The sequence below is a fragment of the Ensifer sp. 2TAB8 genome (assembly GCF_052115125.1).
Taxonomy (GTDB): Bacteria; Pseudomonadota; Alphaproteobacteria; order Rhizobiales; family Rhizobiaceae; genus Ensifer.
Map to the genome: position 1 here is coordinate 1 of NZ_JBFRGB010000037.1, position 47,451 is coordinate 47,451.

The window sequence follows — 47,451 nt, forward strand, 5'->3', positions numbered from 1 at the left end:
GCGACATCAAGGACCCGAACCAGAACATCAACTGGGTGCCGCCCCAAGGCGGCGAAGGCCCGGTCTATCCGAACATGTGAGTTCGGGAGGCGGGCCGCACGGACCGCCGCAAGGGAATGTCGGCGAAGGCCCGGTCTATCCGAACATGTAGGGGGCGTTTCCGCCCTCAGACAGCGGGCTGGCCGTAGGCGCAGCCTTCATTGTTGCCAAGTGAAAGACGTATCCATGCAAGAGCCGACTGCCGTAACCAACCCCGCACTCAACCAGTGGATCGACGAGGTTCAGGCCCTGTGCGAACCGGATCAGGTCCATGTCTGTGACGGCAGCGAGGCGGAGTATCAACGTCTCTGCAAGACCCTTGTCGCTGCGGGCACCTTTATCCCGTTGAACGAAGCGAAGCGCCCGAACTCGTTCCTTTGCCGCTCCGATCCCGGCGATGTCGCCCGGCTCGAGCATCGCACCTTCGTCTGCACGGCCGACCGGGACGACGCAGGCCCGACCAATAACTGGGCGGATCCGGCCAGCATGCGCGCCGATCTTTCGCAGCTGTTCAAAGGATCGATGCGCGGGCGGACCATGTATGTGATGCCTTTTTCCATGGGGGAGCCCGGCTCGAAGCTCTCGATGATCGGGGTCCAGATCACCGATTCCGCCTATGTGGCGGTTAGCATGAAGCTGATGGCGCATATTGGTCTGCCTGTTCTTCGCGCGCTTGACGGGGGCGAATTCGTGCGCTGCCTGCACTCGGTCGGGGCTCCGCTGGCGCCCGGCGATCGCGATGTGCCGTGGCCCTGCAACGCGGAGCACAAATACATCGTCAGCTTCCAGGACGGTGGCTCGATCGCATCCTTCGGTTCCGGCTATGGCGGCAATGCGCTTCTCGGCAAGAAGTGCCTGGCGCTGCGGACCGCCTCGCTGAAGGGGCSACAGGAAGGGTGGTTTGCAGAGCACATGCTGATCATGGGTGTAGAGGATCCCGCCGGCAAAACCACCTATGTCGCCGCTGCCTTTCCATCTGCCTGCGGCAAGACCAATTTCGCCATGCTTCTTCCGCCCGAGGGCTTTGCGGGCTGGAAGGTCAAGACGGTCGGCGACGACATCGCCTGGATCCGGCCGGATGCGGACGGCACCTTGCGCGCCATCAACCCGGAGACCGGTTTTTTCGGCGTTGCCCCAGGCACCAACGAGGAGACCAATCCCAACATGATGGCGGCGATCGCGCGCGATACCATCTTCACCAATTGCGCACTCACGCCCGATGGCGACGTCTGGTGGGAGGGGTTGACGGAGGAGGCGCCGCCGGCGCTGGTGGATTGGCGCGGGCTCGACTGGACGCCTGAGGCCGGTCGCCCGGCCGCGCATCCGAACGCCCGCTTCACCGTTTCGCGCGACCGCTGCCCGAGCATGGATCCATCGGCCGCGGACCCCGCCGGCGTGCCGATCTCGGCCTTCATCTTTGGCGGGCGGCTCTCCCACACCTTTCCGCTCGTCTTTGAGGCGAGGAACTGGCGCGAGGGCGTCTATTGGGCGGCAACGCTCGGGTCGGAAGCGACGGCGGCCGCGGAAAATCAGGCCTCGACCCGGCGCGATCCCTTCGCGATGCTGCCCTTCTGCGGCTACAATATGGCCGACTACTTTGCCCACTGGCTGTCTCTGGGTGACGGGATTGTGAACGCGCCGGCGATCTTCCGCGTCAACTGGTTCCGGCGCGACGCGGACGGCGCATTTCTCTGGCCGGGCTTCCGGCAAAACATGCGCGTGCTCAAATGGATCGTTGAGAGGACGAAGAACACCGGCGGCGGAGACGCCGCGTCGATCGTCCTTGTGCCAAGCTACGATGACCTCGACTGGGATGGCGTCGACTACGACCGCCACACCTTCGACGCGCTGATGAAGATCGATCCCATCGAACTCGCCAAGGAACTGCAAAGCCACGACGCCTTGCTGCAGTCCTTCGGCCAAAGATTGCCGCCAGAGCTTTCTGCCACCCGTCGCGCCTTGCTCGATGGGCTGGACCGGGCGCCGCCTCGAGCCTGAGGTCCTGGGCGCTCAGCCGTCGAGCAGCGCCATATATTCGGGGTGTTTGGCGGCAAAGGCGGCCATGAAGGGACACTTGGCGATGACGCGCGCGTTTTGCGCGCGCAGGATGTCGAAGACACCAGTAGCAAGCCGCGTGCCTATCCCTTGTCCCGACAGTGCCTGCGGTACTTCCGTGTGCGTGAGGACGACACGGCCGTCCTCCAGCCGATAGTAGGCGACGGCTATCTCGTCGCCGATCGGCAGTTCAAATCGGGAATCCTGCCTGTTGTCGATGACCTGTTCGACCATTTCGATCTCTGCCTTCCTGCAATGTTACCCGCCGCCACCGCCGGTGATAGCTGACAATATAGGAAGGGCAGGGGACCCGCGCGACGGGTCCGTCGCGGGGTGCTCAATTATCGCGCGCTCAGAGTGCCCGGCCGCCATCCACCTGGATGATGTGGCCCGTCGAAAACCCGAGCAAGGTCGCGCTGGCGAGAATGGCTGCGGCAATATCGTCGACTTCGCCGATGCGGCCGAGCGGGGTCGAAGCCGCGACCTTCTCGTTGAAGTCCGAACCTCGCCCGGGAACGAACTGCGTGTCGACAACGCCAGGAGAAATGGCCAGTACCCTGACTTCCGGTGCGAGAACGCGGGCGAGCGCCTTGGTCATCACGTCGATTCCGGCCTTGGCCGCGCAATAGGCGATGTTCGATCCGATACCGGTGAAGGCTGCGATCGACGAGACGGAGACGACTAGCCCGTCGCCGGACTTTTTCAGAAGCGGAGCGAAGGCGCGGATCGCGGCGAACTGGCTTCGCCAATTTACCTTGAAGATTTCGTCGATCAGCTCATCCGTTAGGGCATCGAGATCCGGGTGTGGGATCGGCTTGGTGAAACCCGCCGCGTTGACCAGTACGTCGAGCCGGCCGAACTTCTGTTCGATGGTACTGGCGAGACTGCCAAGGGCGATGGACTCCGTGATGTCGGCCGCATATCGCGCATGACGTTCCGGGTTGGCAAAGGAGGAGAGCACTGCGTCCGCACGCGCGGCACTCTGCTCGCCCGGCGTATGGGTGATGAGGACCGTCGCTCCTGCTTCCGCAAACAGGCGCCCAGTCGCGGCGCCAATCGCGCCGTTTCCGCCGATGACGAGAACTGTCTTTCCAACCAAGGACCGCGGATACGCCATAGGTTCCTCCCTCTTGACGCGATGTCTTTCAACCGGCGGAAACGTCCGCCCGGCATTTGATGAATGATCGATGCGACCTTAAGGCAATCGATTGCACGAAACAATAGGCAAACGATTGCATGCGCTTGACTTCACAGATCGGCAACCGGGCCTCGAAGCGAGGAGGTGGTTCTCGAAGGCAATTGAAGCCGTTGTTCCCGGCCTGCGAATATTCGGCCGAGGTGATCCTCAGTGGCTTTTTACCGGCCCCGTGCTCTCGCGCTCCACGAGTTCTACCGGCAGCACGGTCTCCAGGGGGATGTCGTCTTCAGCGCCGGCATTCATCAAGCGCAGCAGGATCGATGCGGCAGTGATTCCCGCATCATATTGCTGGATGCGGACGGTCGTGAGCCTTGGACGCGCCAGTTGCAGGAACGGCATGTCGTTGAAGCCGCTGACGGAAATGTCCGATGGACAGTCGAGGCCGTTTTCCCGCAGGACGTCGATGCAGCCGAGCGCCAAACGGTCGTTTGCGCAGAGCACGGCGGTGAAATCGTGCCCGGAGGCGAGCAGGTCGCGCGTGCAACGGGCACCCTCGTCCTCGTCGAAGCGTATGGCGGTGACGATGAGCTGCGGATCGATGTCGATCGACATCCGCTCCGCGGCATTGCGGAAGGCCGCGAGGCGCAATTGGCCGGTCGAGAGATCCTGTGGCCCGGCCAGATGCGCGATCCGTCGGTGGCCGAGTTTGGTCAGGTGACGCAGCATTTCGCAAATGCCCATGTCCTCATCATTGATGACATAGGGAATGTTCGAATTCTCCACGCGCCGGTTCAGCGTCACCACCGACAGGCCGTCCTGGGCGGCCTTGGCGATCGAGGGGTCGCTTCTGAGTACCGCCGCATGGATGAGGCCGTCGACACCGCGATCGCGCAACACTTCGAGAAGCCGAACCTCGCGCTCGCGCTCGCTGTCGGTGTTGACGATGATCGACGCATAGCCGAGCGGTTCGAGAACGCTTTCGATCCCTCTGAGGATCGGTGGGAAAATCGGATTTGTGATATCCGGAATGACGACGCCGACCGTCATCGTCCGGTTGGTGCGCAGCCCAAAGGCAATACGGTTGGGGCGATAGTCCAGGCGTTCCGCTGCTGCCTGGATCTTTGCCACGACCTCTGGCGTGATGCTCTTTCGTTCGGTCGGATCAAGCGCGCGCGATACGGTCGACACATGAACGCCGGTCGCGCGCGCAATGTCCTTCAGCGTGGTTCGTTTCTTCTGCATGTGTCACCTCTCGCCTCCATTTAAAATCTTGCAAGAGGTTTTGCAATCGTTCGCATAGATGCTTGACAAAGCGCAAACGCTGCGCATAATCGCCGATGTGCAATCGTTTGCATATTCAGTTGCGGCAGGGCAGTTGAGGAGCTGGCCTGCCGTTGATCGAACAGTGCGCAACTGGCGTCCGGCGTGGCCGGGCGATTTGTTTTTCACTTCCATGCAAACGATTGCGCACAAATGTCTGGGAGGAGACAAAATGGGAATCAATCGGCTGATCGCGGCAACAACCATCAGTGTGCTTTCGGCAAGCACCGTTGCGAGCGCTGCGGAAACAATACGGATCGGCGCATCGCTGCCGATCACCGGTGGCCTTTCGGTCAGCGGCGAGAAGCATAAGCGGGGCTACGAGCTCTGCAACAAGCTCATCAATGACGCGGGCGGCATTCTCGGCAAGCAGGTGGAGCTGATCGTCAGCGACAATCGCTCCGACCCCGCAACGGCCATCAACCAGTACGAACGCTTCATCAATGTCGACAAGGTCGACGCCGTCTACGGCACGTTCTCGAGCCGCCTGACCTTTCCGGTCGGCAACGTTCTGTCCAAGTACAACATGGTTCACCCGGTGCCCTCGGGCGGGGCGCTGCGGATCTATGCGCAAGGCTACAAGAACCTCTTCTATTTCCAGGTCAATGCCGCCGAATACACCGGCAAGGACGTGATCGGTCTCCTGAAGGAGATCAAGGATCCGGCGGATGCGCCGAAGACCGTCGCGGTGGTCCATGCCGACGACTTCTTCGCCAATGCGATCGCCACCGGCCTTCTCGGCCAAAAGGTGATCGACCCCGCCAACGACAAGGAAATCGCCGACCTCGCGCCCGGTTACTTCAAGGAAGCCGGCATCGAGGTGGTGATGGAGGAGAAGTGGCCCGAGGAAGGCTTCAACGACTGGTTGAACCTTGCGAATTCGATCAAGCGCTCCGGCGCCGAAATGATCGTCGGCCTGACGGCGTCTGCGGAAGAAGCGGTTCAGCTCATGCGTGCGCTCAAGACCGTCGGCGCATCGGCAAAGCTCGTCTATCTCAGTCAGGGCGCCCAGACGGAGTTCATCGAGGGTGTTGGAAAGGATGCCGCCGACGGCGTCGTCATCCACACCACCTGGCACAAGGATGTTCCGTTCAAGAGCACGCTTGCCGGAAAGCCCTTCGACAACGCCGATTTCGTCAAGGCGTTCGAAGCCGAATACGGTGTCGAGCCGGATGAGGACAGCGCCATCCCCTTCGCCGTCTGCCAGGGCATCGAGCAGGCGATGGTCGGCGCCGGCAGCACGGACAATGCCAAGATGGGTGAGTGGCTGCACGCCCGCACCAAGGAACAGCCTGTCCAGACCGTTCTCGGCGATTTCAGCTGGGACGATCTCGGCCTGCCCGTCGACAAGTCGCACATCATGACCCAGTGGCAGGATGGCAAGCTGACATTCGTCTATCCGACCGGCCAGTTCGAGGGCATCGTGCCCTTCCGCTATCCCAAGTCCGGTTTCTGACCCTTTGCAAGGCAGGGGAGGGTGTTTCGTCCGCGAGGCGCCCTCCCGTTCCACAGGCATCTACTACCCAATTTCTAGTACAAGGAGATCGCGCGGATGCTCGAGGTTAAAAACCTGTGCAAGCACTACGGCGGAATTCGCGCCGTAGACAGCGCAAGCTTCACGGTCGAGAAAGGCTCGATCACGGCACTCATCGGCCCGAACGGCGCCGGCAAGACCACGGCCTTCAATTRCATCAGCCGCACCGTCGTTCCGACCTCTGGCGAAGTCTGGCTGGACGGGGAGCGGATCGACAATCTGCGCCCGCACAAGATCACGGCCAAGGGCCTCAGCCGGACCTTCCAGATCTCGCGCAACCTCGGCGACATGACGGTGTTGGAAAACGTGATCGTGCAGGCGCGCTGCCGCGGCTTTGCCGATCTGTTCCGGCCGGCGGTCACAGCGGAAGAGCGGGACAAGGCGATGTCGATCCTCGATTTTCTCGGGATCACCCGCATCGCCTACGAGGACGGGCACAACCTGTCCTACGGCCAGAAGAAGCTGATGGATCTGGCTGCACTGCTGATGGCCGATCCGAAGATCATCCTGCTCGACGAGCCGGCCGGCGGCGTCAACCCGACGCTGCTCGAAGAGATCGTCGGCCATATCCGGGCGCTCAACGCCAAGGGGCTGACGGTGCTGATCGTCGAACACAACATGGACCTGATCATGCGGCTTTCGCACCGCGTCGTCGTCATGGCGCACGGGCGGGTGATCTGCGACGGCACGCCCGATGTCGTGCGTCGCGATCCGCATGTGCTCGAAGCCTATCTGGGCGGCGTACTGGAAGAGGAAGCGGCCTGATGAGCGATCTCCTGCAAGTCACCAACATCACCGCCGGCTACGGCGACGGCCCGGCCATTCTCGATGGCGCGCGGCTGACGGTCGAGCCCGGCAAGGTCCACTGCATCATCGGCCCGAACGGCGCCGGCAAGTCGACGCTGCTGAAAGCGATCTGCGGCATGCTGACGATCCGCAAGGGCGACGTCATCTTCAAGGGCGAGCGGCTGAACGGCCTGCGCCCGGACCAGATCCTGCGCAAGGGCATCTGTTTCGTACCTCAGGAACGGGCGCTGTTTCCGAAGATGACGGTGCGCGACAACCTGCGCATGGGCGGATACGTGCTCGACGACGCAAAGCTTCGCGACCGTCGCATCGAGGAAATCCTCGAGCGCTTTCCGGTGCTGCGCGAGCGCGCCGACCAGCACGCCGGCACCATGTCGGGTGGCCAGCAGCAGACACTTGCGATGGCGCGTACGCTGATCGTCAAGCCGGACATAGTCATGCTCGACGAGCCCTCTCTCGGGCTCGCGCCGAAGATCGTCCAGGAGATGTTCGACATCATGAAGATGATGTCTCAGGAGGGCGTCACCGTGCTGCTCGTCGAGCAGAACGCGATGATGGGCCTCAAGAATTCCGACTGGGGCGTTGTGCTCGACCTCGGCCGCACCCTCTTCGAGGGGCCGGCCGAGGCGGTTCTGGCGGACCCGCGCATCCAGGAACTTTACCTCGGCGGCCGAAAGGTCGCGTAGCGGAGGACGTGATGACAGACATTCTTCAGATACTGATACTCGGCCTCGCGCTCGGCGGCGTAATCGCGCTGATGGGGTCCGGACTTTCGCTGGTCTTCGGCGTCATGCGCATCGTCAACCTGGCRCATCCGTCGCTGATCATCTGCGGCGCCTATGTCAGCTATTGGGCCTTCAAGTTGTGGGGCCTCGACCCGATCGCCACGCTGCCGATCGCGGCGCTGATCATGGCGGCGATCGGCGTGCTCCTCTATCGCCTGATGTTCGAGAGCCAGGCCAAAAGCGCGCGCTACTCGGAAATGACGGTGCTCTTGACCTTCGCGCTGGCGATGATCGTCGAAGGCTTCCTCGGCGCAGCCTTCACCAACACCCAGCGTGTGACCTCGCCGGACTATGCGACGGATGCCTTCTTCATCGGCAGCCTGTTCATTCCGAAGGGGCAGCTCTATGCCGGCTGCGTCTCGCTGGCGATCATCGGCGCGCTGACGCTGTTCCTCAACTACTCGCGGCTCGGCTACGCCATCCGCGCCACCACACAGAACCGTGAGGCCGCCGAACTGCTCGGCGTCAACGTCAACCTCATCAGCATGATCGCCTTTGCGATCGGCATCGGCCTTGCGGGTGCCGCCGGTTCGCTGGTGAGCTTCGTCTTCAGCTTCTTCCCCGCAAAGCAGTGGGAATGGATCGCAATGCTGATGTCGGTGGTCGTGCTCGGCGGCATGGGCAGCGTGCTCGGCACCGTCGTCGCCGCGCTTCTCCTGTCGGTCATCGCCGCCTTCGTCGGCACCTGGGTGGGCGCCACCTGGTCGACCATGACCTTCTTTCTCGCACTCTTCGTCATCCTGCTGATCCGTCCCCAGGGCCTGTTCGGCGAAAAACCGGAGCTGGTATAATGGCCGTAAATCTACAACAAGCCGACGCGGGATCGGTGCTGGAGGCCCGTCGCATTCACAACCAGAAGCTTGCGCGCCAGCATGACCAGACCCGTGCCACGTGGTTTCCGCTGGCCGTTCTCGGTGTGCTGCTCGCCCTGCCGCTCCTGCAACTGACGGGCAACTACAATTACCTGCTGCACCTCGTGCTGTTCACGGCCTCCTATGCGGTCATGGCCAGCGGCTGGAACATCATCGGCGGCTTCGCCGGCTACATCTCGCTCGGCCACGCGGTGTTCTTCGCGATCGGTGGGTACTTCTCCGGCGTGCTCCTGGCGCGATACGGCATCTCGACGCTCTTGACGGCGCCGCTCGCCGGATTGGCGGCCGCGGCCTGCGGCTACCTCATCGGCCTCATCACGCTGAAGGTTCGTGGCCCGAGCTTCATCATCTCGTCGATCGCGCTCCTGATGATCGCCCGCATCCTGTTCGACCACTGGGAGTTCATCGGCGGGGCCAACGGCATGTCGTTGCCGGTCACCGACCTGCCGGTCGAGACCGCCAAGCTGCCCTACTACTACGCCTTCGTGCTGATGGCCGCCTTCACCGTATGGGCCACCTACCGCATCAAGCATTCCAAATTCGGGCTCGGCCTTCGCGCTCTCTCCAAGGACGAGGTCAAGGCGGAAAGTGCGGGGATCAACACCCGCTTCTACAAGGTGCTTGCCTTCGCGCTCTCGGCCTTCTTCGTCGGCATGGCCGGTGCGGTCTGGGGCGAGTATCTCACCTATCTCCGGCCGAACATCTTCCTGATCATCCTCGTTTCGGCAAACCTGGTGCTGATGTGCATTCTCGGCGGCAAGGGCACGATTGCCGGGCCGGTCGTCGGCGCAATCCTGATCGTCGCCTTCAACGAGATCTTCGTGGCGACGCTTGGCGCATCCGAGATCAACATTCTGGCGACCGGCTTCGTCATGGTTCTCGGGCTGATGTTCTTCCCGAACGGCGTGATCGGAACGCTCGCCCGCAAGGGCAAGCTGCCCCGCGTCCTCAACTGGGATTGAGGGGGAGACGATGCCGGACTTCATCCTCTACAACGCCCCTCAATCGACGTGCAGCCAAAGGGTGCGGTACGTTCTCCACGCCAAGGGCCTCGCCTTTGAGGAGCACAAGCTCGATCTCTTCACCGGCGACCAGCTCAAGCCGGAGTATCTGGCGATCAACCCGAACGGCGTCGTGCCCTCGCTGGTGCACCGGGGCCGCGCGGTCACCGATTCCGCCGTCATCATGGAGTATCTGGAAGACATTCTTCCAGGTGCACTTCGGCCTGAGGACGCCTTCGGCGCGGCAACGATGCGGGCAATGATGCGCTTCATCGACGAAGTGCCGACACCGGCGATCCGCGTGCCGTCCTATAACCTCGCCTTCCTGCCGCACTATCAGGCGATGACGGCCGAGGAGTTTCAGGCGGTCTGCGATGCAAAGCCGCTTCGCCGCGAGTTCCTGATGAAGATGGGACGCTCCGGCTTTCCCGAGCAGGAGATGAACGAGGCGCTCGGTCGCCTTGAGCGCGGCGTTCAGCGCATGGCGACRTGGCTTTCCGACAATGGCGGGCTCTGGCTCATGGGCGAGCAGATGACGCTGGCGGACATCGCGATCATGCCGGTGATCGTGCGGATGGACGATATCGGGTTGTCCTCGATGTGGGCGGAGACGCCGGCGATCCAGGGCTGGCTCGATGCCATCCGCGCAACCGGCGCCTTCACTGAAACTTACTATTACGGGTCCTTGCTGACCGAAAAATATCCGCACCTGAAGGCGGCCAAGCCCGAGCTTCGGGTCGCTGGCTCAGGCCTGTGACGCGGAAAGGAGAACTGGGATGAACAGCCATATCAGCCCCGAGGCCAAACTGATCTCCAAGGAGGCCGACGTCACGCCGACGGTGCTTGCCGCCATGTCGCGCGGCGATGACCCGCGGCTCAAGCAGATCATGGATGCCATGGTCAGGCACTTGCATGCCTTCCTGCTGGAGGCACGACCGACCGAGGCGGAATTCGAATACGCCCTGCGCTGGATCACGGCCGTCGGCCAGGCGACCAACGAAGCGCATAACGAGACCGTGCTTGCCGCCGACGTGCTCGGGGCCTCGACATTGATCGACCTGATCAACAATGACGGCATGCAGGGCGAGACGCTGTCGGCACTTCTGGGGCCGTTTTATCGCGGCGGCGCGCCGAAATGCGTGAACGGCGACTGCATCGCCCGTTCGGACACGCCGGGATCGCAGCTCTACTTCACCGGGCGGGTGACCGATCCTGCGGGCCGGCCCGTCGAAGGGGCGACCCTTGATGTCTGGCAGGCGTCCCCGGTCGGGCTCTATGAGAACCAGGACGAAACGCAGGACGACTTCAACCTGCGCGGCCGGTTCACGACGGATGGCGACGGCAACTTTCACTTCGTCTCGGTAAAGCCGGCAGGCTACCCGGTTCCGACCGACGGACCGGTCGGCGACCTGCTGCGGGCGCAAAAGCGGGCGCCGATGCGCCCGGCTCACATCCACTTCATCGTTTCGGCGCCGGGCTACAAGACGCTCGTCACCCAGATCTTCTCCGACAGCCACGAGGCTCTCGTCAACGATGTGGTCTTCGGTGCGAAGCAGCAAATCGTCGGAAAGTTCTTCCGCCATGATAGCCCGGACACCGAATTTCCGGGCGCCGAGGCGCCTTTCTACAGCTGCAACTATCACTTCAAACTGATGGAGGGCCAATCGATCCTGCCGCTGCCGCCGATCTCGGGAAAGAAGGTGGCGCATCATGGCTGAGAGATCGATTGGGTTGCTCCAAGGTCTGGAGGGATTGTGATGCAACAGAACGTCATCATCACCTGCGCCGTCACCGGCAATCTCACGACACGGGAGAATCATCCCGGACTTCCCGTCACGCCGGAGGAAATCGCCAATTCCTGCCTGGAAGCGGCCGATGCCGGTGCGGCGATTGCCCATATCCATGTGCGTGATCCGGTTACCGCGAAACCCTCCATGGAGCTCGAATATTACCGCGAGGTCGTCGAGCGCATCCGGGCCAAGAACACGGCGCTGATCCTCAACGTCACGACCGGGCCGGGTGGCCGCTACCACCCGAGCGACGAGAACCCGGCGGTTGCCGGACCGCGCACGACGCTGATGCGGCCGGAAAAGCGGGTCGAGCATATCGTCGCGCTGAAACCGGATATCGCCACGCTCGACCTCAACACCATGACCTTCGGATCGGAGGTCGTCATCAACACGCCGGCCAACGTCAAGATCATGGCCGACATCATCAACGAGGCAGGCTCCAAGCCGGAACTCGAGGTCTTCGACACCGGGCACATCCAGCTGGCGCAGGATCTCTTGAAGGCGGGCGTGTTGAAATCGCCGGCGATGTTCACGATCGTGACCGGCGTCAAATACGGCTTCCCCTCGACCACCGACGTGATGGCGACCGCGGCCCGCATGCTGCCCGGCGACGCCGTCTGGATCGGCTTCGGCGTCGGGCGAATGTCGTTCCCGATGGCCGTTCAGGCTTATCTGCTCGGTGGCCACGTCCGGGTGGGGCTGGAGGACAATTCCTACATCGCCAAGGGCGTGCTCGCCAAAGGCAATGGCGAACTGGTCGAACGGGCGAGGGACCTGATCGAGAAGCTCGGCGGGAGGATCGCCGAGCCCTCCCAGGCCCGTGAAATCCTCGGACTGCGTGCATAAGCATCGATATCTGCAAGGAGGCATAGAATGAACATTCAGGTGGACGCCAAGATCGCCCGGGCGCTGAGGGTGACGGAAAAATCCCCCGATCTCGACAATCTCAAGATCGACGTCGTCGATTTCGCGGTGCCGCGGCCGGGTCCCGGACAGGTGCTGGTGGAGATCGTCGCGGCGGGGGTCAACCCCAGCGACGTGAAGGCGTCTCTCGGGCATATGCCGCACGCCGTCTGGCCGCGCACGCCGGGTCGCGATTTCGGCGGCATCGTGCGCGAAGGGCCGTCATCGATGGTGGGCATGGAGATCTGGGGCGGCGGTGGCGAACTCGGCATCACCCAGGACGGCAGCCACGCCAAGTGGATGGTGCTCGACCAGAAGGCCGTGCGGGCCAAGCCTGCCAATTTCACCATGCAGGAAGCGGGCTCGATCGGCGTGCCGTTCATCACCGCCTTTGAGGGTCTCCGCGAGGCCGGCGGCGTGCAGCCGACGGATGTCGTGCTCGTCTGCGGCGGCAACGGCAAGGTCGGGCAAGCGGTGATCCAGCTTGCGACCATGGCCGGCGCCAAGGTTTTTGCGGTCGAGTACAACGAGCAGCCGCTGCTGGCGCACACCAACGCGCCTGTCGAGATGTTCAACAGCGCCAAGGACGACGTTGCCGCGATCGTGCGCGAAAAGACCGGCGGTCATGGGGCCGACATCGTCTTCAACACGGTCGGCAGTCCCTATTTCGAAATCGCCAACAATGCGATGGCGAAGCAGGCGCGCCAGGTGTTCATTTCCACCTTCGACCGCGCCGTGCCGTTCGATATTTTCAACTTCTTCCGCGGCCGCCACAAATATATCGGCATCGACACGCTGGCGCTGTCGTCGGTGGAAGGCGCGCGCATCTTCGACAAGCTGAAGCCGAAGTTCGAAGAGGGCAAGCTGAAGCCGTTCCCGATCAATCCAGCGACCGTCTATGGCTTTGCCGATGCCGCCAAGGCCTATGCCTCGGTGCTGCGCGGCACCCCCGAGCGCGTGCTGCTGGTGCCCTGAGGAGGAGGCGACGATGCAGGTGACGCGCTACGGCGAGGCCAGATCCTATGAGGCGCCGGAGCACTACGGCATGCACTGCCTGCGGCTCCAGGGAAAGGAGGCGACGGTTACCGATACGATCTGGATCGGCCTGTCGCACCTCCTGCCTGGCGGTCACACGTCGCTGAAGGACGCCGCGGTCGAGAAGATCTACATCGTCGTTGCCGGCGAAGTGACGGTCGAAACCGGCAGCGAGAGCGTCACGCTCGGCTTTCTCGACAGTTGCCGCCTGGCGCCCGGCGAGGCGCGTGCGCTGGTCAACCGCACCAATGCGCCGGCGTCCATCCTGCTCGCCATGCCGACCTGAGCGTCGCAGAACGGAGAATCTTGGATGGTTTCAACGGGTCTTTACCGGCTGGGCGCGCGTGCGCCACGCGTTCCCGCCAGCGGTCGATTTTACGTCGCGCCCGGTGCCGTGGTGATCGGCGACGTACGGCTCGACGAGGATGTCAGCATCTGGTTCAACGCCGTCTTGCGCGGCGACAACGAGCCGATCATTCTTCGGCGCGGCTGTAACGTGCAGGACGGATGCGTCGTTCACACCGATCCGGGTTATCCCGTGGAAATCGGCGAGGATGCCACCATCGGGCACAATGCCACCATTCACGGATGCCGGATCGGCAAGGGCAGTCTCGTCGGCATGGGGGCAACGATCCTGAACGGCGCGCAGATCGGAGAGAGATGCCTGATCGGTGCCGGCGCCTTGGTGCGGGAGAACATGGTCGTCCCGGATGGCTCGCTGGTCCTCGGGGTGCCCGCCCAGATCGTCCGCACGCTCGACGCGAAAGTGGCCGAGGGCCTGTCGACCGGGGCGCAGCGATACCGTGCGAAGGCGCAGAGCTACCCTGGGGACCTTCAACCGGTATCCGTCGGGCAAGCAACGCCGGGTACAGACGAAGGCAATGACATCATGCGGGAGGAGATGCATGACGCAGAATGAGAACCGACTGGTCAGTGTCGTCGAGCACTGGCTCCCGCGCATGGAGGTGGCCGGGATCCCGTCGGCAACGGCACGCGCCGTCATCGAGCGCGCCGGCGTCTGGCAGAACTGGCTTGCCACCTGGAGCGAGGAGGGCGAGCGTCACGCGGAACTCGGCGCTGCGGCTCTTGCTGCCGGCCGCAACGTGACCGCCGGCGAGGCCTATGCCCGCGCCAGCCTCTTCTATCATTTCGGACAGTTCATGGCTTTCGAGGACCTTGAGGCAAAGGCGAGGGCGGCCGCGCGAAAGGTGGAACTCTACCGTCTCGCAACACCCTTGCTCGATCCGCCGGCTGAGATGATCGCCGTTCCCTTCGAAGATGGAGAACTCCGGGCCATTCTTCGCGTGCCGACCGGAGACGGCAGGCACCCGCTGGCGCTGATCATCCCTGGCTCGGATTCGACCAAGGAGGAATTTCCGGCCTTCGAGCGGCATTTTCATGCCCGCGGCGTTGCGACCCTGTCGCTCGACGGCCCCGGCCAGGGCGAGGGCCGTTCGATGGGCGCCCTGCGTCCGGATATCGGCCCGGCCGTCGAGGCGGCCCTCCGGTCGGTGGCGGCGCATCCGCGCCTGTCGGGCAAGGTTGCGCTCGTCGGCATGGCCTTCGGCGGCTTTCTTGCGCTACGCGCCGCCGCGTCCGTGCCGACGCTTGCCGGTGTCGTCTCCATCAACGGCTTCTTCGATCTCGGCGGTTTCTGGGATGCGCTGCCGCAGGTCTATCGCGACAACATGCGCTTCTCGCTCGGGGGCGCGGACGTTCGCGAACGGGCCGACCGCTTCACCCTGGCGCGCTGCCCGCCGCCGACTATCCCGGCCCTCATCCTTCACGGCGGACGCGACAAGATCTTCCCACCCTCCGAGGCGGTAAAATGCGCGGATATCTGCGCGCGCGGCGCCGAACTGCACGTCTTCGAGGATGGCAACCACGTCTGCAACAACATCCCCTGGCTCTATCGTCCGCTTGTCGCCGACTGGGTGGCGGAGCGCTTGAACCGATAGCGGCCACTTGTCCGGCTCGGCGGCCGTGCCGCCAGATCAGCCCATCGCATTCGCGCGCCGGCCCTACGCCGATGGCCATTCCTCGCAGAGCGCCAACAGGGCCTTCGGCGAAAGTTTATCGAGTGCGAGGTCGGGCAAGAGGTCGTTGTCCGTCACCAGATTGCGGCCCATCGCCGCCGAAAACAGACTGGTCCCGGCCTCGTGCAGCAAGGCAGGCTGCCCGATGATGCGGCCGAGAAGGCTGGTCGGCACGAGGCCGAATGGCACATCCTCGTAGATGTAGCGGCTATCGGCGGTCACCGGGCCAAATCCGCCGCGCCCCTCCCGATGCATCTGCTGGTTCATATCCGAAACGGTCCCCTTTGGCACATGGAAGGAGAGCGAGAAGTGCTCCTGAACCGTGCGCACGGAGAGGCCGAAACTCTCGGCGATCCGCAGGCGTTCGAGATCAAGTGCTTCGATCAATTGTCCAACGGCAGGAGTGACGTTTTCGCCCTGTCCCCATTTTTCCCCCTTCTCCATGCGGGTGAGGTTCAACAGGGCAATGCCGAGGTGGTTCTGCGGATTGAGGTTCGACAGCGCGATCGCGAGAAGCCCGTCACGCTCGACGAAACGATCGCCGAAGAGCGCGGTGCACAGGACCTTGCCTTGGCTGGCTGCCGTTTTCGGCAAGGTCGCGACATCGATCTTCTGGCGCACGGTGTTGACCGCAACGCCCGTGCCGTCGGCTTCCTGACGACCGGTCAGAAGTGTCGTGCCCCAGACGATGATGGGCAGGCTCACGCCCCGCTCAGCCAGCCGGCGCGACAGATAGAGGGCGCCGAAGGAACTGTGCGAACTGATGATGACCGGCTGACCGGACTTCAAGTGCGGCAGGGCCGCGTCGAATACCAGTCGGTGCCCATTGGCGGGCAGAGCGATGACGACGGCGTCCGCCTCTGAAACGGCTTCGGCAGCGCTTTGCGCGATTGCGATTGGCCCGGAAAACTCCACGGCACCGGTCGCAGTGAGTGCCGCCCCTTCCATCAGGCGCCGCGTCCGCACTCCGGATGGCGACCACAGAACCGGCTGATGACCGGCCTTGGCGAGGAATGCCGCCATACCGAACGCGATCGCGCCCGCGCCGAGAATACCAATACGCATGAAACTCCTCCCGATAGTCCGCTTCAGTCACTCTCGAGGACCAGCCCTCACGGGTCCTTTGAGATGGACTTGGTTTGCTGTTGTCCGAGGAGATGCCGCCTGAGCGGATTTTCTACGAACGGCCCCAACAAAGAAAACTTGTCTTTTGTCACTAGCGCATAGAATGCGTTTTATGCACTATGAGTCAATCACAATGCATGGAGCGCATGATAGTCCATGGAAGTTCGCGACCTCGAGGCGTTTCTCGCAGTCATGTCGACAGGCAGCATCACCGGTGCTGCCCGGATGCTCGACCGATCGCAGTCCCAGGTGACGCGCCTCATCCAGGATCTGGAAATTTCGCTCGGCTTCGCTCTGTTTGAACGGAACGGCCCGAAGATTAGTCCGACCGACAAGGGCATTGCCTTTCATGACGATGCGGAGCGTTTCGTCAGCGGCATCGGCCACCTGCGCAACCGCGCCAAGGCGATCGCAGGAAAGGAACCAGAACCAATCGAGATCGCCGCAACGCCGGCCTTTGCAAGCGGCATCATCCCGATCGCGCTTGCGGAATTGCCGGAACACCTGCTGCCGCACACGATCAATCTGCGCAGTATGCCGGCGGAGGCCGCCGTGCAGTCGGTGTTTGCGCGCACCGCGGATTTCTGCGTGACCTCACTCCCGGCCGATCAGCCGGGGCTGGAAGTGCAGGGGTTTTTCGAGGGGCGCTGCGTGGCTGCGCTGGCGCCGCATGATCCGCTGGCCGCAAAGGACGTGATCTCGATCGCCGATCTCGCAGGCCGCACCCTCATAACCATGGCCAATCCATTTCGTCTGCGCCGCCGCATCGATGAGGCACTGGAGGCGGCGAACGTGCGGCCCAATCGCGTCATCGCGACCAATGCCGCAAACAATGCCGTGCAGATGGCGTCGCTCGGTCTCGGCATCGCGATTATCGAGCCGGCCACGGCCTATGGCCTGCCATCGGCACCCGTCGTGGTGCGACCTCTCGATGTCGAAGTTCCGTTCCTCTGGGCGATCCTGTCGGCGGCCTCACGTCCGCTCTCGGCCGGCGTCCAGGAATTGGTCCACCGCATCGCCCGGATCGCCTCGGAGCGCATGCCGGACTTCACCGTCCACGATCCGCGACAGATGGCCCGTATCGCCGAAAGAACCTTCGCCGGCCGCAATGCCGGCGATGGCACGCTGCCGGACAACCGGCAGTGAAATAAAGGGGAGCAAAAGCTCGACATGCCCGAGAACGAAAACTGAGCTCGTAAAATGAGGAGAACCAAATGAAAAACTTGGACGTAACCCGCCGCTCGACCTTGAAACTGCTGGCGACCGGTGCTGGAGTATTGGCCGCACCGTCGATCATCCGCCCCGCCTTTGCCCAGAGCAAGGTCGTCAACATCACGACCTATGACAAATTCGTCCCGCAGTCCTTCATCGACCAGTTCCAGAAGGATACGGGCATCGAGGTCCGCATCCGTCTGACCGACGACCAGGGAAAACAGTACAACCTGCTGACCGCCGAAGGGGCTGCTCCTTCCACGGATATCGTGACCGTTACCGGCCATCGCCTGTCGCAGTTCATGAAGTCGAACCTGCTGGCGTCGCTCGACACCGCGCGACTGAAGAACTGGGGCAAGCTCGCCGCCGCCTATAAGGGCGCGCCGCAGCTCACCGTCGACGGCAAGACCTTCGGCGTCCCCCTGCTTGCGGGCTTCGAGGGGCTCGTGCGCAATACGGAATACGCCAAGGCCTCCGATAGCTGGAGCATCATGTTCGATGACGAGAACAAGAACCTGACGTCCTACATCGTCAGCGACTTCCTCTCCATCGTCATGCGCTACCAGGGCAACGACGGCGACTATGTGACCTACGGCGACAAGCCCGATGTGGCGCAGACCGCAACGAACCAGGCCCGCGATTTTCTCATTCAGCACAAGGACAAGGTGCGCAAATACTACGATGCGGGCTCCGAGCTGCAGCAAATGTTCGTCAACGAGGACATCTACCTGGCACAGGCTTGGTCCGGCCCGGCTGCGAAACTCGTCATGGACGGCCATCCGATTGAAATCTCGGTTCCGAAGGAAGGGACCTTCGGCTTCCTCTATTCGTTCAACGTCGTCAACAACGCGCCGAACGCGGATGCTGCCTACACCTTCCTCGACGCCATCCTGTCGTCACCGGAGATCGGCGCAGCGATGACGCGCCAGTCCGGCTTCTCCTCCGCCTTCGATGGGGTCGACAAGGTGCTTGACGACAAGGAGCGTGCCGCCCTGGCGCTGCCGCCGGAACAGGTCGAACGCATCCAGTTCTTCAGCTCGGTCAACCGCGACATGAAGAACGACATGATCGACAAGGCCACCGCGGAGATCAAGGCGGCCTGACGGCTGCAGCTGGGTGACCGGTCTTCCGGCCGGTCACCCCTCAAAAATGGACTCTTCCAGAGCCGGGAACAAAAGAATGCTGGATACGACAACGCAACCGGGACCCGTCGGTTTGCCGACGGCGCCGCGCTATGCCGGGTGGATCGGCAGGGCGGCGAATTCGGGGCTTTATCGCAACACGATCGGGCTTCTCGTCGATAGCCGGCGCGTGCGTCTTGCCGTGCTTGCAGGCGTGCCGCTTCTGTGGATTGCCATGCTGCACATTGGACCCATCCTGCAGATGGCCAATATCAGCCTTCTCGCCAATTATCCGCCGCAGCCCGACAAAAGCAGCGAATACACGCTCGCGAATTACGGGCTGTTCTTTTCCGATCGGCTCTATTTTTTTCCCTTCGTCCGCAGCCTGGTTTTCGCAGCGGTGGTCACGATCTCGACCCTGGTGATCGTCTATCCCGTTGCCTACTATGTAGCGAAAGTCGTGCAGCCGAAGAACCGGATGCGCGCCCTGTTGCTGCTGCTCATACCTTTTTGGGCCGGTGAGCTGATCCGCACCTTCTCGGTCATCATGCTGCTTGCCAACCGTGGTGCATTGAATGTGCTCCTGAGGGAGTTCGGTTTCATCGACCGGCCGATCCCGATGCTCTACACTTTCTTTTCGCTGAGCTTCGGCGTCATCTACCTGCTTGCGCTCTACATGCTCCTGCCGCTCTATTCGGCGATCGAGAAGATCCCGACGCCGCTGATCCAGGCGGCGGCCGATCTCGGGGCCGGGCCCTTCCAGCGGTTTCGCCGGGTCATCCTGCCACTCTCCAAGGATGGCATCGTCTCCGGTTGCAGCCTCGTCTATCTGACCGCCGTCGGCGTCTTCGCCGCGCCACTGCTGCTTGGCGGTCCCAATTCGGTCATCTTCCCCGAAGTCATCGCGACGCTGTTTCACGGGTCGAACGACAAATGGCCGGAGGGCGCTGCGTTTTCGATGATCATGCTCCTGGTGTCGCTGACGACAGTCGGGCTTTTCATGCGGATCGTCGGTGGCCGCTCGGTCCGGCTGATGTGAGGGCGGGCTGATGCGAACCTATTTCAACGACCTTCCGAAAACCGCGCTCGGCGCCTCCTATTGGATCTTTGCGGTCTATCTTGTCTTGCCGCTGGCGCTGATGACGGCGATGAGCTTCAAGGACGCGAACTTCATCGCATTCCCGATCGGCAACTGGACGCTCTCCTGGTACGGCAAGGTGGTTCAGGACAAGCAGTTCCTCGAAGCCTCGCTCTATTCGATCGGCATAGCACTCGCCACCACGATCTCGGCAACGATCATCGGTGTCTGGATCGCACTGCTCGTGTCGGCGGAAAACATCTGGGGCAAGGCGGTCATCTTCGCACTTGCCTGTCTGCCCGCCGTCGTGCCGGGGCTGATCAACGCGATCTCAATGCGCATCTTCATCCGCGCCGTCGACATTCCGACCGGAACCTTCGCGATCATTCTGGCCCATACGGTTCATGCCGTGCCGTTCGTCGTCATCATGGTTTTGACGCGGCTGCGGTCGATGCCGGCAAATCTGGTGGATGCGGCGCGCGATCTTGGGGCCGATCCCTTCATCGCTTTCCTCCGCGTGACTATCCCCTATCTGATGCCGGCGCTCTTCGGCGGCATGATCTTTTGCGTGCTGACCAGCATCGACGACTTCGTCCGCACCTTCTTCCTCGGCGGCTACCAGCCGACGCTGCCCATGCTGATCTTCGCCAAGGTTCAAGGCGGCATGTCGCCGGAGATCAACGCGATGGCGACCATCGTGCTCGTCGTCACCACCGCCATCGGCCTCTATGCCGAGCATTTCACCCGCCGTTCCAGGAGCTGACGCAAATGCAGCCTGTCGTCCATTTCAAGAACGTCAACAAGTCCTATGGGGCCCTGACCGCCGTCGACGACCTCGATCTGGCAATAAAACCCGGCCAGTTCGTCACGCTGCTCGGTCCATCCGGCTGCGGCAAGTCCACGACGCTGCGTATGCTCGGCGGCTTCGACAATCCGACTTCGGGGGAGATCTACCTCGAAGGCAAACCGATCTCGCACCTGCCGCCGAACAAGCGCAACGTCAATATCGTCTTCCAGGACTACGCGCTCTTCCCGCACCTGACGGTTGGCCGCAACATCGCCTTCGGCCTGGAACTGAAGGGTATGGAGAGCGCCGCGATCCACAAGCGGGTCACCGATCTTCTCTCCCTTGTCTCGCTCCAAGACCATGCCGAGCGGATGCCGGCGCAGCTTTCCGGCGGGCAGCGCCAGCGCGTGGCGCTGATGCGGGCACTGGCACCCGATCCGAACGTGCTCTTGCTCGACGAGCCGCTTTCGGCGCTCGACGCGAAGCTGCGCCAGCAGATGCAGATCGAGCTGAAGTCGATCCAGCAGAAGACCGGCAAGACCTTCATCTTCGTCACCCATGACCAGGAGGAAGCTCTCACCATGTCCGATGTCATCGTGGTGATGAACAAGGGCAGGATCGAGCAGATGGGCGGACCGGACGAGCTCTACGCCCGGCCGCGCAGCCGCTTCGTCGCGGATTTCATTGGTCAGAGCAACTTCCTAGAAGGCACGGTGACCTCGGTTTCCGATGGGGTCGCCGCGATCGAGTGGCGCGGCAATGTCGTGCACGCCGACGTGAACGGGACGTCACCGATCCCCGGCGACCACGCCACGATTGCTCTGCGTCCGGAGGCGGTTTTCTGCCTGTCGCGCAAGCCCGAGGACCGTCCGTCGTTGAAAGGGCGCATCGATCAGCGTGTCTTCAAGGGCGCCCACACGTCGCTGAGCGTCACGCTCGACAATGGCAGCACACTCGTGGCGCAGATCGATCCGGTGGCGCTTTCGCATATCGAAGGGGACGACGTCTGGGTGGGGTGGCGCGACCGCGATGCCGTCTTGCTGGCGAAGTGAAAGGAAGATCGGGTATGACCGACAGTCAAAAGCAGCAACGGCTTGCCACCCTCAATGCGCGGGTAAGGCAGGATCTGAGTTACCTCAACTATCCGCCGGCCAACTGGTCGAAGCCAGTCACCACCGCGGATGGCGAGCCCGTGAGCGATGTCGTCGTCATTGGCGGCGGCATGTGCGGGCTTGTCGCCTGGCATGCTCTGACGCGCGGCGGTATCGCCAATCTGCGCATCGTCGATCGCGCGCCGAAAGGCCAAGAGGGCCCCTGGGTTACCTATGCGCGCATGGAAACGCTGCGCTCACCGAAGATCCTCCTCGGCCCGGCACTTGGGGTTGCCTCCCTCAGCTTCCGCGCCTGGTTCACGGCACTCCACGGCGAGGCGGAATGGGAGGAGCTGTTCCGCATTCCGCGGCCGATGTGGATGGATTACCTGCGCTGGTACCGCGATGTCATGGACATCCCGGTGGAGAATGACACACACGTCACCCGCGTCGTGCCACGTGCCGACGGCCTGCTGGAACTTGAAATCGCCGATGGTGCAAAGCCTGCGCTCGTCACGCGCAAATTGGTGATGGCGACCGGTCGCGATGGGCTGGGCGAACCGACCATCCCTGACTTCGTCAAGGGCATGAAGCGGCATACCTCCTGGGCGCATTCGGCCGACGAAATCGACTTCGACCGGCTGAGGGGCAAACGCGTCGTCGTCATCGGCGTCGGCGCTTCGGCGGTCGATAATGCCGCCGAGGCGCTGGAGCAGGGGGCAGGGGAGGTGCGGCTTCTTGCCCGCCGCAAGGAGATGCCGACGGTCAACAAGCTGATGGGCATCGGCTCCTATGGCGTCACGGCAGGCTTTGCCGAGATCTCGCCCGAATGGCGTTGGCGACTGATGGATTATGCGGCCAAGCAGCAGACGCCGGCGCCACACAACTCGACGCTCCGCGTCAGCCGGCACCCGAACGCTCACTTCCACTTCGACTGCGGAATCCGCTCGATGAGGGAGGAGGACAGAGAAGTCGTCATCACCACCACCAGCGGCCGCATCTTCCGCACGGACTTCGTCATTCTAGGTACTGGCTTCTCCATCGATCCCTTGAGCCGCAGCGAGCTTGCCCCCTATCAGGACCAGATCGCCTGCTGGGAGGATCGGTATACGCCACCGGCAGGGGAGGAGAACCCCGGACTTGGCCGCTTCCCCTGGTTGAACGGAGACTTCTCCTTCACCGAGAAGGAACCGGGAGCGGCCCCCTGGCTGAAGGACATCCACTGCTTCAACTACGGCGCATCCGTCAGTGTCGGCAAAGTCAGCGGCGACATCCCGGCCATCAGCGAGGGCGCCCTGTGGTTGGCGCGCGGGGTTGCCGCTTCGCTCTTCATTCGTGACGTCGACTACCATTGGGAAGCGCTGATCGCCTACGAAAAGCCGGAGCTCGACGGGACCGAATGGGTGGATGCCGACGCGCCGACGCCGGCACAGAAGACGGCCTGAACCTCCCGCTTTTCAGATGACAGGAAAACCAATGACCTCTCCATCGACAAATGACGTGATCGACACCGTGCTCGGGCTTGATCGCTTCCCTGACCTTCAGGCGCTGCGCGAACAACGGGCCAAGTTGAAGCATTTGAGCCAGACGAGCTATCAGGCCGCTCTTCGCCCCGTCGATTCGCGCAATTTCTCCTATGCTCTGAGAGCAGCGCTTGCGGCGCGCATGGCGGCACTCTGGAAGTCGCAGGAGCTTTCCGCGCATTTCCGGACGTTGCTCGAAAGCGAGGAGGGGGGATCCGCCCTTTTGCCGATCGCCGATCCCGGCCACGGAGCCATCGTTGCCGATCCGCGGCTTGACGCGATGCTGGCCCATGTCGACCTGGTGACGCTCTCCCCGAAGGAAGCGACGCGTGCCAATGTCGAAAAGCTTTCCGCAGCAGGTCTCGACGACCGGGACATCGTCACGCTCGCCGGTCTCATCGCCTTCGTCAACTATCAGGTGCTGGTGGTGGCCGGCCTCAAGATGCTGAGGGACAACTGAGATGTCGCAAGCCGTACACGAATTCACCGTCGAGGCGCTCGACTGGAAGCCCTATGTCAAGCCGGTCGATCTCGAGACCGCCACCCCCGAGCAGCTCGACGCGCTGAAGATCACGCCGTCCAACAAGAAGATTTCGGACTATGTGCTGGTTCTCGCCAACGAGCCTGAAACCCTGAAGGAGCGCACGCCGCTTTTCAACGACATCATGTATAGCGAGGGCGGGCTTTCCCGCGGTGGCCGCGAAATCGGCGCGCTTGCCGCATCCTTCGTCAACCACTGCATCTATTGCGCCTCGGTCCATGCGGCGCGCTACATCCAGCTCGAAAAGCGGCCGGAGGTGGTGGACGAAATCTATGGCAGCGGCCTTGACGCGAACCTGCCGGAGTTCGAGCAGGCGCTATTCAATTTCGGCGTCGACCTGACAGCCCATCCCGACAATGTCGGCGCCTACCAGTTCTACCACTTGCGTGAGATCGGCCTCGATGATCTCGAGATCCTCGATCTCATCCATGCGGTCGCGATCTTCGGCTGGGCCAACCGGCTGATGCATACGCTCGGCGAACCACACCGGCTGGATTGAGTGAAACACGCGTCCGACCACCCTGCGGTCACGGTCCGCCCCTTCGACATCGCGCATCGCGACGTGCTTCGCATTGCGTTGCCGATGATGATCGCCTATCTGTCGAGCCCGCTTGTCGGGCTCGTCGCAACCGGCGTCATCGGCCAGTTGCGCGACGAAACCCTGATCGGCGGCGTGGCGCTTTCGACCGTCATCTTCGACGTCATCTTCGTCACCTTCAATTTCCTGCGCGGCGCGACCACCGGTTTTACCGCCCAGGCGCTGGGGGCCGGTGACAGGCGCGAAGAACAGCGCATGCTCGCAAGCGGCCTCATCATCGCGCTCGTGGCGGGGCTGGCGCTGCTTCTGCTCCAAAAGCCGATCGGCGCGCTCGGCCTTGCCGCCATGGGGGCGGAAGGGAAGGTGGCGGAGGCGGCTGCTACCTATTTTGCCTGGCGGGTGTGGTCGGCGCCCTTCGTGCTGTTCAATTTCGTGGTCTTCGGCTGGATCATCGGGCGCGGCGACGCACTCTGGGGCATGATCCTGCAAACCTTGCTCAATGCGCTCAATGCCGGCTTGAGCGTGCACTGGGTCCTCGGCCTCGGCTGGGGCGTTGCGGGTGTTGCGGCCGCCTCTCTCGTAGCCGAAGCCGTCACGGCGGTGGCGGGGCTCTATCTCATCTGGGCAAAGACCGACCGGAACGCGTGGAACCTTCCGGATCTGACGGCCTTTCGCAGGGCCTTTTCGGTCAATGGCGACATGATGATCCGCTCCTTCGCGCTGCTGATTGGGCTTTCCTTCTTCACCCGCCAGAGCGGCATGCTCGGTATCGAAGTTCTTGCCGCCAATACGATCCTTTTGCGCTTCTATTTCTTCGGCGTCGCCTTTCTCGATGGTGTGGCGACCGCAGCGGAGCAGCTCGCGGGTCGAGCGGTCGGCGCACGCTACCGACCGGCATTTGACCGTGCGGTCGGGTTGACGACAGTGTGGGGCTTCGTCTTCGCCGGGCTTGTGGCTCTCGCGCTTCTTGCCGCCGGTGACTGGGTGATCGGCATCACCGCTCCGACAGAGAGTGTGTCCGCGCTTGCACACGGCTACTTGCCCTACGTCGTAGCACTTCCGGTCTTCGGCATCGTCGCTTTTCAGATGGATGGCGTCTACATCGGCGCCACCTGGTCGCGGCAGATGCGAAACCTGATGGTGGCGTCTCTGGTGATCTACTTTGCGGCCTGGGCGATCCTGCAGCCTCTCTTCGGCAATGACGGACTGTGGGTCGCACTGATCCTATTCCAAAGTGCCCGCAGCGTTGCTTTTCGGCTCATGCTACCGCGGTTGGCAGACCGCACGTTTCAGACCCAAACGGTAGCGCCGGGCTGATTGCACAACTCAGTTACGTCGAGTGGACGGGCAGGGCACAAGTCCACCGGTTCGGCTTGCATCTCACGCCCTGCCGGAGACAATATTCTATCTCGCGCCGACCTTCTCCGCGCATGCCTACTGCATAACGACGATTGCCTCGACTTCGAACAGCATCGGGTCGATTGCGAGCTTGGGAACCGGAACCAAGGTCTGTGCCGGCAGCGCCGTGCCGAACATTTCCTTGACGTTCTCGGTCAGCACTCCGAGCTTTGACATATCGTGGTCCACCACGAAAATCGTGARCTTGGCTACCTGATCCGGCCGGGCGCCGAGCGCGTCGAGGGCGGTGCGCAAATTCGCATAGGCCTGTTTGACCTGAACGGAAAAATCCGGTGACAAAGCGCCGGTCCCGTCTTGGCCACCCTGTCCGGAAATGTAGGCTACGCGCGCGCCGGGGGGCGTGACCACGGCGGTGCTATAGCCATTCGGTGTCGGGTCGTAGAGGGTCTTGGGATTGACGATGCTCAGCTTGAGATTGTGCTCATTGGCTGTCGTCGTTGTGGGCACTCCAATGGTCATGATGATTAGGCCTCCGAAAAGCAGATGCTTGGCTGCGTGTGACATGTTCTTCTCGCTCCGAACGCCGTGAGCACCTGTCTCGCGGTCGGCTGGGTTTGTTTGTTTTGGATGAGTCACTGTTGATTGACTCGTACGCTGTACGATTTAGTTGCATCGTACAGCGTACGAGTCAACAGGTGAGGTCGACATCGCCAGTGTTTCCGGCCAAATACGAATGATTGAATGATGGGGAAGACGGATGGCATCCAAGAGTCGCGGCGGACGGACGAAACAGTCACAACGGACGAATGTGAATCGACAATCCGGGCGGGAACCGCGCGGTGACGCATCGCTTTCTCTCGAGCGTATTGTAACCAACGCCATCGATCTGCTTGATGCGGAAGGCGTCGACGGAATGTCGATGCGCCGGCTTGCCGAGCGCTGTGGCTCCGGCGTGATGAGCCTCTATTGGCACATCGACACGAAGGAGGATGTTTTTGACCTCGCGCTTGACTCGGTGCTCGAATATTGCGGGCCTTCGGAAATGGGAGAGCCGCAAGACTGGCGCGCAGACGTCATTCATATGCTCGAAGACTGGCGCGCCAGCATGCTGCGTCATCCTTGGTCGGCATCGCTGTTGCCGCGCCGAGCCCTTGGTCCGAACGTCCTCCATCGCCTGGAACTGCTTGGCAGTGCCTTGTCCAGGGCAGGCGTCGCTGACGCAGATCTGAACGTTGTGATCTGGTCGCTTTGGAACCACGTCCTGGGCGCCACCATCACGCGAGCGAGCTTCGAGTTCACTGATGACGACAAGGCTGCCGCACAGCAGCGCCTGACACAGCTCAGTGAACGCTGCCCGACAATCGAGCGCTCTCGGTTGCTGCTGGACGACGATTGGGATGGCACCTTCAGAAAGGGGCTCGATTTCCTGCTCGATGGCCTGATGCCGAAACAGTGAGACTCCCGTCGATGCAGTGTGCGCGATGGGCTTGTTAGCGGGGACATCGCGATTCAGCGCGCATGCGGACAAGAGGGCAAGTGGTGGTTCCAGATTGAATGCAACGATTGCGAGAAACCTACATGCTTTGACCCTTCATAGCCAACAGGTACTGGCCTCCGACATCCATCGGCGCAAGGTCTCACGCGACACCGTCAGACCATCACGCTCCGCAAGCTTCTCGGCCGCCAGCGTCGGACCAARGTCTGCATAGCGCTCGCGCACGATCGCCATGGCGTAATCGCGCATGCCGTCACAAATTCGATTGTTCGATGGCCGGCCAATCGCCTGGTGTCGGATCGACGCCGCACCGTCGGCGCTGATCCGACCCAACAGACGCCGCACCTGGCGCGTACTTAAGCCCAGCACATGTGCCGCCGACACCAGTGTCATGCGCCCGGCGATAACTTTCGACAAAACCTCGATCCGCTGCAGATCACGCTCACTCATCGCAATCAATCCCATCCGCAATCTCCCAGGTGATCAAACCCGGGGAGAGTGACATTCTTACTTTGCAGGATCAGGACACTTTAACTTTGCGGCTACAGTCCTTTATCGCATAACATACATTATGGAACTATCTCATCTACCGGAAAACATGGATTGCTGCCAGTCCTTGCCCTGCCTTGCCGAGGCGAGATTGAATTGTGAAACGGTTTAAATGGTATCAACGCTGCGCGCCTGCCGGAACAGGCGCGCAGATGTCCGACGGGTTGGGCTTATTCTTCGATATCGACCTTGTCGAATCGATGCGAACCCAAGGGTTCCATCACGTAGTTCTTCACCTTCTTCGACATCGGCAGCACAACGGTAGAATGGGCAATCGGAACCCAAGGCGCCTGATCGCTGATTATCGCCTGTGCTTCTTCGTAGAGTTTGGTCCGCTCGCTCTGATCCGAGCTGCTGCGGGCCTTCTGGAAGATTTCGTCGAGCGGCTTGTAGCACCAGTTGGCATTGTTACTGCCGCCGACGCCGGCGCAGCTGAAGAAGTAGCTGAGCAGATTGTCCGGGTCGCCGTTGTCGCTGGTACCGCCGAGGATGATGGCGCCGTCGCGCGCCTTGTCCCGCGACTTCTTGAGGTATTCGCCCCATTCGTAGGAGACGATTTCGACCTTGATGCCGACCTTGGCGAGATCCGCTTGCATCAGTTCCGCTGCGCGCCGCGCATTCGGCATATACGGACGGCTGACGGGCATCGCCCAGATCTTCATGCTCAGATCCTTGACGCCGGCCTCGTCGAGAAGCTTCTTCGCCGCCGCTACATCGTAGCTGTATCCATCGATGCTGCCGTTGTAGCCCCACATTGTCGGCGGCAGTACGCTCTGCGCCATCTGGCCCATGCCTTGATAGACGGAGTCCACAATTGCCTTGCGGTCGATCGCCATGTTGATGGCGCGGCGCACCTCCAACTTGTCGAACGGCGCGACCAGCGTGTTCATCGCCAGGTAGGAAACGTTCAGACCCGGCTGTTCCAGCACGTTCAGGTCCGGATTTGCCTTCAACCCGGCCACGTCGGCTGGCGCAGGATAGGGCGCGACATGGCACTCACCGGCCTGCAGCTTCTGCATGCGCGTCGTCGCATCGGTGGTGATCGCGAAGATCAGATTGTCGATCTTCGGCGCGCCGTCCCAGTAATCCGCATTGGCCGCAAAGCGGATCGCCGCGTCCTGCTGGTAGTCGACAAAACGGAACGGCCCTGTGCCGACCGGCTTGCGGTCTAGGTCCTCGCGCCGTCCCTCTGCCGCCAGCTTGTCGGCATATTCCTTGGATACGATCGAACCGAAGTTCAGCGCGAGCTTTGACGGCAGCGACGCGTCCGGCTGATTCAGCACGAACTTAACGGTTCTGTCATCGACCCTGGTGATCGCCTTGATGGCCGCCGGCATTTCCATCGCGTTGAACATTTCCCAGTTCGCGCCGGGGAAGTAGCTGTTCCACGGATCGTTCTTGTCCAGCTGCCGGTTGAAGGTGAAGAGCACGTCGTCGGCGTTGAAGTCACGGGTCGGGGTGAAATCATCCGTCGTCTGGAACTTCACGCCTTCCCGCAGCTTCAACGTATATTCGAGATTGTCGGCGGAAATGGTCCAGCTTTCGGCAAGCCCCGGAACGACGTTGGTGGTACCGGGCTCGAACTCAGTGAGGCGGTCATAGACCGTTTCCGCCGAAGCATCCCAGGTGCTGTTGGCTGAATAGAGCGCCGCATCGAACCCTTCCGGCGAACCCTCCGAGCAATAGACGAGCGTCTTCGCCATGGCCGGCGTCAGAGCGACGCCGGAAAGCATGGTTGCTGCAAACAGCGAAACAAGGGTTTTGCGCGTCCGCGCGAATTTCAAAGTCATTGGCGTATCCCCCATAGGAATGAAATGCGAATGCCCGGCGATCGTCTCGCCGATGCAGCTCAGTCGGCCTTGCCGGCAGTCGTGCCGAGACCACGTCCGGGCGTCCAGACCGGATCCGGCGCGGTCCAGAGCACGTCGTTGCGGATCAGCTTCACCAGTTCGCGCGCCTGCAGGTCGAGGAAGCGCTCGCCCTTTTCGGCGGTCGCGCTGCGCGGATCGCCCCAGGTGCCGGTGATCGGCGCACGCTCGGCGAAGGAATAGAAGCGCGATACATCCGTCGGCACATCGACGGGATGCTGCTGATTGCCGAAGGCCTGGCCGAACATTTCGGTTTTCACAGCGTCCGGGACGATCGCCAGCATGACCGATGCCTCGCCCTCGCAGGCATGGTGCGCACCGGTATCGACCTCGAAGATCTTCCCAGCCTCTTCCTGCGCCAGCATCCACGGCGTGGTGGCGACGATCGGCATGGAGAACTCAACCGCCAGCTCGCGCACGGCAACTGCAAGCGGATCCATATTGCCGCCGTGACCGTTGACGATGAACAGCCGCGAGAACCCGAGCGTCTTCAGCGAACGGACGATGCAGCGGATGACGCGGCTCAGCGTATCGTAGTCGAGCGTGATGGTGCCGCCGAAAGGCAGGTGGTGCTCGCTCATGCCGAGCCACTGGCCGGGCAGAACGGCGACCGGGATATCATCGGCAACCAGACGGGCGGCGCGAATGGCCGCTGCCGATGCGCTGGCGGTGTCGGTGATGACCGGCAAGTGCGGCCCGTGCTGTTCCAGCGAACCGATCGGCAGAATGGCGAGCGCCCCCGGCTTTCCGGCGATTTCACGCAGGCTGGGTGCGGTCATGCGCGCCCATTCGACTTCCTTCTTCATGTTAGGCCTCTTTCAACAGATCAAACTAATTTCGGGTCGCAGCTACATGGACCGGCCATAAGCGGGGACAGCGTCCGCCGTCTTTCGGAACGTTACGGAAGTAGCCGACAGATGGCGCCGATCGGCTTTGGTTCAGGTCAATCTCGTCTCCGGCAGCGGTAGGTCACGCTTCGTTCAAGCGCAGCGGTGCGATCCACTCCAAATTTGCACAGTCGGTAATATCAATCAAATTATTTTTCCGATACGAAAATTATCTTTCTTAAAATAACGGATCGACGCATCAAATGATACAGAACGCTCCATCGTCCGCCCATGCGAGCGGACAGCGGAGCGCACCTGTTACCCTTTTCGCGCATCAACCTTGCGCCAGATGACACCTTGCCTGCCGGCTGCCCTTGCCGAACCGCTGAAGAACCTGCGGCGCTTCGCAACCGGCGGCGGCCTTGCCGCACCGCTCCTTGTAGAAGCAACCGGCCGGCAGTCTCCGGTTGTTCGGCAACTCGCCCGACCGCACCTCCGCGATCGCCGGCAGGGGCGTTGCGAAACTCGGGGCCGCTGCCAGAAGCGTTTGGGTGTATGGGTGACGTGGGTTGCTCAGCACCTCTTCGGCCGAGCCTGATTCAACAATCTGGCCGAGATACATCACCGCGACATCATCGCAGAAATGGCGCACCAGGGCGACGTCGTGCGAGATCAACAGGTAGGTGAGCCCCCGCTCCCGCTGCAGTTTCAAAAGCAGGTTGATGATCTGCGCCTGCACCGACACGTCGAGCGCCGATGTCGGTTCGTCCAGAACCATGAGATCAGGGTCCGTGCTGATCGCGCGGGCGATGGCGATGCGCTGGCGCTGGCCACCAGAAAACTCGTGCGGCAAGCGATCGAGATGTTCCGGCCTGAGGCCGACCGCGGTGGCGAGTTGCTCCGCCTTCGCATGAAGTTCGGCGTTGCTGTGCCCGCCGCGAATGTGCAGCGGTTCGCTGATGAGCCGCCAGACCGGCAGGCGCCGATCGAGCGAGGATTGTGGATCCTGGAACACGATCTGCATCTTCTGTCGTAGTTCGCGCTTCTGCTTGCCCTGCGCCGCCTGAAAATCCTGACCGTCGATCGCCACCCTACCCTGCTCGTAAGGCGCGAGGCCGATGATCGCCTGGGCGAGCGTGCTCTTGCCGCAACCGGATTCGCCGACGATGCCAAGGCTTCTGCCTGCCCGTACCCCAAGGGTGACACCGTTGACGGCGTGTACATGCGAGGTTGGGCGGCCGAGCCAGTTGCGGGACGCCGGGAAGCGGACATGAAGATCGGAAACCTCCAGAACTGGCCGCGCCATCGTAAGAATGCCTTCCGTCATTGCCGGCCCCCCTGCCCTGATGTTGCTGACGCGACGCTGCGCCTCCAGCATRCCACCTGCTGGTTATCGGCCCCGGCCAACTGCGGAGATTGAGATCGACAGAGATCAACCGCCTCCTTGCAGCGCGGCTGGAAATAGCAACCGGCCGGCGGATGCAGCAGGTTCGGAACCGCACCGGGGATCGCTTCGAGCTCCTGTTTCGGCGCTACCCGCTCCGGCAGACATCGCAACAGCGCCTGGGTATAGGGATGTTGCGGCGCCTCGAGCACGGTCCGCGTCGCGCCATGCTCGACGATCCGCCCGGCGTACATCACATAGAGCCGGTCACAGAGCTGCGACACGACGGCGACGTTGTGCGAGATGAAGATGACCGAGGTCCCGGTACGGCGCGCGCGGTTCTGGATCAGCCGCAGGATCACGGCCTGGACGGTAACGTCGAGTGCGGTCGTCGGCTCATCGGCGATGATGAGGCCGGGATTGCAGGAGAAGGCCATGGCGATCAGCACGCGTTGCCGCATGCCGCCAGAGAGTTCGAAGGGGTAGAGCTTCATGACCCGCTCGGGCTCGCCGATCAGCATGTCGGCAAGAATATCCCGCGCAATGCGCTTGGCGTCGGCCAAGCTTGTCTCTTCGTGACGCATGATCACGTCAGTCAGTTGCTGGCCAATGCGGATCGTCGGGTTCAGCGCGTTCATTGGTTCCTGGAAGATGGTCGAGACCACCTTGCCGCGCACGTCCTGGAGCTGACTGTCATCCATGGTAAGCGTGCTGTGGCCAAAAAGCCTGACGGAACCGCCGGTGATCCTGTAGCGCCCTTTGGGCAGCAGCCCTGTTGCCGCCATGGTCGTGACCGACTTGCCGCAGCCGGACTCGCCGACGATCCCGACGATCTCCGCTTTTCCGACGCTGATCGACACATTGTCGAGCGCCTTGATCGCGCCGCTGAAGGTTGGAAACTCCAGCGACAGATTGTGAATGGCCAACGCCTGGCCGCGTCCTTCTGCTGTGCCAGTCATTTATCTGCCCCTCAAGCGCGGGTCGAGCATGTCGCGGATGCCGTCGCCGACGAGATTGCACCCCATGGCCGTGATCAGAATGGCGAGACCCGGGAAGGTCGCGTACCACCATTGGTCGAGCATGTAGCTACGGCCGCTGCTGACCAGAGCGCCCCATTCGGCGGTCGGCGGCTGGGCACCGAGGCCGATGAAGCTGAGCGCGGCTGCGATCAGCACGACACCGCCGAGATCGAGCGTCGCCTGGACGATGATCGGCGACATCGCATTCGGCAGGATATGCCAGCGGAGAATGTAGAACGGCGAGGCGCCGAAGGTGCGCGCCGCCTTCACGAAGACCTGCTCGCGAAGCGACAGCGTTTGACCGCGCGCCAGGCGCACATAGGCCGGAATGCGCACGATCGCGACGGCCAGCATGGAATTGAACAGGCTGGGTCCGAGGGCTGCCGCCAGCGCCATGGCCAGCACCAGCGCCGGCAAGGCAAGAACGACGTCCATCAGCCGCATGATGGCGGTATCGACCCGTCCGCCGACGACGCCGGAAAAACAACCGATCAGCACCCCGACCGACATCGAAATCAGCACGATCATGAAGGCGGCACCACAGGACGCCCTCGCCCCGTAGATCACGCGCGAGAACAGGTCGCGGCCGACTTCGTCCGTGCCGAACCAATGGGCAGCACTCGGCGGTAACAGGCGCGCCGTCAGCGACACCTTGTCCGGATTGTACGGCGCGATCACCGGCGCGGCGATGATCATCACGAGCACGAGCAGAATGATGGCAGCGCCAACCAGGGTCAGTGGGCTGCGGCGGCTGAGGTACCAAAGATAACGCAGGCGTTCGGAGAGGGATTTGGTCCTGCGCATGGCGGCACTCGCGGCAGCAGGTTCAGTCGGCATGACGGCGGACATGATCAGACCTCCCTGATTTGCGGGTCGGCGAGCATGTAGGCAAGATCGACCAGGAGGTTGATCAGCACATAGCCGATGGATGCGACGATCGTGAAACCCATGATGGCGGGAAAATCGAGCGTCTGAATGGACGTGACGACGTAGGTGCCCATGCCTGGCCAGGCGAAAATCGTCTCGGTCAACACGGCGCCATAAAGCAGATCACCAAGCGCCAGCCCGAGCAGGGTGATCGAAGGGATCAGCGCGTTTCTAAGCGCATAGTTGAAGATGATCACGCCCTTGCGCAGGCCGCTGGCGCGCGCGGTGCGAATGTAGTCTTCCTGCAGCACATCCAGCATCGAGGCGCGGATCTGGCGCGTGATCACGCCCATATTGGCGAAGGCCAGCACGAAGCCGGGCAGGATGATGTGGTAAAGGGCGCTGCGAAAGGCATCGAAGCGCCCCTGCAGCAGTGAGTCGATCAACAGGAAGCCGGTGATGCGTTCGGGTGCGACGACGCCCATGGCCAGTCGCCCACTGCCCGGAAGTATCTGGAACTTGGCGTAGAAGAAATAGATCAGGATCAGGCCGAACCAGAATACCGGCATCGAGATGCCGCAAACCGACACCGTCCGCGCGATCTGGTCGATCGGGCCGTCCTTGTAGACGGCCGACAGCACACCGAGCGGCACGCCCAGACAGATCGCGATGAAGAGCGCGACCGTCCCGAGCTCCAGCGTCGCCGGCAGGAAGGTGCGGATATCGGCGGCAACCGGGCGATTGGTCCGAAGCGACGTGCCGAGATCGCCCTGCAGCAGATTGCCGATATAGATGGTGAACTGTTCGACGACCGGGCGATCAAGCCCCAGATTGCGCCTGACGTTTTCAAGCGTTTCGGCGCTCGCCCGGTCCCCCGCGATCATGCGCGCCGGATCTCCCGGTATGAGATGAGAGATGGTGAAAGTGATGATGGCGACGCCCAACACCACGAAAAGCAAAAGCACCAGACGCGGGATGATGATGCGGGTGATTGTCATGGACGTCAGCCCTTCCGCAGGAGAACCCTGACCTTGCTTGGGAAACCATGAAACCCTGCCGCCACGGCCCTAGGAGCCGGCGGCAGGCGTTCCGTGGAATGAGGCCTGTTAAGGCGACGGGATCGGCGAGATCCTGTTCTCTCATTCCGTTTTCGACATCGTTCCGAAGTTGTAGACTTGGATCAGCATGGGGTTGTAGACATAACCCTTCACCGCGGCGCGGCGGGCGAAGATGTCGTTCTTCTCCATGATGTAGAGATAGGGTGCGTCCTCCGTCGAAAGCTTCTGCGCTTCGATGTAGAGCGCCTTGCGCTTCTCCTCGTCGACAATGGATCCGGCCTCTTTCACAAGAGCGGTCACCTTGGTGTTGCCGTAAAATGAACGGTTGCCCGGTCCGCCCATTTTGTCGGCGTCGAACCAATAGTTCATGAACATGTAGGGATCGGCGAAATCGGGCGTCCAGGCACCGGGTGCCATGTCGAACTTGCCGTTGGCCACCAGTTCGCGTTTCGTCGTGTCGGCGACCGCCTGCAGATCGAGCTTGATGCCGATTTCCGCCAGCGAAGCCTGCAGCGCAAGGCCGACCGGTTCCCAGGCAGGATCGGCCTGCGAGAAGGTGTAGGTCAGGTGGATGCCGCTCTTGCCGGATTCGGCAAGCAGTGCCTTGGCCTTCTCGATGTCGTAGCTGTACTGGAAGCCTTGCGGATCGTGGCCCCACATGCCGCTCGGCACGGCGCCGCGCATCTGCTTGGCCTGGCCGAGCATGATGCCGTCGATGATGCCCTGATAGTCGACCGCATAGGAAATCGCCTGGCGCACCTTCGGATCGTCGAGCGGCGGCTGTCGGTTGTTCATGTAGATGTAGTTCACATACATGCTGGGATTGCTCTCGACCACTACAGAGGCGTCCTTTTGCAGCGCCTCGGCCTGATCGAGCGGGATCTGCTCGATGATGTCGGCATCGCCGTTGGTCAGCTGAAGGCGGCGGGCCGACACGTCGCCGACGATGCGGATGACGACCTGCTTCAGCGCCGGCTGGCTGCCCGCATAATGCTCGTTGCGGTCGAGAACGATGCTCTGGTTTCGCTCCCAGGAGGTGATGCGGTAGGGGCCGCTGCCAGCCGAGTGCTCGGCAAGCCAGGCCTTCGCCATGTCGCCGTCCTTCTCGTGCTCCATTACCTTGGGATTGACGATCGCAGCGCCGGAGACGGCCAGCGTCGAAATGAAGGGCGCGAACGGCGCCGTCAGGTGAAAGCGCACGGTCTGCGGGTCGACGACCTCGACCTCTTTCAGTACCGGAAACGCGTCGGATGGCCCTGCCTTCAGCTTCATCAACCGGTCGAAGCTGAACTTGACGGCGGCAGCGTCGACCGGCGAGCCGTCATCGAACTTGTGGCCGCTGGCGAGCTTGAAGGTCCAGACGAGACCGGCATTGTCGGCAGTCCAGCTTTCGGCGAGCTCCGGTCCGACTTCCGTCGAGGCTCCCTTGTAGGCGACGAGCCGCTCATAGGCAGCGTAGATCAGCGTGTAGCCGCTGTTGCTGATCTCTATGCCCGGATCGGCGGTCGGCGGATCTTCCGCGCGCGCCAGCACCAGCACGTCCTGCGCAGCGATCGCGCCGGAAAGCGGCGTCGATGCCAAAAGCAAGGCAACGCCAATCGATTTCCACTTGGAACCGTTCATCTCGTAGTCCTCCCCAGAACTGCGGCTTGCGATGCCCTCCCGGCATCCACCGCAGCGCTAGAGTAGGAAACGATTTTCCTAAGTGCAATATTTTTTCTTATCGTATTTGTTTTTTAGTTTAGGTCAGCTTTTGAGCTTGATCGTCTGCGCGTTTGCCAGGGTGGAGACCAATTCGGTTTCCGGGGTCGAGCAGACACACAGGATTTGCGCAGGCTCCTCGCTGACGCTGAGATAGGCGTGCCCGGTCATGGCATCGAAGTAGCAGGAATCGCCCTTCTTGAGCCGCAAGGGCGCATAGATCTCGGTGTGGAGTTCCAGTTCCCCTTCGAGTACGTAGAAGAACTCCTCGCCTTTGTGCCGGATAAGCGGCCCGAACTCCTCGAGCGTGCGGRCTCGTGCCACAGCCACGATCGGAACCATCGACTTCTTCGAAATCTCCGTACAAACATAGAGATAGTCGTAGTTCTGCGTGACGATCGCCCGCCCCTCGCCAGATCTGTTGTACGTGCGACGCCCGAGCATGTTTGGGGCGTCTTCGGAGCCGGCCATGGTCCCGAAAAGTTCGACGATGTCGACCTTCAGCCCTTGCGCCAGCTGGATCAGCCGATCGTAGGTGAGTTGCATCTGGTTGTTCTCGACCTTGGAAAGGGTCGAGACCGCAAGGCCCGTCAAGGAACTCACCTCTGCCAACGTCCAGCGATTGCGGTTGCGAATATCCTTGAGGATATCGCCGAGGCTGGATTTCGCGTCGGTCATCGTTGGCGTCTCCGCTTGCCTGCAGCCATCGGGATTGCCGGCCGGGCCATGCGCCCGGAAAACGGCAGAATCCAATCGGTATTATAGGAAAACCATTTCCTATAATACGTGGCCGAGATCAACATTGCCTCGAAGGCAATCGGTGCCGGCGGCAACGCAGCCCGCGTCGTCCGTCGGATGGAATCCGCCTTTGCCTACGCTTCGAACGGGTTGGCGACCCTGGGCCAATAGGGACGCTTCAGCTTGGTGAAGGCCAGATCCTCGAAAGTCGGCTGCAAGGCGCCCGGTGCACTGACGTAGAGAATGTCGCGCGCGATGGGTTCGAAACCGGCACGGAAGTGGTTGCTGGATTTCACCACGACGATTTTCTTCTGCGCCGGGTCCAGGCCCAGGGCGGTCATGCATTCCGGGTGAAAGGTCTGCGTGCGTACGGTGTTGAGCACGATGTCGATGCTGCCGGCCGAGACCCAAACGGCATCGCCGATGCCGAGCGGTGTCGGCCCGAAACGCTGGGTGACGCCCAAAGCGACGCGTCTGACCGTCACCGTGAGATCGAGCGGGTCGCCGGAAGCAGGCCCGACCTTGCCGCCGATTCGCAACGCCAGAGTCGCCCCCTCTCCCGCTTCGCGGCACATGCGCACCGCAATCGGATCCCAGTAGAGGCAGGAGGCAACGTCCCCGATGCCGCGCTCGATGATGCGGCGCAGGATGAAGGTCGAGTCCCCCGGCGCCCCACCGCCTGCATTGTCGGATACGTCGGCCAGAACGATCGGAGCGCTTTTCGCGGCGATGGCCCGATCCAGCGCCGCGTCGATGCCGAGATAGTCTCCGCGCATGTCTTCGCGTGCGTCGAATATCTCCCGGCCGAAGGACCGGGCGGTGCGCGCAGCCTTTTCTGGGTCATTGTCGGTCACGACCAGCATCTTGGCGCCGACATCTTCGACGTCACCCCAGGGGAAGCCGTGGCCGAATGAGACTGACAGCACGCCGTCCTGTCCCTCCATGGCTTTCATGCGGTCGACGATGCCGCGCAAGGGCGCGCGATGCGGATGGAAAGTGTTGATCATGCGGCAATCATGGATACCCATGGTCGGCCGCACTTCGCCCGCGAGCGTGCGCTCCATCAACCGAAACAGCTGGCCGGCAACCTCCTCGATGTCGGTATGCGGATATTCCTTGTAGGTGGCGATCATGGTTGCATTGGTGAGCATGCGGTCGGTGATGTGGCAATGGAGGTCAAGTTCGACGGCAATCGGCACATCCAGACCGACCGCGCCGCGCACATGCTCAATCAGATCCCCTTCGACATCGTCGTAGCCGTCGGCGACGCAGGCCCCGTGGAGAGCGAGCATGACGGCGTCGACTGGAAGCGCTGCCCTGAGATCATCGAGGATGGTGGCGCGGAAACTCTCATAAACTGCCCGGGTTGTCCTGCCGCCGGGTTCGGCCACGGCGCACAGGCTCTCCACCACGTCCCAGGCCTTTTCCTGCGCGGCATTGCGCCAGACGGACATCTGCGAGGAGCAGCAGTTGAGCGGCTTGCTGGTGGCGTCGCCATAGGCGATGAGGTTTTCCCTGAAGGCTTCGAGGCCTGTCTGCATCGGCGAAAAGGTATTGGTTTCGGTATCCAGTCCTGCGATGAAAAGTTTCATTTTCGCCTCTTGCCCCTCAAGAAAGATATTTTCTAATCATAAAACTATGTTTATCGTCGGAAAGTCAAATGCATTATCCGCGCCATCGCGCGGCTGGCCGGGGAGGCAGGAATGCGCATCTATATTTCCGCTGACATCGAGGGGATCGTCGGAGTGGTGAGCCGAGACCAGCTGATGCCTGAAGGTTTCGAGTACGAGAACGCCCGGCGCTGGATGACGGACACCGTGGTCCACGCCTGCGAGGCCGCGCATGAGGAAGGCGTAGAGGAAGTCATCCTCAGCGATTCTCACGGAAATGGCGAGAGTATCCTGATCGACTACCTGCCCGACTATGTGCAGGTCGTGCGCAGCTGGCCGCGCCCGCTGATGATGATGCAGGGCGTCGAGCTCGGGTCCTTCGTCGGCGCCATGCTTCTCGGCTATCACGCGGGCGCAAGCCATGTGGGCGGCGTGCTGTCGCACACCATCGGCGGCACGGCCTTTGCCGAGCTGCGGATCAACGGCGTCGTCATGCCGGAGGCCGGCATCAATGCCGCCATTGCCGGGCACTTCGACGTGCCGGTGCTACTGGCTTCCGGCGACAATGTGGCTCTGGAGGAGATCAGGGAGCGCATCGGCGACATCGTGACCGTGCCGGTTAAGCAGGTCTACAGCACGCAGTCGGCGATTACGCTGACGCCGGCCGTCGCGCACCGCCGGATCCGCGAAGGCGTCAAGGCGGCGCTGGCGAAAGCCGGCTCGGCCAAACCGTTCAAACTGGAAAATCCGGTCCTGGAGATTGTGTTTCGAAATCGCTTGCCGGCCGAGTACCTCTCCTATCTCAAGGGCGTCGAGCGCACCGATGGCTATACAGTCCGGTACCAGGGTGACGACATGGTCGATGTCTCGCGCTTCATCCAATTCGTGGTCGGCTACAACTCGCGCCTGACTTTCTGACAAGCCTTTTTTCGGAAATAAGAAATGACTACCTCCATCGTCCTTGGCGCCGGCATGGTCGGCGTCTCAACCGCGCTCGCATTGCAAGAGAGCGGGCACCAAGTGGTGCTGCTGGACCGCAACGCGCCGGGTCGCGAAACCAGCTACGGCAACGCCGGTATCATCCAGACCGAGGCCGTCGAGCCCTATGCCTTCCCCCGCTCGGTGAGCGAGATCGCCAGGGTCGCACTAAAGCGCGGCAACGATGTCGACTGGAGGCTGCGTGACTTGCCGCGGCTGGCGGGGCCTCTTTGGCGGTACTTCGCCCAATCTGCACCGGCGCCTTATGCTAGGACCATCGCGGCCTATTCGCGGCTGGCGCTGCGTGCGAGCGATGATCATGCGCACTTCATCGGGCCGGCCGCGGCCGACGACTTGATCGTGCGAACGGGGTGGCGCGCTGTCTATCGCTCGCCCGCCAGTTTCCAGGCGGCTGCCATCGAGGCGGAACGGCTGAAGCGCGTCTACGACGTGCCGTCGGATGTGCTCAGTCCAGACGATCTTGCCGCGAGTGAACCCGCGTTGCAGCGCCGGCTTGCCGGTGCCGTCCATTGGACATCGCCCTGGACCTGTCGTGACCCGGGCGAATTGGTCGCCCGCTATGCCGCTCTCTTCGTGGCGCGCGGCGGTAAACTAGCTCGCGGCGATGCATTGACCTTGCAGCAGAATGGCGCCGGGTGGCGGGTTTTGTCCGAGGACGGCACTGTCAGCGCCGAAAATGCGGTTGTCGCCTTGGGGCCATGGTCGCCAATGCTCGCCAAGACATTCGGCTATCGCATACCCATGGTGTTCAAGCGCGGTTATCACCGGCACTTTACCGGCCCGAGCGGGCCGCGCATCTCGATGCTGGATGTCGATAGTGCCACGCTGGTTGCACCGATGAATGCGGGGTGGCGGGTTTTGACCGGTGCACACATGGCGCCGCCGGGAACAGCGCCGACATCGCGACAGATATTGAACGCTTCCAAAGCTGCCCGCGAGCTTTTTGCCCTGCATGAACCCATCGAGGCAACGCCGTGGTCGGGTACCCGCCCCTGCATGCCTGACATGCTGCCTGTCGTCGGCCCGACCCGCCACAAAGGCCTGTGGTTTCATTTCGGCCACGGCCATCAGGGCTTCACATTGGGCCCGACGACCGCCTTCCTGCTGGCGGAGCAGATCGAGGGAAGGCGCGACAACCCGCTCGCCCTCCCCCTGATGCCGTCCGTACGCGGCTTGGCGTAGGACTGACCGGCCGCCTGGCGACAGAAAGGCTGCAACCGGAAGGCATTGTGACAAAGAGCACCCTTGTAAGCGAGACTTTCGACGTCACGCTCGCCGAAGCGGCGCGGCCTATCGGCAAGCGCCGCGCTTGCAATGCGCGCCGAAATGTCACCCGTTCGCGCTTCAACGACCAGCTTGCCTCCGTTGTCCCCGGGACAGCCATCGTGCGCATACGTCCCGGCAGGTGCCAATTCTCTATGGCCCCTGGGGCTTCCGAATCCCCTCGCCTGCCCTCCGGGCCGGCGACAATTCCACTTAATCACTGCGTCCCTCGCGATCGCTGATTTCCAATCACTGCGCGCGTTGAGCGCGAATATGCACAGCCGCAAATATTCTCAGAGAGCCAGCTTGACTCCCTCAAAGCGTGCTTCTATCAAGTTGTAGGCCTAACCCTACAATTGGATGCCATGCACCACTCTCAATCAACTTCAACGTCCGCGTTGCCACTCGCAGACCTGCCCGGTCCAGACGTCGCTATCCGTCGCCTGCGTCACCCGGGCCGGTGGGTCAGCGGCGGCCTCGTCATCCTGCTGCTTGCCGTAATCGGCCGCGCCTTTGCCGTCGGGCAAATCCAGTGGACCGTGGTCGGTCAGTTTCTGACGGCGGGCGTCATCGTTACCGGCTTCGGCTGGACGCTGCTGATTTCGGCCTGTGCGCTGGTACTTGGCGTCTTCCTTGGCTTCGCATTCGGCATCATGCGTCTGTCGGAAAACCCGATCCTGCGCTTTGCCGCCTGGCTCTACGTCTGGGTGTTCCGCGGCACGCYGGTGCTCTTGCAGCTGCTGATCTGGTTCAACATCGCGCTGGTCTTCCCGCGCCTCTACATCCCCGGGCTCATCGATGCCCGTATGGTCGATGTGGTGACGCCCTTTGTCGCGGCAGTGCTCGGATTAGGAGTCAATGAAGGGTCCTATCTGACGGAGGTGGTGCGCGGTGGTATCGGCTCGGTCGACAAGGGCCAGAAGGAAGCGGCTCACACGCTTGGCATGATGCCCGGGCAGACGATGCGCCGCATCATCTTGCCGCAGACTTTGCGGCTGATCCTGCCCGTGCTCGGCAACAGCGCGATCGGCATGCTGAAATTCTCGTCGCTCGCCGCCACCATCGCCATGGGCGAGATGCTGAACGCGGCGCAACGCATCTACTTCATCAACGGTGCCGTCATCGAACTTCTGTTCGTCTGCGCCGTCTGGTACCTGGCCGGAACCACGGTTCTTTCCATCGGTCAGTACTATCTCGAACGCCATTTCGGGCGCGATGCAGCGCCCGCAACCGGACAACGCCGCTGGTTCAAAGGATGGGCCCGTCGTCCCGTCGCCCCGAGGGAAGCATGAGTCTCGCAGTTAAGGCGGTCGGTATCCGCAAGAGTTTTGGCAGCCACGAAGTCCTGAAGGGTCTCGATCTGGAAGTCGCCTATGGCGAGGTGCTCTGCATTCTCGGGCCGTCGGGCAGCGGCAAGAGCACCTTTCTGCGTTGCATCAACCATCTGGAGACGCCGAATGGCGGCTATGTCTGGGTCGACGGTGCGATCATGGGCTACGAGCTCTGCCGCGGCGCGCTTCAGGAACTGCCGGTCAAGCGGCTCCGGGCGCAGCAGAGCCAACTCGGCATGGTGTTCCAGCATTTCAATCTGTTCGCGCACCGCACCGTGCTCGGCAATGTCATCGAAGGGCCAATGGTGGTGCGCGGCTTGAGCCGCGCTGAAGCCGAAGCCCGCGCCATGGGCCTGCTGGAGCAAGTCGGCATGGCCGCGAAAGCATCGAGCTATCCGTCGCAGCTTTCAGGCGGCCAGAAACAGCGCGTGGCGATCGCCCGGGCGCTGGCCATGGAGCCGCGCGTGATGCTCTTCGACGAGCCGACCAGTGCGCTCGATCCGGAACTTGTCGGCGAGGTGCTGGAAGTCATGCGCAACTTGGCGCGCGGCGGAACGACCATGATCGTCGTCACCCACGAGATCGGCTTTGCCCGGGAAGTCGCCGACCGCGTGGTCGTGATGATCGACGGCGAAATTCGCGAGATGGGCGCCCCCACACAGGTTCTCAGCAGCCCCGGCGACCCGCGCGTGCGCAGTTTCCTCAGCCGTGTGCTGGCCTGACGACAAGAGTTCAAAAAGAGGGAGAACGGAAATGAAACAACTGCTGCCAATGGTTCTGGGGCTAACCTCAGCAACATTTATCAGCCTGGCTGCCGGCGGCCTGGCTCATGCTAAGGACGAAAAGCTGGCGGCCGCTCTGCCGGAAGCGGTGCGGGCGGCTGGAAAGCTGAACGTCACGATCAGCCTTGCCTATCCGCCGATGGAGTATAGCGACGCGGGATCGACCGAACTGAAAGGCTTCGATATCGATCTCGCCAAGGCGATCGCCGAACGTCTGGGGCTGACGGCAGAGTTCCAGAACGTCGAGTTCCCGCAATTGATCCCACAGGTCGTCACCGGTCGGTCGGACCTGATCATGACCGCGTTCTCCGACAAGGTGGAGCGCCAGACCCAGCTCGACTTCATCGACTATTTCAAGACCGGCAACGTGTTCTATTCTACCGCAGACCAGCAAGACGAGATCAAGAACGAAGCTGATCTCTGCGGCAAGACGGTGGCTGTCGCGACGGGCACGAGCTGGGTGACCTGGGCGGAAGACGTCGGCAAGGCCAACTGCGCGCCCGACAAGCTGATCACCGTCATCCAGATCCCAACCCAGGCCGAACACATCATGCAGATCCGTCAGGGCCGTGCCCAGGCTTCGGTCATTGGCCTTGAGGGTCTGCTCGACCTGATGAAGCAGGAGCCGGACAAGTTCTACCAGATCGGCGAAATGGGTGACGTCAACCACTACGGCATCGCCTTCGCCAAGGCGAATGGTGAACTGCGCGATGCAGTCAAGGGCGCTCTCGATGCGATGAAGGCCGACGGCACTTATGCACAGATCCTGGACCGCTACGGCTTGAAACAAGCTGCCGTCGAAGAGTTCAAGATCAACGGAGCCACCAAGTAGTCAACCTCGGCCGGAGCCTCACTTGACCCACCCTTCCACGCCAGACGCCTCCACCGCAAACGGTGAAAACCCGGATGACAGACTGTCCCGGCTGCGTCTCGACTCCTATTCGAGCGAACAGCTCTACCGGCAGCTCTATCGGGCGTTGCGCGCCGCGATCCTGAGCGGTGATTTCTCCGAAGGCGAAGCCATTCCTTCGGAGAACCAGATGCGCGACCAGTTCGGAATTGCCCGGACCACGGTCCGCAACGCGATGGCGCTTCTGGTGTCGGAAGGGTTGGTCCAGCAGGTTCGCGGTCGCGGCACGATCGTGTCACACCGTCCGATCAGCCACAACATCTGGAACTTCGGGAGCTTTACGGAACTTGCCCGTCGCCAGGGCCAACGTCCGGTGACGCGGGTGCTGGAACATCGCGTGGAGAATGGCGAGCTCCTGCTGGTGCGCGCCCGCGGGCTTGCCAATGGCGACATTGTGAGCTGGCTGAACGTCGACACGTCACAGCTCGATCTCGCCCTCTATCCGGGTATCGACCGCTACGATTTCGCGACGCAATCGCTATACGAGGTTTTGCGTCGCGACTATGACCGCCACCCCTTGCGTTCGGAACTGCTGCTCAGCGTCGTGCCGCCTTCCGATCGCTTGAGGGAGGTCTTTGCCCCGGCACCTGGCGTGCCGGGCTACCTTTGCGCCAGCGGGGACGTGCTCGATGCCGACGACCGATTGGTCGAGCGCACGTCGATCGTCTACTCGCCGGCCGTCCAGATGAAATTCGCAACGCGCTGGGGGCGCGAGACCGCGCCGACGAGCGCGATGCAGGAGAACAAGACATGAGCCGCTTCGGCGACACCTTCACCACCCCTAAGCCGATCTTCGGCATGCTGCACCTTGCCGGTGACGACCCCGCCGCCAAACTTGCTCAGGCCGAGGAAGAGGCTCGCATCATGGCCGGCGAAGGCGTGGACGGGGTTGTGGTCGAGAACTACTTTGGCGGGGCCGAAGACGTCGAGCGGGTGCTGGACAGGCTGTTCGGGTTCGACCTCGGCACGCGTATCGGCGTCAACGTGCTGCGCGACGATGCGCGCGCATTTGCGCTTGCCAAACAATACCCGGTTTCCTTCATCCAGGTGGACTCCGTCGCCGGCCATCTGCCGCCGGATGCGGACGAACCCTTCGCAACCGAGCTCGCTGCACGCCGCGAAGACGTTTCGGCGCTGTTGCTCGGCGGCGTTCGCTTCAAGTACCAGCCAATTCTGTCCGGGCGGCCGGAATCGGAAGATGTGCGCATCGGGGCTTCACGCTGCGACGGCCTGGTGGTCACCTCCGACGCCACCGGCCAGCAGACCGACCTCGAAAAGGTCGCGCGCTTCCGTGCCGCAACCGGCGGCGCGACACCCCTCCTGATTGGTGCCGGCCTCACCGAGGCCAATGCCGCCGAGCAATTGGCCAAAGCCGATGGCGCCGTCGTCGGGAGCTGGTTCAAGCACGACCACAAGGATACCGGCCGCGTCGAGGCCGCCCATGTCGCCGGGCTGATGCGCGTGGTGCGGGCCATCAGGAGCGAGGCATGAGCGCGGCCGACAGTGTTTTCGCCAGGCCTGTGTCGCCGGACAATTTCGCGCGTTACGGCAAGGTCTATGATCTGACAGGCGACACCGATCCCAAGGTCGTCTGGACCGCCGGTGACGGATGGAACGATGGCTTCTCCAAGACGCCGGTGATCGGTGGCGCGGGCCATCTCGGCATTACGCGCGGCGGCGGCGCGCCGTGGCACTGCCGCGCAATGGAGCGGCATCCGCAAACGGAAGAGGCCATCTTCTGCCTCGCCGAACCGGTTGTCCTCGCCGTCGCCCCTGCGTCGAATGCCGCGGCGCCGGATCGCAATGAGATCGAGGCCTTCGTCGTCGCCCCCGGGCAAGCTGTGGTGATGGACCGCAACGTCTGGCACGACGCCTGCCGCGGCGTTTCGGGACCGACTCCCTACTACTGGATGGCCATTTGCGGCCTCGGCGAAAGTCCCTGGGTGCCGGTGACCGGTGGACCGAAGCTGGTGCAGGCGATCCCAGTCGGAGGAGCGAGCGTATGACAAGCTTCTTCATCGGCGACGTCGCGCTCGACGAATATTACACCGCCGATCGCTGGCCGGGCCGCGCCGCCAAGGGCATGGTCAAGGAACTCCCGGCTGAAGCCGGCGGCTCCATCGCGAACGCGGCGGTCGTGCATGCGGGCCTCGGCGGAGAGACGCAGTTCATATCGCTGCTCAACGACAGCCCTCTGTCGCAACGGCTGGTCGCCGATTTGAAGGATAATGGCGTCGGGGTCGATCACATGCTGATCGATCCTGCCATTCCCGAATCGCGGAACTTCATCTTCCTCGTCGATGGCGAACATGTCGTGTTGACGGTGGAGATGGGCGAGCAGCCGATGTGGCTCGACCCCGCTGCTCTCGACGCTTTGCGCCAGCCAGGCTTTCTCTACACGACGCTCTATCGCGTCCGCCGTCTCCATGCGCGAACGGAGCAAGGCGTGGTCAAGCAAGCCGTTCTGCTTGCCGATCTCCGCCAGCATGGCCGCCGGGCCATCTTCGATCTCGACGTCGGCGGCTGCACGCCACAGGACATGCCGTACCTGACCGGTGCTGCGGTCGTCATCTTCAACCAGGTTGGCTTCCGCGCTGCCTTCGGCCATGACGACATCACGATGATCGGCGACTGGATGCAGGCGCACGCGATCGACTGGGTCGTGCGCACGCTCGCCGCAGATGGCGCCGAGGCCCGCAACGGCGACACGGTCCTTCGCGTACCCGGCTTTCCGGTCGAAGTGGTCGACGTCACCGGCGCCGGCGATACCTTCGGCGGCACGTTGACCTGGTGTCTCTCGCAGGGCCAGACAATCGAGGAAGCACTGGACTTCTCCGTAGCCGCCGCCTCCCGCTCCGTCACCATCCACGGCCCACGGGCGGGCAAGGCAACCCCGCAGGACATCCGCCGCTGGCACGACAACGAGCGTCGGCAGAGAGCCCGGTAACCGGAGGCGTCACCGGAAAGGCAGTTTGGGGCGCGGTATTGTGGCCGTGCCCCGCCCTAAACCGACAGCATCTGTTCGCGTGTGCCAGAGGCGTGTGCCAAGTGCCGCACGGCAGCGAACCAGTGTCGAGAGTAGCTTGAACAGCCGAACTCTATTCAAATCCCCAGCATCCGCCTATTCGCTGCATCGTCCGTACCTGCACCGGCAAAGTCGTCGAACGCCTTCTCGGTCACGCGGATGATGTGGTGCTTGACGAAGTCGGCCCCCTCGCGCGCACCGTCTTCGGGATGCTTCAGCGCGCACTCCCATTCGACCACCGCCCAACCGGCGAAATCATTGGCGGCCATCTTCGAAAACACCGCGCCGAAATCCACCTGGCCATCGCCGAGCGAACGGAAGCGGCCGGCGCGGTT

48 protein-coding genes and 1 pseudogene are annotated in these 47,451 nt (G+C 62.4%); 33 read left to right on the forward strand and 16 right to left on the reverse strand.

Annotation, left to right across the window (positions count from 1 at the left end; all coding sequences use genetic code 11):
* Both AB4Z53_RS32715 and AB4Z53_RS32720 read left to right on the forward strand, forming a co-directional pair.
* On the forward strand, positions 1-80 hold an 80-nt coding region (locus AB4Z53_RS32715; protein ID WP_141399573.1), incomplete at its 5' end, for a 4Fe-4S dicluster domain-containing protein.
* 145 nt (positions 81-225) lie between these two features.
* Entirely contained in the window at positions 226-2,037 is a 1,812-nt protein-coding gene (locus AB4Z53_RS32720; RefSeq protein ID WP_441599479.1) for a phosphoenolpyruvate carboxykinase (GTP), read from the forward strand.
* Positions 2,038-2,049: 12 nt separating this feature from the next.
* Here the strand turns inward: AB4Z53_RS32720 and AB4Z53_RS32725 are convergent, their stop codons facing one another.
* The 3 genes from AB4Z53_RS32725 to AB4Z53_RS32735 all read right to left on the reverse strand — a co-directional run bounded on the left by AB4Z53_RS32725 (position 2,050) and on the right by AB4Z53_RS32735 (position 4,474).
* Positions 2,050-2,328: a GNAT family N-acetyltransferase gene (locus AB4Z53_RS32725; RefSeq protein WP_113541474.1), complete on the reverse strand. Its 279-nt coding sequence runs from the start codon at positions 2,326-2,328 to the stop codon at positions 2,050-2,052.
* 118 nt (positions 2,329-2,446) lie between these two features.
* Positions 2,447-3,211 (reverse strand): SDR family NAD(P)-dependent oxidoreductase, encoded by a 765-nt coding sequence (locus tag AB4Z53_RS32730; protein ID WP_441599481.1) that lies wholly within the window; start codon positions 3,209-3,211, stop codon positions 2,447-2,449.
* A 228-nt stretch (positions 3,212-3,439) separates the two neighbouring features.
* Complete coding sequence (locus AB4Z53_RS32735; protein ID WP_441599483.1) at positions 3,440-4,474, reverse strand: LacI family DNA-binding transcriptional regulator; 1,035 nt, start codon at positions 4,472-4,474, stop codon at positions 3,440-3,442.
* Between the two features lie 250 nt (positions 4,475-4,724).
* Here AB4Z53_RS32735 and AB4Z53_RS32740 point away from each other — a divergent pair, with 250 nt between their 5' ends.
* The 12 genes from AB4Z53_RS32740 to AB4Z53_RS32795 all read left to right on the forward strand — a co-directional run bounded on the left by AB4Z53_RS32740 (position 4,725) and on the right by AB4Z53_RS32795 (position 15,237).
* A complete protein-coding gene (locus AB4Z53_RS32740; RefSeq protein ID WP_441599485.1) occupies positions 4,725-6,008 on the forward strand; it encodes an amino acid ABC transporter substrate-binding protein in 1,284 nt (427 codons plus the stop codon).
* Between the two features lie 96 nt (positions 6,009-6,104).
* Positions 6,105-6,851, forward strand: a complete 747-nt coding sequence (locus AB4Z53_RS32745) for an ABC transporter ATP-binding protein (RefSeq protein ID WP_441599487.1) — start codon at positions 6,105-6,107, stop codon at positions 6,849-6,851.
* Complete coding sequence (locus AB4Z53_RS32750) at positions 6,851-7,579, forward strand: branched-chain amino acid ABC transporter ATP-binding protein (RefSeq protein ID WP_113541479.1); 729 nt, start codon at positions 6,851-6,853, stop codon at positions 7,577-7,579. Before AB4Z53_RS32745 ends, AB4Z53_RS32750 begins: the two co-directional genes overlap by 1 nt.
* Positions 7,580-7,590: 11 nt before the next feature.
* On the forward strand, positions 7,591-8,469 hold the full coding sequence (locus AB4Z53_RS32755) for a branched-chain amino acid ABC transporter permease (protein WP_043611327.1): 879 nt from the start codon (positions 7,591-7,593) through the stop codon (positions 8,467-8,469).
* Complete coding sequence (locus AB4Z53_RS32760) at positions 8,469-9,512, forward strand: branched-chain amino acid ABC transporter permease (protein ID WP_043611325.1); 1,044 nt, start codon at positions 8,469-8,471, stop codon at positions 9,510-9,512. The genes AB4Z53_RS32755 and AB4Z53_RS32760 overlap by 1 nt, the downstream gene beginning before the upstream one ends.
* A 10-nt stretch (positions 9,513-9,522) precedes the next feature.
* Positions 9,523-10,308, forward strand: a complete 786-nt coding sequence (locus tag AB4Z53_RS32765) for a glutathione S-transferase family protein (protein ID WP_441599489.1) — start codon at positions 9,523-9,525, stop codon at positions 10,306-10,308.
* Between the two features lie 19 nt (positions 10,309-10,327).
* Positions 10,328-11,269, forward strand: coding sequence for a dioxygenase family protein (locus AB4Z53_RS32770; RefSeq protein WP_441599491.1), 942 nt, complete (start codon positions 10,328-10,330; stop codon positions 11,267-11,269).
* Positions 11,270-11,308: 39 nt separating this feature from the next.
* A complete protein-coding gene (locus AB4Z53_RS32775; protein ID WP_441599493.1) occupies positions 11,309-12,187 on the forward strand; it encodes a 3-keto-5-aminohexanoate cleavage protein in 879 nt (292 codons plus the stop codon).
* 27 nt (positions 12,188-12,214) lie between these two features.
* Entirely contained in the window at positions 12,215-13,219 is a 1,005-nt protein-coding gene (locus AB4Z53_RS32780) for a quinone oxidoreductase family protein (protein ID WP_441599495.1), read from the forward strand.
* Positions 13,220-13,232: 13 nt separating this feature from the next.
* Positions 13,233-13,565, forward strand: coding sequence for a cupin domain-containing protein (locus tag AB4Z53_RS32785; protein WP_043611321.1), 333 nt, complete (start codon positions 13,233-13,235; stop codon positions 13,563-13,565).
* Positions 13,566-13,589: 24 nt separating this feature from the next.
* Positions 13,590-14,198 carry a gamma carbonic anhydrase family protein gene (locus tag AB4Z53_RS32790; RefSeq protein ID WP_441599497.1) on the forward strand — a complete coding sequence of 203 codons (609 nt, stop codon included), beginning with the start codon at positions 13,590-13,592 and terminating at the stop codon, positions 14,196-14,198.
* The gene (locus AB4Z53_RS32795; RefSeq protein WP_441599499.1) at positions 14,185-15,237 is read left to right on the forward strand and encodes an alpha/beta hydrolase family protein; all 1,053 of its coding nucleotides are present in this window, start codon (positions 14,185-14,187) and stop codon (positions 15,235-15,237) included. Before AB4Z53_RS32790 ends, AB4Z53_RS32795 begins: the two co-directional genes overlap by 14 nt.
* A gap of 63 nt (positions 15,238-15,300) precedes the next feature.
* Here AB4Z53_RS32795 and AB4Z53_RS32800 read toward each other — a convergent pair whose 3' ends face one another.
* A complete protein-coding gene (locus AB4Z53_RS32800; protein WP_441599501.1) occupies positions 15,301-16,380 on the reverse strand; it encodes an NAD/NADP octopine/nopaline dehydrogenase family protein in 1,080 nt (359 codons plus the stop codon).
* A gap of 216 nt (positions 16,381-16,596) precedes the next feature.
* On the opposite strand from AB4Z53_RS32800, the gene AB4Z53_RS32805 reads away from it, so the two are divergent.
* The 9 genes from AB4Z53_RS32805 (at position 16,597) to AB4Z53_RS32845 (ending at position 25,648) form a co-directional block, all read left to right on the forward strand.
* A complete protein-coding gene (locus tag AB4Z53_RS32805) occupies positions 16,597-17,586 on the forward strand; it encodes a LysR family transcriptional regulator (RefSeq protein ID WP_113541489.1) in 990 nt (329 codons plus the stop codon).
* Positions 17,587-17,654: 68 nt separating this feature from the next.
* Positions 17,655-18,755 carry an extracellular solute-binding protein gene (locus AB4Z53_RS32810; protein WP_113541490.1) on the forward strand — a complete coding sequence of 367 codons (1,101 nt, stop codon included), beginning with the start codon at positions 17,655-17,657 and terminating at the stop codon, positions 18,753-18,755.
* 76 nt (positions 18,756-18,831) lie between these two features.
* Positions 18,832-19,812, forward strand: coding sequence for an ABC transporter permease (locus AB4Z53_RS32815; RefSeq protein ID WP_441599503.1), 981 nt, complete (start codon positions 18,832-18,834; stop codon positions 19,810-19,812).
* A 10-nt stretch (positions 19,813-19,822) separates the two neighbouring features.
* Positions 19,823-20,614 carry an ABC transporter permease gene (locus tag AB4Z53_RS32820; protein WP_113541492.1) on the forward strand — a complete coding sequence of 264 codons (792 nt, stop codon included), beginning with the start codon at positions 19,823-19,825 and terminating at the stop codon, positions 20,612-20,614.
* A 5-nt stretch (positions 20,615-20,619) separates the two neighbouring features.
* Positions 20,620-21,690: an ABC transporter ATP-binding protein gene (locus tag AB4Z53_RS32825; RefSeq protein ID WP_441599506.1), complete on the forward strand. Its 1,071-nt coding sequence runs from the start codon at positions 20,620-20,622 to the stop codon at positions 21,688-21,690.
* Between the two features lie 14 nt (positions 21,691-21,704).
* The gene (locus AB4Z53_RS32830; RefSeq protein WP_441599507.1) at positions 21,705-23,174 is read left to right on the forward strand and encodes an NAD(P)-binding domain-containing protein; all 1,470 of its coding nucleotides are present in this window, start codon (positions 21,705-21,707) and stop codon (positions 23,172-23,174) included.
* Between the two features lie 31 nt (positions 23,175-23,205).
* Positions 23,206-23,712, forward strand: coding sequence for a CMD domain-containing protein (locus AB4Z53_RS32835; RefSeq protein ID WP_441599509.1), 507 nt, complete (start codon positions 23,206-23,208; stop codon positions 23,710-23,712).
* Position 23,713: 1 nt separating this feature from the next.
* The gene (locus AB4Z53_RS32840) at positions 23,714-24,292 is read left to right on the forward strand and encodes a peroxidase-related enzyme (protein ID WP_113541496.1); all 579 of its coding nucleotides are present in this window, start codon (positions 23,714-23,716) and stop codon (positions 24,290-24,292) included.
* Positions 24,293-25,648, forward strand: coding sequence for an MATE family efflux transporter (locus AB4Z53_RS32845; protein ID WP_441599511.1), 1,356 nt, complete (start codon positions 24,293-24,295; stop codon positions 25,646-25,648).
* Between the two features lie 117 nt (positions 25,649-25,765).
* On the opposite strand, the gene AB4Z53_RS32850 is transcribed toward AB4Z53_RS32845, so the two are convergent.
* On the reverse strand, positions 25,766-26,254 hold the full coding sequence (locus AB4Z53_RS32850; RefSeq protein WP_441599513.1) for a RidA family protein: 489 nt from the start codon (positions 26,252-26,254) through the stop codon (positions 25,766-25,768).
* Between the two features lie 193 nt (positions 26,255-26,447).
* Here AB4Z53_RS32850 and AB4Z53_RS32855 point away from each other — a divergent pair, with 193 nt between their 5' ends.
* On the forward strand, positions 26,448-27,146 hold the full coding sequence (locus AB4Z53_RS32855; protein ID WP_441599515.1) for a TetR/AcrR family transcriptional regulator: 699 nt from the start codon (positions 26,448-26,450) through the stop codon (positions 27,144-27,146).
* 138 nt (positions 27,147-27,284) lie between these two features.
* Here the strand turns inward: AB4Z53_RS32855 and AB4Z53_RS32860 are convergent.
* The 10 genes and pseudogenes from AB4Z53_RS32860 to AB4Z53_RS32905 all read right to left on the reverse strand — a co-directional run.
* Positions 27,285-27,650: pseudogene (locus AB4Z53_RS32860) on the reverse strand (helix-turn-helix domain-containing protein); the annotation flags it as partial.
* Positions 27,651-27,904: 254 nt separating this feature from the next.
* Positions 27,905-29,524, reverse strand: a complete 1,620-nt coding sequence (locus AB4Z53_RS32865; RefSeq protein WP_441599517.1) for an ABC transporter substrate-binding protein — start codon at positions 29,522-29,524, stop codon at positions 27,905-27,907.
* Between the two features lie 59 nt (positions 29,525-29,583).
* Positions 29,584-30,408, reverse strand: a complete 825-nt coding sequence (locus AB4Z53_RS32870; RefSeq protein WP_291159314.1) for a creatininase family protein — start codon at positions 30,406-30,408, stop codon at positions 29,584-29,586.
* A gap of 355 nt (positions 30,409-30,763) precedes the next feature.
* A complete protein-coding gene (locus tag AB4Z53_RS32875) occupies positions 30,764-31,756 on the reverse strand; it encodes an oligopeptide/dipeptide ABC transporter ATP-binding protein (RefSeq protein WP_441599519.1) in 993 nt (330 codons plus the stop codon).
* Positions 31,753-32,772 (reverse strand): ABC transporter ATP-binding protein, encoded by a 1,020-nt coding sequence (locus AB4Z53_RS32880; RefSeq protein ID WP_441599521.1) that lies wholly within the window; start codon positions 32,770-32,772, stop codon positions 31,753-31,755. The genes AB4Z53_RS32875 and AB4Z53_RS32880 overlap by 4 nt, the downstream gene beginning before the upstream one ends.
* Positions 32,773-33,681, reverse strand: a complete 909-nt coding sequence (gene ddpC, locus AB4Z53_RS32885; RefSeq protein WP_223728875.1) for a D,D-dipeptide ABC transporter permease — start codon at positions 33,679-33,681, stop codon at positions 32,773-32,775.
* A 2-nt stretch (positions 33,682-33,683) separates the two neighbouring features.
* Positions 33,684-34,697, reverse strand: a complete 1,014-nt coding sequence (locus AB4Z53_RS32890; protein ID WP_113541552.1) for an ABC transporter permease — start codon at positions 34,695-34,697, stop codon at positions 33,684-33,686.
* 141 nt (positions 34,698-34,838) lie between these two features.
* Positions 34,839-36,380: an ABC transporter substrate-binding protein gene (locus tag AB4Z53_RS32895; protein WP_441599524.1), complete on the reverse strand. Its 1,542-nt coding sequence runs from the start codon at positions 36,378-36,380 to the stop codon at positions 34,839-34,841.
* A gap of 123 nt (positions 36,381-36,503) precedes the next feature.
* Positions 36,504-37,136: a helix-turn-helix domain-containing protein gene (locus tag AB4Z53_RS32900; protein ID WP_441599525.1), complete on the reverse strand. Its 633-nt coding sequence runs from the start codon at positions 37,134-37,136 to the stop codon at positions 36,504-36,506.
* 194 nt (positions 37,137-37,330) lie between these two features.
* Positions 37,331-38,788, reverse strand: a complete 1,458-nt coding sequence (locus AB4Z53_RS32905; protein WP_441599526.1) for a M81 family metallopeptidase — start codon at positions 38,786-38,788, stop codon at positions 37,331-37,333.
* Between the two features lie 111 nt (positions 38,789-38,899).
* Between AB4Z53_RS32905 and AB4Z53_RS32910 the strand changes: the two genes are divergently transcribed.
* From AB4Z53_RS32910 to AB4Z53_RS32950, 9 genes are all read left to right on the forward strand, one after another.
* Complete coding sequence (locus AB4Z53_RS32910) at positions 38,900-39,724, forward strand: M55 family metallopeptidase (RefSeq protein WP_441599528.1); 825 nt, start codon at positions 38,900-38,902, stop codon at positions 39,722-39,724.
* A 24-nt stretch (positions 39,725-39,748) separates the two neighbouring features.
* The gene (locus tag AB4Z53_RS32915) at positions 39,749-40,987 is read left to right on the forward strand and encodes an NAD(P)/FAD-dependent oxidoreductase (protein WP_441599530.1); all 1,239 of its coding nucleotides are present in this window, start codon (positions 39,749-39,751) and stop codon (positions 40,985-40,987) included.
* A gap of 446 nt (positions 40,988-41,433) precedes the next feature.
* Entirely contained in the window at positions 41,434-42,360 is a 927-nt protein-coding gene (locus AB4Z53_RS32920; RefSeq protein WP_441599532.1) for an amino acid ABC transporter permease, read from the forward strand.
* Positions 42,357-43,121: an amino acid ABC transporter ATP-binding protein gene (locus AB4Z53_RS32925; protein ID WP_441599533.1), complete on the forward strand. Its 765-nt coding sequence runs from the start codon at positions 42,357-42,359 to the stop codon at positions 43,119-43,121. The genes AB4Z53_RS32920 and AB4Z53_RS32925 overlap by 4 nt, the downstream gene beginning before the upstream one ends.
* A gap of 31 nt (positions 43,122-43,152) precedes the next feature.
* A complete protein-coding gene (locus AB4Z53_RS32930) occupies positions 43,153-44,013 on the forward strand; it encodes an ABC transporter substrate-binding protein (protein WP_441599535.1) in 861 nt (286 codons plus the stop codon).
* 22 nt (positions 44,014-44,035) lie between these two features.
* Positions 44,036-44,845 carry a GntR family transcriptional regulator gene (locus tag AB4Z53_RS32935; protein ID WP_223728885.1) on the forward strand — a complete coding sequence of 270 codons (810 nt, stop codon included), beginning with the start codon at positions 44,036-44,038 and terminating at the stop codon, positions 44,843-44,845.
* On the forward strand, positions 44,842-45,582 hold the full coding sequence (locus tag AB4Z53_RS32940; RefSeq protein WP_441599537.1) for a BtpA/SgcQ family protein: 741 nt from the start codon (positions 44,842-44,844) through the stop codon (positions 45,580-45,582). Before AB4Z53_RS32935 ends, AB4Z53_RS32940 begins: the two co-directional genes overlap by 4 nt.
* The gene (locus tag AB4Z53_RS32945) at positions 45,579-46,097 is read left to right on the forward strand and encodes an ureidoglycolate lyase (RefSeq protein ID WP_113541542.1); all 519 of its coding nucleotides are present in this window, start codon (positions 45,579-45,581) and stop codon (positions 46,095-46,097) included. Before AB4Z53_RS32940 ends, AB4Z53_RS32945 begins: the two co-directional genes overlap by 4 nt.
* Positions 46,094-47,038: a carbohydrate kinase family protein gene (locus AB4Z53_RS32950; protein WP_441599539.1), complete on the forward strand. Its 945-nt coding sequence runs from the start codon at positions 46,094-46,096 to the stop codon at positions 47,036-47,038. Before AB4Z53_RS32945 ends, AB4Z53_RS32950 begins: the two co-directional genes overlap by 4 nt.
* 155 nt (positions 47,039-47,193) lie before the next feature.
* On the opposite strand, the gene AB4Z53_RS32955 is transcribed toward AB4Z53_RS32950, so the two are convergent.
* A partial coding sequence (locus tag AB4Z53_RS32955) for a sugar phosphate isomerase/epimerase family protein (RefSeq protein WP_441596124.1) occupies positions 47,194-47,451 on the reverse strand: 258 nt, incomplete at its 5' end.

Coding starts and splice junctions, on each gene's coding strand:
- AB4Z53_RS32945 (WP_113541542.1), top strand. CDS start 45,579: ATGAGCGCGGCCGACAGTGTTTTCGCCAGGCCTGTGTCGCCGGACAAT.
- AB4Z53_RS32750 (WP_113541479.1), top strand. CDS start 6,851: ATGAGCGATCTCCTGCAAGTCACCAACATCACCGCCGGCTACGGCGAC.
- AB4Z53_RS32825 (WP_441599506.1), top strand. CDS start 20,620: ATGCAGCCTGTCGTCCATTTCAAGAACGTCAACAAGTCCTATGGGGCC.
- AB4Z53_RS32875 (WP_441599519.1), bottom strand. CDS start 31,756: ATGACGGAAGGCATTCTTACGATGGCGCGGCCAGTTCTGGAGGTTTCC.
- AB4Z53_RS32890 (WP_113541552.1), bottom strand. CDS start 34,697: ATGACAATCACCCGCATCATCATCCCGCGTCTGGTGCTTTTGCTTTTC.
- AB4Z53_RS32805 (WP_113541489.1), top strand. CDS start 16,597: ATGGAAGTTCGCGACCTCGAGGCGTTTCTCGCAGTCATGTCGACAGGC.
- AB4Z53_RS32725 (WP_113541474.1), bottom strand. CDS start 2,328: ATGGTCGAACAGGTCATCGACAACAGGCAGGATTCCCGATTTGAACTG.
- AB4Z53_RS32905 (WP_441599526.1), bottom strand. CDS start 38,788: ATGAAACTTTTCATCGCAGGACTGGATACCGAAACCAATACCTTTTCG.
- AB4Z53_RS32830 (WP_441599507.1), top strand. CDS start 21,705: ATGACCGACAGTCAAAAGCAGCAACGGCTTGCCACCCTCAATGCGCGG.
- AB4Z53_RS32810 (WP_113541490.1), top strand. CDS start 17,655: ATGAAAAACTTGGACGTAACCCGCCGCTCGACCTTGAAACTGCTGGCG.
- AB4Z53_RS32790 (WP_441599497.1), top strand. CDS start 13,590: ATGGTTTCAACGGGTCTTTACCGGCTGGGCGCGCGTGCGCCACGCGTT.
- AB4Z53_RS32910 (WP_441599528.1), top strand. CDS start 38,900: ATGCGCATCTATATTTCCGCTGACATCGAGGGGATCGTCGGAGTGGTG.
- AB4Z53_RS32800 (WP_441599501.1), bottom strand. CDS start 16,380: ATGCGTATTGGTATTCTCGGCGCGGGCGCGATCGCGTTCGGTATGGCG.
- AB4Z53_RS32730 (WP_441599481.1), bottom strand. CDS start 3,211: ATGGCGTATCCGCGGTCCTTGGTTGGAAAGACAGTTCTCGTCATCGGC.
- AB4Z53_RS32940 (WP_441599537.1), top strand. CDS start 44,842: ATGAGCCGCTTCGGCGACACCTTCACCACCCCTAAGCCGATCTTCGGC.
- AB4Z53_RS32930 (WP_441599535.1), top strand. CDS start 43,153: ATGAAACAACTGCTGCCAATGGTTCTGGGGCTAACCTCAGCAACATTT.
- AB4Z53_RS32780 (WP_441599495.1), top strand. CDS start 12,215: ATGAACATTCAGGTGGACGCCAAGATCGCCCGGGCGCTGAGGGTGACG.
- AB4Z53_RS32950 (WP_441599539.1), top strand. CDS start 46,094: ATGACAAGCTTCTTCATCGGCGACGTCGCGCTCGACGAATATTACACC.
- ddpC (WP_223728875.1), bottom strand. CDS start 33,681: ATGTCCGCCGTCATGCCGACTGAACCTGCTGCCGCGAGTGCCGCCATG.
- AB4Z53_RS32925 (WP_441599533.1), top strand. CDS start 42,357: ATGAGTCTCGCAGTTAAGGCGGTCGGTATCCGCAAGAGTTTTGGCAGC.
- AB4Z53_RS32770 (WP_441599491.1), top strand. CDS start 10,328: ATGAACAGCCATATCAGCCCCGAGGCCAAACTGATCTCCAAGGAGGCC.
- AB4Z53_RS32855 (WP_441599515.1), top strand. CDS start 26,448: ATGGCATCCAAGAGTCGCGGCGGACGGACGAAACAGTCACAACGGACG.
- AB4Z53_RS32785 (WP_043611321.1), top strand. CDS start 13,233: ATGCAGGTGACGCGCTACGGCGAGGCCAGATCCTATGAGGCGCCGGAG.
- AB4Z53_RS32895 (WP_441599524.1), bottom strand. CDS start 36,380: ATGAACGGTTCCAAGTGGAAATCGATTGGCGTTGCCTTGCTTTTGGCA.
- AB4Z53_RS32740 (WP_441599485.1), top strand. CDS start 4,725: ATGGGAATCAATCGGCTGATCGCGGCAACAACCATCAGTGTGCTTTCG.
- AB4Z53_RS32820 (WP_113541492.1), top strand. CDS start 19,823: ATGCGAACCTATTTCAACGACCTTCCGAAAACCGCGCTCGGCGCCTCC.
- AB4Z53_RS32815 (WP_441599503.1), top strand. CDS start 18,832: ATGCTGGATACGACAACGCAACCGGGACCCGTCGGTTTGCCGACGGCG.
- AB4Z53_RS32840 (WP_113541496.1), top strand. CDS start 23,714: ATGTCGCAAGCCGTACACGAATTCACCGTCGAGGCGCTCGACTGGAAG.
- AB4Z53_RS32760 (WP_043611325.1), top strand. CDS start 8,469: ATGGCCGTAAATCTACAACAAGCCGACGCGGGATCGGTGCTGGAGGCC.
- AB4Z53_RS32915 (WP_441599530.1), top strand. CDS start 39,749: ATGACTACCTCCATCGTCCTTGGCGCCGGCATGGTCGGCGTCTCAACC.
- AB4Z53_RS32775 (WP_441599493.1), top strand. CDS start 11,309: ATGCAACAGAACGTCATCATCACCTGCGCCGTCACCGGCAATCTCACG.
- AB4Z53_RS32870 (WP_291159314.1), bottom strand. CDS start 30,408: ATGAAGAAGGAAGTCGAATGGGCGCGCATGACCGCACCCAGCCTGCGT.
- AB4Z53_RS32795 (WP_441599499.1), top strand. CDS start 14,185: ATGACGCAGAATGAGAACCGACTGGTCAGTGTCGTCGAGCACTGGCTC.
- AB4Z53_RS32865 (WP_441599517.1), bottom strand. CDS start 29,524: ATGACTTTGAAATTCGCGCGGACGCGCAAAACCCTTGTTTCGCTGTTT.
- AB4Z53_RS32835 (WP_441599509.1), top strand. CDS start 23,206: ATGACCTCTCCATCGACAAATGACGTGATCGACACCGTGCTCGGGCTT.
- AB4Z53_RS32735 (WP_441599483.1), bottom strand. CDS start 4,474: ATGCAGAAGAAACGAACCACGCTGAAGGACATTGCGCGCGCGACCGGC.